General features: G+C 45.5%; 60 protein-coding genes, 1 pseudogene and 2 riboswitches (2 of these 63 cut by a window edge). Of the genes and pseudogenes, 49 read left to right on the forward strand and 12 right to left on the reverse strand.

Going from position 1 to position 57,671, the window contains the following annotated elements; genetic code table 11:
- A protein-coding gene (gene mtlR, locus M1M80_RS02365) for a mannitol operon transcriptional activator MtlR (protein ID WP_060397941.1) crosses the window boundary here: on the forward strand, window positions 1–1,572 show its 3' portion. The gene continues 513 nt to the left of window position 1, outside the view; only the last 1,572 of its 2,085 coding nucleotides appear in the window; the start codon falls outside the window, past its left edge; it ends in the stop codon at window positions 1,570–1,572.
- Between the two features lie 211 nt (window positions 1,573–1,783).
- Window positions 1,784–3,295, forward strand: a complete 1,512-nt coding sequence (locus tag M1M80_RS02370; protein WP_060397942.1) for a class I adenylate-forming enzyme family protein — start codon at window positions 1,784–1,786, stop codon at window positions 3,293–3,295.
- A 17-nt stretch (window positions 3,296–3,312) separates the two neighbouring features.
- Here M1M80_RS02370 and M1M80_RS02375 read toward each other — a convergent pair whose 3' ends face one another.
- Entirely contained in the window at window positions 3,313–3,909 is a 597-nt protein-coding gene (locus tag M1M80_RS02375; RefSeq protein WP_060397943.1) for a class I SAM-dependent methyltransferase, read from the reverse strand.
- A gap of 150 nt (window positions 3,910–4,059) precedes the next feature.
- Between M1M80_RS02375 and M1M80_RS02380 the strand changes: the two genes are divergently transcribed.
- The 5 genes from M1M80_RS02380 to amj all read left to right on the forward strand — a co-directional run bounded on the left by M1M80_RS02380 (window position 4,060) and on the right by amj (window position 7,893).
- Complete coding sequence (locus M1M80_RS02380) at window positions 4,060–4,920, forward strand: SDR family oxidoreductase (RefSeq protein WP_019257500.1); 861 nt, start codon at window positions 4,060–4,062, stop codon at window positions 4,918–4,920.
- A gap of 15 nt (window positions 4,921–4,935) precedes the next feature.
- Window positions 4,936–5,439: a D-lyxose ketol-isomerase gene (gene lyxE / locus M1M80_RS02385; protein WP_060397944.1), complete on the forward strand. Its 504-nt coding sequence runs from the start codon at window positions 4,936–4,938 to the stop codon at window positions 5,437–5,439.
- A gap of 87 nt (window positions 5,440–5,526) precedes the next feature.
- Window positions 5,527–6,072 carry a GNAT family N-acetyltransferase gene (locus M1M80_RS02390; RefSeq protein WP_060397945.1) on the forward strand — a complete coding sequence of 182 codons (546 nt, stop codon included), beginning with the start codon at window positions 5,527–5,529 and terminating at the stop codon, window positions 6,070–6,072.
- 85 nt (window positions 6,073–6,157) lie between these two features.
- Window positions 6,158–6,580 carry a pyridoxamine 5'-phosphate oxidase family protein gene (locus M1M80_RS02395; RefSeq protein ID WP_060397946.1) on the forward strand — a complete coding sequence of 141 codons (423 nt, stop codon included), beginning with the start codon at window positions 6,158–6,160 and terminating at the stop codon, window positions 6,578–6,580.
- A gap of 503 nt (window positions 6,581–7,083) precedes the next feature.
- Entirely contained in the window at window positions 7,084–7,893 is an 810-nt protein-coding gene (gene amj, locus M1M80_RS02400) for a lipid II flippase Amj (protein WP_003240277.1), read from the forward strand.
- Window positions 7,894–7,937: 44 nt separating this feature from the next.
- On the opposite strand, the gene M1M80_RS02405 is transcribed toward amj, so the two are convergent.
- The gene (locus tag M1M80_RS02405) at window positions 7,938–8,228 is read right to left on the reverse strand and encodes a DUF3817 domain-containing protein (RefSeq protein WP_003240278.1); all 291 of its coding nucleotides are present in this window, start codon (window positions 8,226–8,228) and stop codon (window positions 7,938–7,940) included.
- A 184-nt stretch (window positions 8,229–8,412) separates the two neighbouring features.
- Here M1M80_RS02405 and lrpC point away from each other — a divergent pair, with 184 nt between their 5' ends.
- From lrpC to M1M80_RS02455, 10 genes and pseudogenes are all read left to right on the forward strand, one after another.
- Entirely contained in the window at window positions 8,413–8,847 is a 435-nt protein-coding gene (gene lrpC, locus M1M80_RS02410) for a transcriptional regulator LrpC (RefSeq protein WP_003240281.1), read from the forward strand.
- A gap of 64 nt (window positions 8,848–8,911) precedes the next feature.
- A complete protein-coding gene (locus M1M80_RS02415) occupies window positions 8,912–11,098 on the forward strand; it encodes a DNA topoisomerase III (protein WP_060397947.1) in 2,187 nt (728 codons plus the stop codon).
- Between the two features lie 197 nt (window positions 11,099–11,295).
- Entirely contained in the window at window positions 11,296–12,384 is a 1,089-nt protein-coding gene (locus tag M1M80_RS02420; RefSeq protein ID WP_060397948.1) for a glycosyl hydrolase family 8, read from the forward strand.
- Window positions 12,365–13,216, forward strand: coding sequence for a diguanylate cyclase domain-containing protein (locus M1M80_RS02425; RefSeq protein WP_060397949.1), 852 nt, complete (start codon window positions 12,365–12,367; stop codon window positions 13,214–13,216). Before M1M80_RS02420 ends, M1M80_RS02425 begins: the two co-directional genes overlap by 20 nt.
- A 10-nt stretch (window positions 13,217–13,226) precedes the next feature.
- Complete coding sequence (locus tag M1M80_RS02430) at window positions 13,227–14,936, forward strand: DUF2334 domain-containing protein (RefSeq protein ID WP_080429083.1); 1,710 nt, start codon at window positions 13,227–13,229, stop codon at window positions 14,934–14,936.
- On the forward strand, window positions 14,929–16,191 hold the full coding sequence (locus M1M80_RS02435; RefSeq protein ID WP_003240289.1) for a glycosyltransferase family 2 protein: 1,263 nt from the start codon (window positions 14,929–14,931) through the stop codon (window positions 16,189–16,191). Before M1M80_RS02430 ends, M1M80_RS02435 begins: the two co-directional genes overlap by 8 nt.
- A 5-nt stretch (window positions 16,192–16,196) precedes the next feature.
- Entirely contained in the window at window positions 16,197–18,308 is a 2,112-nt protein-coding gene (locus tag M1M80_RS02440) for a cellulose biosynthesis cyclic di-GMP-binding regulatory protein BcsB (RefSeq protein WP_060397951.1), read from the forward strand.
- Between the two features lie 134 nt (window positions 18,309–18,442).
- A riboswitch (cyclic di-AMP (ydaO/yuaA leader) is annotated at window positions 18,443–18,587 on the forward strand.
- 194 nt (window positions 18,588–18,781) lie between these two features.
- Window positions 18,782–20,605: a potassium transporter KimA gene (kimA, locus tag M1M80_RS02445; RefSeq protein WP_019257509.1), complete on the forward strand. Its 1,824-nt coding sequence runs from the start codon at window positions 18,782–18,784 to the stop codon at window positions 20,603–20,605.
- 59 nt (window positions 20,606–20,664) lie between these two features.
- Window positions 20,665–21,114 (forward strand): annotated as a pseudogene (locus tag M1M80_RS02450) (NUDIX hydrolase).
- A gap of 66 nt (window positions 21,115–21,180) precedes the next feature.
- Entirely contained in the window at window positions 21,181–22,905 is a 1,725-nt protein-coding gene (locus tag M1M80_RS02455; protein WP_060397952.1) for a pyruvate oxidase, read from the forward strand.
- A 296-nt stretch (window positions 22,906–23,201) separates the two neighbouring features.
- Here the strand turns inward: M1M80_RS02455 and M1M80_RS02460 are convergent, their stop codons facing one another.
- The 4 genes from M1M80_RS02460 to M1M80_RS02475 all read right to left on the reverse strand — a co-directional run bounded on the left by M1M80_RS02460 (window position 23,202) and on the right by M1M80_RS02475 (window position 25,865).
- Complete coding sequence (locus M1M80_RS02460) at window positions 23,202–23,468, reverse strand: hypothetical protein (protein WP_060397954.1); 267 nt, start codon at window positions 23,466–23,468, stop codon at window positions 23,202–23,204.
- Between the two features lie 103 nt (window positions 23,469–23,571).
- A complete protein-coding gene (locus M1M80_RS02465) occupies window positions 23,572–24,849 on the reverse strand; it encodes an Nramp family divalent metal transporter (protein WP_060397955.1) in 1,278 nt (425 codons plus the stop codon).
- A gap of 228 nt (window positions 24,850–25,077) precedes the next feature.
- Window positions 25,078–25,335 carry a GlsB/YeaQ/YmgE family stress response membrane protein gene (locus tag M1M80_RS02470; RefSeq protein WP_003225121.1) on the reverse strand — a complete coding sequence of 86 codons (258 nt, stop codon included), beginning with the start codon at window positions 25,333–25,335 and terminating at the stop codon, window positions 25,078–25,080.
- 77 nt (window positions 25,336–25,412) lie between these two features.
- Entirely contained in the window at window positions 25,413–25,865 is a 453-nt protein-coding gene (locus M1M80_RS02475; protein ID WP_003240298.1) for a DUF2188 domain-containing protein, read from the reverse strand.
- A gap of 116 nt (window positions 25,866–25,981) precedes the next feature.
- On the opposite strand from M1M80_RS02475, the gene M1M80_RS02480 reads away from it, so the two are divergent.
- The 4 genes from M1M80_RS02480 (at window position 25,982) to M1M80_RS02495 (ending at window position 28,127) form a co-directional block, all read left to right on the forward strand.
- Window positions 25,982–26,800, forward strand: coding sequence for an EcsC family protein (locus M1M80_RS02480; RefSeq protein ID WP_003240300.1), 819 nt, complete (start codon window positions 25,982–25,984; stop codon window positions 26,798–26,800).
- Between the two features lie 128 nt (window positions 26,801–26,928).
- Complete coding sequence (gene gsiB / locus M1M80_RS02485; protein WP_003240302.1) at window positions 26,929–27,300, forward strand: glucose starvation-inducible protein GsiB; 372 nt, start codon at window positions 26,929–26,931, stop codon at window positions 27,298–27,300.
- Between the two features lie 132 nt (window positions 27,301–27,432).
- Entirely contained in the window at window positions 27,433–27,774 is a 342-nt protein-coding gene (locus tag M1M80_RS02490; RefSeq protein ID WP_019257517.1) for a cupin domain-containing protein, read from the forward strand.
- Window positions 27,768–28,127, forward strand: a complete 360-nt coding sequence (locus tag M1M80_RS02495) for a YdbC family protein (protein WP_060397956.1) — start codon at window positions 27,768–27,770, stop codon at window positions 28,125–28,127. The genes M1M80_RS02490 and M1M80_RS02495 overlap by 7 nt, the downstream gene beginning before the upstream one ends.
- 36 nt (window positions 28,128–28,163) lie before the next feature.
- Here the strand turns inward: M1M80_RS02495 and M1M80_RS02500 are convergent, their stop codons facing one another.
- The gene (locus M1M80_RS02500; protein ID WP_060397957.1) at window positions 28,164–28,985 is read right to left on the reverse strand and encodes a manganese catalase; all 822 of its coding nucleotides are present in this window, start codon (window positions 28,983–28,985) and stop codon (window positions 28,164–28,166) included.
- Window positions 28,986–29,070: 85 nt separating this feature from the next.
- Entirely contained in the window at window positions 29,071–30,129 is a 1,059-nt protein-coding gene (locus M1M80_RS02505) for a TRAP transporter substrate-binding protein (RefSeq protein WP_060397958.1), read from the reverse strand.
- 69 nt (window positions 30,130–30,198) lie between these two features.
- Between M1M80_RS02505 and dctS the strand changes: the two genes are divergently transcribed.
- The 9 genes from dctS to M1M80_RS02550 all read left to right on the forward strand — a co-directional run bounded on the left by dctS (window position 30,199) and on the right by M1M80_RS02550 (window position 40,029).
- Window positions 30,199–31,806 (forward strand): two-component system sensor histidine kinase DctS, encoded by a 1,608-nt coding sequence (gene dctS / locus M1M80_RS02510; RefSeq protein ID WP_060397959.1) that lies wholly within the window; start codon window positions 30,199–30,201, stop codon window positions 31,804–31,806.
- Window positions 31,796–32,476: a two-component system response regulator DctR gene (gene dctR, locus M1M80_RS02515; RefSeq protein ID WP_003240315.1), complete on the forward strand. Its 681-nt coding sequence runs from the start codon at window positions 31,796–31,798 to the stop codon at window positions 32,474–32,476. The genes dctS and dctR overlap by 11 nt, the downstream gene beginning before the upstream one ends.
- 119 nt (window positions 32,477–32,595) lie before the next feature.
- A complete protein-coding gene (dctP, locus tag M1M80_RS02520; RefSeq protein ID WP_060397960.1) occupies window positions 32,596–33,861 on the forward strand; it encodes a C4-dicarboxylate transporter DctP in 1,266 nt (421 codons plus the stop codon).
- A gap of 147 nt (window positions 33,862–34,008) precedes the next feature.
- A complete protein-coding gene (locus tag M1M80_RS02525) occupies window positions 34,009–35,061 on the forward strand; it encodes an AI-2E family transporter (protein ID WP_003240317.1) in 1,053 nt (350 codons plus the stop codon).
- Window positions 35,062–35,108: 47 nt separating this feature from the next.
- A riboswitch (cyclic di-AMP (ydaO/yuaA leader) is annotated at window positions 35,109–35,239 on the forward strand.
- A 73-nt stretch (window positions 35,240–35,312) separates the two neighbouring features.
- Window positions 35,313–36,551, forward strand: a complete 1,239-nt coding sequence (locus M1M80_RS02530; RefSeq protein WP_019257525.1) for a dicarboxylate/amino acid:cation symporter — start codon at window positions 35,313–35,315, stop codon at window positions 36,549–36,551.
- A 90-nt stretch (window positions 36,552–36,641) separates the two neighbouring features.
- The gene (locus M1M80_RS02535) at window positions 36,642–37,568 is read left to right on the forward strand and encodes an ABC transporter ATP-binding protein (RefSeq protein WP_060397961.1); all 927 of its coding nucleotides are present in this window, start codon (window positions 36,642–36,644) and stop codon (window positions 37,566–37,568) included.
- Window positions 37,561–38,328: an ABC transporter permease gene (locus M1M80_RS02540; RefSeq protein WP_003240320.1), complete on the forward strand. Its 768-nt coding sequence runs from the start codon at window positions 37,561–37,563 to the stop codon at window positions 38,326–38,328. The genes M1M80_RS02535 and M1M80_RS02540 overlap by 8 nt, the downstream gene beginning before the upstream one ends.
- 94 nt (window positions 38,329–38,422) lie before the next feature.
- Window positions 38,423–38,758: a hypothetical protein gene (locus tag M1M80_RS02545; RefSeq protein ID WP_032732221.1), complete on the forward strand. Its 336-nt coding sequence runs from the start codon at window positions 38,423–38,425 to the stop codon at window positions 38,756–38,758.
- A 125-nt stretch (window positions 38,759–38,883) separates the two neighbouring features.
- Complete coding sequence (locus M1M80_RS02550; protein ID WP_060397962.1) at window positions 38,884–40,029, forward strand: acyl-CoA dehydrogenase family protein; 1,146 nt, start codon at window positions 38,884–38,886, stop codon at window positions 40,027–40,029.
- 23 nt (window positions 40,030–40,052) lie between these two features.
- Here the strand turns inward: M1M80_RS02550 and fbpB are convergent, their stop codons facing one another.
- The gene (gene fbpB, locus M1M80_RS02555; protein WP_010886410.1) at window positions 40,053–40,232 is read right to left on the reverse strand and encodes a Fur-regulated basic protein FbpB; all 180 of its coding nucleotides are present in this window, start codon (window positions 40,230–40,232) and stop codon (window positions 40,053–40,055) included.
- The gene (locus tag M1M80_RS02560; protein WP_019257529.1) at window positions 40,186–40,350 is read right to left on the reverse strand and encodes a Fur-regulated basic protein FbpA; all 165 of its coding nucleotides are present in this window, start codon (window positions 40,348–40,350) and stop codon (window positions 40,186–40,188) included. The genes fbpB and M1M80_RS02560 overlap by 47 nt, the downstream gene beginning before the upstream one ends.
- 249 nt (window positions 40,351–40,599) lie before the next feature.
- Between M1M80_RS02560 and M1M80_RS02565 the strand changes: the two genes are divergently transcribed.
- Window positions 40,600–41,472, forward strand: a complete 873-nt coding sequence (locus M1M80_RS02565) for a cation diffusion facilitator family transporter (protein ID WP_003240325.1) — start codon at window positions 40,600–40,602, stop codon at window positions 41,470–41,472.
- A 14-nt stretch (window positions 41,473–41,486) separates the two neighbouring features.
- On the opposite strand, the gene M1M80_RS02570 is transcribed toward M1M80_RS02565, so the two are convergent.
- A complete protein-coding gene (locus M1M80_RS02570) occupies window positions 41,487–41,807 on the reverse strand; it encodes a thioredoxin family protein (protein ID WP_003225161.1) in 321 nt (106 codons plus the stop codon).
- Between the two features lie 154 nt (window positions 41,808–41,961).
- Here M1M80_RS02570 and M1M80_RS02575 point away from each other — a divergent pair, with 154 nt between their 5' ends.
- The 5 genes from M1M80_RS02575 to M1M80_RS02595 all read left to right on the forward strand — a co-directional run bounded on the left by M1M80_RS02575 (window position 41,962) and on the right by M1M80_RS02595 (window position 48,498).
- Window positions 41,962–43,047, forward strand: coding sequence for a D-alanine--D-alanine ligase (locus tag M1M80_RS02575; protein WP_003240327.1), 1,086 nt, complete (start codon window positions 41,962–41,964; stop codon window positions 43,045–43,047).
- A gap of 71 nt (window positions 43,048–43,118) precedes the next feature.
- Entirely contained in the window at window positions 43,119–44,492 is a 1,374-nt protein-coding gene (locus M1M80_RS02580) for a UDP-N-acetylmuramoyl-tripeptide--D-alanyl-D-alanine ligase (RefSeq protein WP_060397963.1), read from the forward strand.
- 399 nt (window positions 44,493–44,891) lie between these two features.
- The gene (gene cshA, locus M1M80_RS02585) at window positions 44,892–46,376 is read left to right on the forward strand and encodes a degradosome RNA helicase CshA (protein ID WP_019257533.1); all 1,485 of its coding nucleotides are present in this window, start codon (window positions 44,892–44,894) and stop codon (window positions 46,374–46,376) included.
- A gap of 171 nt (window positions 46,377–46,547) precedes the next feature.
- Entirely contained in the window at window positions 46,548–47,027 is a 480-nt protein-coding gene (locus tag M1M80_RS02590; RefSeq protein WP_003240334.1) for a PH domain-containing protein, read from the forward strand.
- On the forward strand, window positions 47,017–48,498 hold the full coding sequence (locus M1M80_RS02595; protein ID WP_060397965.1) for a PH domain-containing protein: 1,482 nt from the start codon (window positions 47,017–47,019) through the stop codon (window positions 48,496–48,498). Before M1M80_RS02590 ends, M1M80_RS02595 begins: the two co-directional genes overlap by 11 nt.
- Here the strand turns inward: M1M80_RS02595 and M1M80_RS02600 are convergent.
- The gene (locus M1M80_RS02600) at window positions 48,495–49,094 is read right to left on the reverse strand and encodes a rhomboid family intramembrane serine protease (protein ID WP_003240338.1); all 600 of its coding nucleotides are present in this window, start codon (window positions 49,092–49,094) and stop codon (window positions 48,495–48,497) included. The two genes, M1M80_RS02595 and M1M80_RS02600, sit on opposite strands and share 4 nt — an antisense overlap.
- Before the next feature lie 94 nt (window positions 49,095–49,188).
- On the opposite strand from M1M80_RS02600, the gene acpS reads away from it, so the two are divergent.
- The 13 genes from acpS to rsbX all read left to right on the forward strand — a co-directional run.
- Window positions 49,189–49,554 carry a holo-ACP synthase gene (gene acpS / locus M1M80_RS02605; protein ID WP_003240339.1) on the forward strand — a complete coding sequence of 122 codons (366 nt, stop codon included), beginning with the start codon at window positions 49,189–49,191 and terminating at the stop codon, window positions 49,552–49,554.
- Between the two features lie 164 nt (window positions 49,555–49,718).
- Window positions 49,719–50,735, forward strand: coding sequence for a LolA family protein (locus tag M1M80_RS02610; RefSeq protein WP_080010740.1), 1,017 nt, complete (start codon window positions 49,719–49,721; stop codon window positions 50,733–50,735).
- A gap of 114 nt (window positions 50,736–50,849) precedes the next feature.
- A complete protein-coding gene (alr, locus tag M1M80_RS02615) occupies window positions 50,850–52,019 on the forward strand; it encodes an alanine racemase (protein WP_060397966.1) in 1,170 nt (389 codons plus the stop codon).
- 114 nt (window positions 52,020–52,133) lie between these two features.
- Window positions 52,134–52,415 (forward strand): type II toxin-antitoxin system antitoxin EndoAI, encoded by a 282-nt coding sequence (endB, locus tag M1M80_RS02620; protein ID WP_003225183.1) that lies wholly within the window; start codon window positions 52,134–52,136, stop codon window positions 52,413–52,415.
- A gap of 4 nt (window positions 52,416–52,419) precedes the next feature.
- Window positions 52,420–52,770 carry a type II toxin-antitoxin system endoribonuclease NdoA gene (gene ndoA, locus M1M80_RS02625; protein WP_003156187.1) on the forward strand — a complete coding sequence of 117 codons (351 nt, stop codon included), beginning with the start codon at window positions 52,420–52,422 and terminating at the stop codon, window positions 52,768–52,770.
- Between the two features lie 114 nt (window positions 52,771–52,884).
- Complete coding sequence (gene rsbRA, locus M1M80_RS02630; RefSeq protein WP_003240350.1) at window positions 52,885–53,709, forward strand: RsbT co-antagonist protein RsbRA; 825 nt, start codon at window positions 52,885–52,887, stop codon at window positions 53,707–53,709.
- A gap of 4 nt (window positions 53,710–53,713) precedes the next feature.
- On the forward strand, window positions 53,714–54,079 hold the full coding sequence (gene rsbS, locus M1M80_RS02635; RefSeq protein WP_003225190.1) for an RsbT antagonist protein RsbS: 366 nt from the start codon (window positions 53,714–53,716) through the stop codon (window positions 54,077–54,079).
- A gap of 3 nt (window positions 54,080–54,082) precedes the next feature.
- On the forward strand, window positions 54,083–54,484 hold the full coding sequence (rsbT, locus tag M1M80_RS02640) for a serine/threonine-protein kinase RsbT (RefSeq protein WP_003240352.1): 402 nt from the start codon (window positions 54,083–54,085) through the stop codon (window positions 54,482–54,484).
- Window positions 54,485–54,495: 11 nt separating this feature from the next.
- On the forward strand, window positions 54,496–55,503 hold the full coding sequence (gene rsbU, locus M1M80_RS02645) for a phosphoserine phosphatase RsbU (RefSeq protein ID WP_003240354.1): 1,008 nt from the start codon (window positions 54,496–54,498) through the stop codon (window positions 55,501–55,503).
- Window positions 55,504–55,564: 61 nt separating this feature from the next.
- On the forward strand, window positions 55,565–55,894 hold the full coding sequence (rsbV, locus tag M1M80_RS02650) for an anti-sigma factor antagonist RsbV (RefSeq protein WP_003240357.1): 330 nt from the start codon (window positions 55,565–55,567) through the stop codon (window positions 55,892–55,894).
- Window positions 55,891–56,373, forward strand: coding sequence for an anti-sigma B factor RsbW (gene rsbW / locus M1M80_RS02655; protein WP_003240359.1), 483 nt, complete (start codon window positions 55,891–55,893; stop codon window positions 56,371–56,373). The genes rsbV and rsbW overlap by 4 nt, the downstream gene beginning before the upstream one ends.
- Window positions 56,339–57,127, forward strand: coding sequence for an RNA polymerase sigma factor SigB (gene sigB, locus M1M80_RS02660; RefSeq protein ID WP_003240361.1), 789 nt, complete (start codon window positions 56,339–56,341; stop codon window positions 57,125–57,127). Before rsbW ends, sigB begins: the two co-directional genes overlap by 35 nt.
- On the forward strand, window positions 57,127–57,671 hold the 5' portion of the coding sequence (rsbX, locus tag M1M80_RS02665) for a phosphoserine phosphatase RsbX (protein WP_060397967.1). It continues 55 nt past the right edge of the window; 545 of the gene's 600 nt are visible here — the first part of the coding sequence; its start codon is at window positions 57,127–57,129; its stop codon lies off the right edge, out of view. The genes sigB and rsbX overlap by 1 nt, the downstream gene beginning before the upstream one ends.

A 57,671-nucleotide genomic window follows, 5' to 3' on the forward strand; every position in this document is an offset into this window, starting at 1 on the left:
CAAATGTTTTTGGAAGCGGTTGAATTAAATATCAAAGGAAAAGCAGATTCTTCAGAGAAAATGTTCGGCGTAGTCAGCAAAGGCGAGCTGTTAAAAATGGAGCGTATCTTGTTTCAGCTGAAAGAAAAAATCGCTTTTTCATTGTCCGACAGCTCCTATATAGCGCTCGTCGTCCATCTGACGTTTGCGATCGAACGGATCCAGCTTGGGGAAACCATCACCATGGAGCAAAATGAGCTTGAGGAACTGAAAAATGCGAAAGAATACAGCTCCGCTCTTGAAATCGCGGGCGAGCTTGAACGTGCCTTCAGCGTGACGATTCCGGAGGCGGAGGTCGGTTATATCACGATCCACCTTCGAAGCGCCAATCGGAAATACAAAACAGAATACAAAGCGCAGGAAATCGAACTGGAAACAGCTCTGCAAACAAAGCGGCTCATTGCTTTTATTTCAGACAAAATCAGAATGGATCTCACGAAAAACTACTCTTTATATGAAGGCCTGATTGCCCATTTGGAGCCGGCCGTCAGCCGCATAAAAGAAAATATCGAGATATACAATCCGATGAAGGAACAGATCAAACGCGATTATTTTCTGCTCTATATGGCGATCGAAGAAGGCGTGGAAAAGTATTTTCCGGGCATGTCCTTTTCTGATGATGAGATCGCTTTTATCGTGCTTCACTTCGGCTCGGCCCTTGAAATCAAAAAAGAAGAAGCAAAAGTGAAAGCGCTTGTCGTCTGCTCAAGCGGGATCGGCTCTTCGAAAATGCTAGCTTCCAGACTGAAGAAAGAGCTGCCGGAGATTGAATCGTTTGACATGTCATCCCTGATCGAGCTGAAGGGCAGGGAAGTTCAGTCCTATGACATGATTGTTTCCACCGTTCCGATTCCTTACGAAAACATTGATTACATTATGGTCAGTCCGCTTTTAAATGAGGAAGACGCAAACCAGGTGAAGCAGTATATCAAGCGAAAAATTCCGCTCATTCTTGAGAAAAATAGAAGCCCGAAGGAAGAGGCACAGCAAGCTGATGTACCTGACATGCTGGCAGCGTCGGAAAGCATGGGGCGGTATATGGCTGTCATCCAAGATGTGCTGCGACACTTTACACTTACACACATCAAAACGAAACCCGATCATAGCATGCTCCTGTCAGAGCTTTTCCAGCAGCTGAAGGAGGATGGCTTGATCCGTGATCCGAAAAAAGCCGCGGTTTGCCTGGCGGAGCGGGAGAAACAAGGGGGGTTGGGAATCCCGGGGACAAACATGGCGCTCTATCATCTCAAAAATGATGAAATCGTCCTGCCTTTTTTCAAAATGTATGATCTCAGCACCTCTTATGAAGTGAATGGCATGGACGGAAATACCCTCAGTATGACACGCATCCTCGTGATGATGGCGCCTGGCTCATTATCTGCTGAAGGATCGGAGATTTTAAGCGCGATCAGCTCCGCCATTATCGAGAGCAGCGAAAGCATGGCGGGGTTTCAGGAAGAGGGAGAACAAGAACTGTATCAGCGGTTAAACCGCATATTTTTCACTTGGATGAAAGAAAAAAACATACCATAACAGTACATGGCACACGTCAAAAAATTGGCGTGTGTTTTTATGTGAATGGGGTACAAGATAAGAAAATGCGGGACTATTTTATCATTCAGTAATAGAATAATTCCAAAATGAAATTGTTTTACAAGTGATCTTTTTTGGGTTAAAATGGGTGAGGTAAGGAAGGAAATCTAACAAATTATTGAAGATTCAAGAGAATATAGGAGATGACGATATGGAAACATTACAGCATCTTATTCTGCATGACATGCCGGATAGCGAAGAAATAGAGGCTGTAAAAAGCGGAGCCCATACACTGACGTATGCAGGTTACCGCAAACGGATTAACCAGCTGGCGAATGCCCTGCTGAAAAAAGGAATTCAAAAAGGCGACCGCGTTGCATTGCTTTGCAAAAACGGCCATCCCGCATCAACTGTTATGTTCGCCGCGCTTGAAATAGGTGCTGTTGTCGTACCTGTCAGCTGGCAGCTGAAACCATATGAAATGACAGGCATTTTAAAAGCAAGTGAACCGAAAGCGATGTTTTACGGAGCGGAGTTTAAAGAAACACTGGACGAAGTTCTTCCTGAACTGTCCACACTCCGGATTACGATGGAAACAGGAACAGCTTACGAAACATCTGCTGAATTTGAAGCTCTGTTTGCCGGTCCTGATCATTTGCCGGAAACTGAAATGGTTTCTCCTGACGATACGGCGCTTCTGATGTTTACGTCTGGAACGACAGGAAACCCGAAAAGATGCATGATCACACATGGCGGCATATACAGATACGTAACAAGATCCAACAGCTCAACAACACGCATGAAGGGCCTTCGTTTTCTCGCGTGCCACCCGATTTATCATACGAGTGCGCTCATTTGCATCATGCTTGGAACCTTTGCGGGAACAACCTTCATTTTTACAAAGGATCAAGATCCTGTTCATATGCTGAAGGTCATTGAAGAAGAAAAAATTCAAACCGTGATGGCTCTTCCTGTGTTTTACACGTATTTGCTTGAAGCGTGGGAAACGCATCAAACCGACTTATCTTCGCTTGTGATTTTAATGACAGGCGGAACAAAAGTGCCGAGCAGCCTGATCCGCCGCTATCTTGATATCGGCATTCCGCTCGCGCACGGCTATGGAAGCACTGAGGCTTGGGGAATCAGCACATGGCTGCCTGAGATGGGAATGGATAAAGCGGCATCTGCGGGGAAACCTGTGGAAGGCGTTAAAGTCAAAGTCGAAGATCCTGAGACGGGAGAAGAACTCCCTCAAGGAGAAATCGGCGAAATCGTTGTTCACACGCCATTCTTATTTAAAGGCTATGAGGACAACCCTGAAGCGACAGCAAAAGTGCTGCAAAACGGCTGGTTCAAAACCGGAGATTCAGGCTATGTAGATGAAGATGGTTTTATTTTCATCACTGGACGCTACAAGGATGTCATAATTTACGGAGGCGATAACGTCTATCCGGATCAGGTTGAAGAAGTCATCCAGCAGATCCCGGGAATCCTTGAAACAGCGGTAGTTGGTATACCAGACCCGCTGTACGGGGAAAAACCGAGAGCTTTTATCGTGACAAACGGCGGCCAGCGTATAACGGAAGAGGATGTCATCGCATTTTGCCAGGAACGCCTTTCCGCTTACAAGATACCTGAAGTTGAATTTGTTAACGAACTGCCGAAAAATAACCTCGGCAAAGTAAAAAAAGACGTCTTGCGCAAGCAGGCCGTACATTCGTAAAAGAAGAAGCCCGTCACTTATGTGGCGGGCTTTTTTGCAGTAACACAGACAGAAAGCTCAGGCTTAATGTTTTTAAATTGCAACTCAATGTCTTCGAAGCCGGCTGCTTTGAAGTCAGCAATCATCTGTTTCCCAAATGATTTGGTTTTCTTAGGACTGGCGTCTGCTTCCCTCGGCTGCATCGTAATCGCTGCTTTGCCGCCGGGCTTTAGCACCCGATAAATCTGTTTCATGCCTTTTGTCTGGTCATTCCAGATGGTGTAGTTGTTAACGGAAATCACTTTATTATAAAACGAGTCGGTGAGAGGAAATGTCTCGACGCTTCCTTGTATCAGGCGCACAGGCTTCGATTTTACTCTGCGGGCGGCCAGCTTCAGCATCACCTCTGACACATCAATCCCGTGAAGATCAACGTCCTTTTCACGCTTCAGCACCTGCTGCATGCAGTATCCCGGCCCAAACCCCACTTCTAAAATACAGTCCCCGCGTGTGATCCCCAGCTGATCTATTGTCCACTGATTCAGTGTTCTATTTTCAGCAGCCATGATGTACCCGGCAATCATGCCGAATACGCCCTTTGGCTTGCTGAATTTTTTAGAAAGCATGTTAATCATTCAGCAACCCCCTTTGCAAGTTATTTCCTCCTTGCGTTTCATGTGAAACATTTTTCTGATAAAGCAATGCGAAGGTGCCAATCCATGTTTATCCAAAGAACGTGTGAGGTACACAACAAATAGACATGAAAACAAAGGAGGAGAATCATCATGGCCAATTATCCAAAAGAACTGCCGGCCCAAACCCAAAATCGCCAGCCGGGAATTGAAAGCGAAATGAATCCAAGTCCGGTGTATGAGTATGAGAATTATAAGGGAGCGGACAAATTAAAAGGAAAAGTAGCGCTCATTACAGGCGGCGACAGCGGGATCGGACGCGCGGTATCCGTCGCTTACGCAAAGGAAGGCGCTGACATCGCCATTGTGTATAAGGATGAGCATGGGGACGCCGAAGAGACGAAGAAGCGTGTAGAACAAGAAGGCGTAAAATGCCTGCTGATCGCTGGTGACGTAGGCGAAGAGGAATTCTGCAATGAAGCGGTTGAAAATACGGTCAAGGAACTAGGCGGCCTGGACATCCTTGTAAACAATGCCGGTGAACAGCACCCGAAGGAAAGCATCAAAGACATTACTAGCGAACAGCTTCACCGCACATTCAAAACAAACTTTTATTCTCAATTTTATTTGACTAAAAAAGCAATTGATTACTTGAAACCAGGCAGCGCCATCATCAACACGACATCTATCAATCCGTATCGCGGGAACCCGACGCTGATTGATTATACAGCGACAAAAGGCGCGATCAATGCCTTTACAAGAACAATGGCGCAGGCGCTTGTCAAAGACGGCATCCGCGTAAACGCAGTGGCACCGGGTCCAATCTGGACACCATTAATCCCATCTACGTTCTCTGAAGATAAAGTCGCTCAATTTGGGCAAAATACCCCGATGGGCCGTCCGGGTCAGCCTGTTGAGCACGTCGGCTGCTATGTGCTGCTGGCTTCAGATGAGTCATCTTACATGACAGGCCAGACGCTGCATGTCAACGGCGGAGATTTTGTGACGACGTAAGAGGGAGTGAGACACATGAGCATCACGAAAGAGGAAGTAAACAGCTATTATCAAAAGGCCGGTATTGTATTAACGGATGAGGAAGTAGACCAAATCCAGCTGATGGACTACGGCTTAGGAAAAGAAAGAAAAGTCGGGCTCCAGCTCTTCATCTACGTCAATACAGACCGTTATTGCTCAAAGGAGCTAGTGCTGTTTCCGGGACAGACTTGCCCGGAACACCGCCATCCGCCTGTTAATGGCCAGGAAGGCAAGCAGGAGACATTCCGCTGCCGCTACGGAAAAGTGTATCTTTACGTAGAAGGAGAAAAAACGCAGCTTCCAAAGGTTCTCCCACCGCAGGAGGACAGAGAACACTATACGGTCTGGCACGAAATTGAACTTGAACCGGGCGGGCAATATACGATTCCGCCGAACACCAAGCATTGGTTCCAGGCCGGGGAAGAAGGTGCCGTGGTGACGGAAATGTCTTCGACGAGCACAGATCAACATGATATCTTTACAGATCCAAGAATATAAGGATGAGGCGTAACAGCCCATCCTTTTTTGTATTGAAAAAAATGAAATCGCCGCTATAATGGGTAAAAAAGGAAAGAGGGCGAGGGAATGTTTACCTGCAAGGTAAATGAGCACATCACCATTCGATTACTGGAGCCAAAGGATGCGGAGCGGCTTTCCGAACTCATTATCGAAAATCAGCAGCGGCTCGGCCAGTGGCTGTTTTGGGCGGAAAATCCAAGCAGCGCTGAAACGTACAGAGAAACGATCATTCCAGGTTGGCGGCGGGAGTATGCCGACCTAAGCAGCATCGAAGCGGGGCTTCTTTATGACGGCACCCTATGCGGCATGATCGGCCTCCATCATCTAGATCAGATCAATCAAAAAGGGGAAATTGGCTATTGGATTGCCAAAGAGTTTGAAGGCAAAGGCATCATCACCGCCGCCTGCCGAACTCTCATCACATATGCTTTTGAAGAGTTTGGACTGAATCGCGTTGCTCTCTGCGCGGCTGCCGGGAATCAAAAAAGCCGAGCGGTCCCGGAGCGGCTCGGCTTTCAAGAAGAAGGAACGGCACGGGACGGCTTATTCGTTAACGGCAGGCATCATGACCTTGTCTATTACAGCTTGCTAAAGCGTGAATGGAAAGGATAAAAACATAGCGCGCGCATTTTCTTGTTTAAATCTTCCCCGGATGTGGAAAAGTAACAGCGGAGACGTTAAAAAGGAGTGATTCGAGATGAATCAGCAAGACATTAAACAAAAAGTGCTTGATGTTCTAGATCACCATAAAGTAGGCTCGCTAGCAACGGTTGAAAAGGGCAAGCCGCATTCCCGCTACATGACTTTTTTCCATGACGGGCTGACGATTTACACACCGACGAGCAAGGACACTCATAAAGCCGAAGAAATTGAGAATAACCCCAATGTTCACATTTTATTAGGTTATGATTGTGAGGGCTTTGGCGACGCGTATGTTGAAGTTGAAGGAAAAGCCAAAATCAACAATTCGGCTGAACTGAAGGATAAAATATGGAGTTCCAAATTAGAGCGCTGGTTTGACGGTAAGGATGATCCGAATCTGGTGATTCTTGAAATTGAACCGGAGGATATCAGATTAATGAATGCCGGAGAGAAAACACCGGTCTCACTCGATCTATAAGAAATTTGTGTTTTCAGGGGCGATATGTTATCATGAATAGCTAGTAAGAAAAATAAGCAAATAAAAAAGAAAGTAAACTTCTTTTTTCTGTTTGAGAGAGAAGCTTACCGCTTCCCAAGCAGCATAACCAGCTGCCCTTATTCTTTTCCTTCATAACAAATCGCCCCTAACGATGAGATGGAAAAAAGACTTTTTTGTTTTACAATTCACACCGGCGCGGCTTCGGAGCCGCAGTGACGATTGAGAGGTAGGGCTTTCGTTGTCTTGTGTTCAAGAAATTTCCATGGTGTTTACTTTCCAGAATGATTCTTCGGAACAATGCTTTATGAATCTACCCCGCCCGACTTGGCGGATGATATAATCTTTATTTGCGTATAGAAAAGAATAAGACAAACCGCTCGGCGTACGCCGGCGGTTTTTTTATTGTGAAAAACACATTGCACTGAAACCTCTTTGGCTTCTTTCCAGTCTTATCTCTAGGATGAAATTGGAGGAAGAATAACGTGCATGTCATTACAACACAAGTACTTTTTATTTTCTGTTTTTTATTACTGATTCACTCGATAGAAACGTTAGCTTACGCCACAAGGCTTTCCGGGGCCCGCGTTGGATTTATTGCGTCCGCGCTTTCCCTGTTTAATGTCATGGTCATTGTGTCCAGAATGTCGAACATGGTGCAGCAGCCCTTTACCGGACATTTAATTGATGATGCGGGAAAAAACGCCCTGGCGATTGTCGGCGAGCAGTTCCGCTTCTTGATTTTCGGATCGACAGTCGGCACCATCCTGGGCATTATCCTGCTTCCGTCTTTCGTCGCTCTTTTTTCACGGGCGATTATTCACTTGGCGAGCGGCGGCGGCTCCGTTTTTCAAGTGTTCAAAAAGGGACTCTCCAAACAAGGATTCAAAAATGCCCTTTCCTATTTGCGTCTGCCGTCTATTTCGTATGTAAAAGGATTTCATATTCGCTTGATTCCTAAGCGTTTATTTGTGATCAACATGCTGATCACATCCATTTATACGATTGGCGTGCTTTCAGCTTTGTACGCAGGCCTTCTGGCGCCGGAGCGCAGCACGACAGCCGTCATGGCATCGGGCTTGATCAACGGGATTGCGACGATGCTGCTGGCCATTTTTGTTGATCCTAAGGTATCCGTTCTTGCCGACGATGTGGCAAAAGGAAAACGAAGCTATACGTATTTAAAATGGACCTCTGTAACGATGGTCACATCAAGGGTGGCGGGCACACTCCTCGCCCAGCTGATGTTTATTCCGGGCGCCTACTATATCGCGTGGCTGACAAAGTGGTTTTAATAAGAAAGGCTGGATCATAAAGATCCAGCCTTTTTCGCACTTACTTATTTATATTTCCTTAATCCGCGGTCGTACAAAAAGTTTCCGAATGGGACAAAAGCGGCGATGAAGCCGGCGGCTGACCATTTCAGCGACCATTTGACAGAGAGGGTCGCATACGCCAAAACAAGCAAATACAAAATGAACAATCCGCCGTGAACCGAACCGACAATTGTTACCGCAAGCGGAAGGCCCGCCCAATATTTTAGCGGCATGGCGATGAACAGCAGGATTAAGAGTGACATTCCTTCAATAAAACCCATCGTGCGAAGTCTTCCGATCGGCGTTTGCAGCATAAATCGCCCTCCTTGTGGACACGTTTTCATCTATACTATAAACAATCCGGAGGGTACATATGACAGCTTTTAGAAAATGTTCGGAAAACATTCATTTTTAATTGCTTTTTCTCGGGAACTGTACTTGTCATTTACAAAAATACCCGAGATAATGTGTACAAAATCATAAAAGAAGGATGTTGAAATGAAACTTGACCAGATTGATCTGAATATTATTGAGGAGCTGAAGAAGGACAGCCGTTTGTCGATGCGGGAATTAGGCAGGAAAATTAAGCTGTCGCCGCCATCCGTGACAGAACGGGTGAGGCAGCTTGAATCGTTCGGCATCATCAAGCAATACACGCTGGAGGTCGATCAGAAAAAGCTGGGGCTTCCCGTTTCCTGCATTGTGGAAGCAACCGTCAAAAACGCGGATTACGAGCGGTTCAAAAGCTATATTCAAACATTGCCGAATATCGAATTTTGCTACCGGATTGCGGGCGCAGCCTGTTATATGCTGAAAATCAATGCTGAAAGCCTCGAGGCGGTAGAAGATTTCATTAACAAAACATCGCCATACGCGCAAACCGTCACTCACGTTATTTTCTCAGAAATTGACACGAAAAACGGACGCAGTTAGAGAGTGCTTGTTCAAGTCTGTTATAATAAAAGGATGAGCGTGAAAGAAAGAGAAGTGATCAAGCATGTCAAAAACAGTTGTACTAGCTGAAAAACCTTCAGTCGGCCGGGATTTGGCCCGGGTGCTGAAGTGCCATAAAAAAGGAAACGGTTATCTCGAAGGCGATCAATATATTGTTACATGGGCTTTGGGCCATTTGGTGACACTTGCTGATCCGGAAGGCTACGGAAAAGAATTTCAATCATGGCGGCTGGAGGATCTGCCGATTATCCCAGAACCATTAAAGCTTGTTGTGATCAAGAAAACCGGAAAACAGTTCAATGCGGTCAAATCCCAGCTTACCCGTAAAGACGTCAATCAGATTGTCATCGCGACTGATGCAGGCCGGGAAGGGGAGCTTGTTGCGCGCTGGATCATTGAAAAAGCGAATGTCCGCAAGCCGATCAAGCGGCTGTGGATTTCATCTGTGACGGATAAAGCAATCAAGGAAGGCTTTCAAAAGCTGCGCAGCGGCAAAGAATATGAAAACCTGTATCATTCTGCCGTCGCCAGAGCGGAAGCGGATTGGATTGTGGGAATTAATGCGACCCGTGCACTCACCACAAAATTCAATGCCCAGCTCTCATGCGGCCGTGTGCAGACACCGACGCTTGCCATGATTGCAAAGCGCGAGGCGGACATTCAAGCGTTTACACCGGTTCCATACTACGGCATCCGCGCGGCGGCCGATGGCATGACGCTGACGTGGCAGGATAAAAAATCAAAGCAGACGAGAACGTTCAATCAAGACGTAACAAGCCGTCTGGTAAAAGACCTCGATGGAAAGCAAGCGGTCATTGCTGAGCTGAAAAAAACAGCGAAAAAAAGCTTTGCACCTGCCCTTTATGATTTAACGGAGCTTCAGCGTGACGCCCACAAGCGCTTCGGATTTTCTGCTAAAGAAACGCTTTCTGTGCTGCAGAAGCTGTATGAACAGCATAAGCTCGTCACATATCCGCGGACGGACTCAAGATTTTTATCCAGTGATATCGTCCCGACGTTAAAAGACCGTCTGGAAGGCATGGAGGTAAAACCATATGCCCAATATGTCAGCCAAATTAAAAAACGCGGCATTAAATCCCATAAAGGCTACGTCAATGACGCGAAGGTGTCAGACCACCACGCGATTATCCCAACCGAAGAGCCGCTCGTTCTCAGCAGTCTGAGTGACAAAGAACGAAAGCTGTATGACCTGATTGCGAAACGTTTTCTTGCTGTATTAATGCCTGCATTCGAATATGAGGAAACAAAGGTCATCGCAGAAATCGGCGGAGAAACCTTTACGGCGAAAGGCAAAACCGTGCAGTCACAAGGATGGAAAGCCGTTTATGACATGGCGGATGAGGATGATGAGCAGGAGGATGACAGAGATCAGACACTCCCGGCCCTTCAAAAAGGCGACACTCTTGCCGTCCGCACGTTGACTGAAACAAGCGGACAAACGAAGCCGCCTGCCCGCTTTAACGAAGGAACCCTGCTGTCAGCGATGGAAAACCCAAGCGCCTTTATGCAGGGAGAAGAAAAAGGCCTCGTCAAAACGCTTGGAGAAACAGGCGGCCTCGGCACGGTGGCAACGCGTGCCGACATTATTGAAAAACTGTTCAACAGCTTTTTAATAGAGAAAAAGGACAAAGATATTTTTATCACATCTAAAGGAAAACAGCTCCTGCAGCTTGTTCCGGAGGATTTGAAATCACCGGCCTTAACGGCAGAATGGGAGCAAAAGCTGTCTGCGATCGCCGCCGGAAAACTGAAATCGGCTGTCTTTATTAAAGACATGAAGGCTTACGCTAACCAAACGGTAAAAGAAATCAAAAACAGCAGCCAAACGTTCAGACACGATAACATCACGGGAACGGCATGTCCGGAATGCGGCAAAATGATGCTGAAGGTAAACGGCAAACGCGGCACGATGCTCGTGTGCCAAGACCGTGAATGCGGAAGCAGAAAAACGATTGCCCGAAAAACAAACGCGCGCTGCCCGAACTGCCATAAAAGAATGGAGCTTCGCGGCCAAGGAGAAGGCCAAACCTTCGCGTGTGTCTGCGGGCACCGTGAAAAGCTTTCCGTATTTGAAAAACGAAAAAACAAAGACAAAGGGCGCGCTTCCAAACGGGACGTGTCCTCTTATATGAAAAAACAAAATAATAAAGATGAGCCGATTAACAACGCGCTGGCAGAACAGCTGAAGAAACTCGGTTTGGATAAATAACAGAAAAACCTGTGCATATCGCACAGGTTTTTTATTGGACTTAGGTCCCGTTATTTGAATGTTTAAAAAGGGGAAAAAAAGCTAGCAATCTGCATTTTTTTCTTTTATAGTAAATGTAATTTGTAACATGGCAGTAATATTTTCGTCATAATTGCTGAGCGTCTGATTCGCTTCAGACGATAAAGGGGGATTTGCCTGTGAGGCATGTGTTGATCGCTGTCATCTTATTCTTCTTATCTATCGGACTTTCCGCAGGGTGTGTTGAAGCTGGGAATAAATTCTTAAATCAATCTGGGGCTGATGTGAATACCAGTCCGCTTCAGCCGGCAGAGTATTTCATCTATCACAATCTAATGAATGACCAAGGGCTGATCAAAACCGACTTTTCAGACCAGTCTTCGTATTTATCAGAATCTCTCGGCTTGTGGATGGAGTTTTTGGTCAGCAAAAATGACGCCCCGCATTTTCAGGAGCAATATCAGCATCTGACTGATTCATTTCTGCTGAGCAATCACTTGGTAACGTGGAAGATTCAAAACGGCCAAGCGAGCGGGACGAATGCGCTGATAGATGATATGAGAATTATGCTGTCTCTTGACCAAGCCGCCGCAAAATGGGGCCGCAACGACTACGCGCAAACGGCCCGGAATATCGGCACAGCTTTGAAGACATACAATATGAATAACGGGTTATTTACAGATTTTTACGACTCACAGGCCGCTTCAAAGGATGTGACGATTTCATACGTCATGCCCGATGCATTAGCTGTCTTAAAGAAGAATGGAATCATAGACGAAGAAACGGAACAGCGGAATGCCAATGTTCTCTATTCAGCTCCTTTAAAAAATGGCTTTCTGCCGAAGACCTACAGCTCAGACACGAAGGAATACAAATATGACAGTGAAATCAACCTCATTGATCAGCTGTACGCTGCTTGGCATTTGCCGGAAGGGGATAAAAAAGCCGCTGTTTTAGCGGACTGGATCAAGCAGGAATTTCAGACAAATGGAAAGCTGTACGGACGATATTCGGCGGATACGAAGGAGCCTGTCGTCCAATATGAGTCGCCATCCGTATACGCATTAGCCGTATTATTTTTAACGGAACAGCATGAAAACAGCTCTGTCATCAAAGCCATATATGACAGGATGAATGACTTTGAAATTCTTGATCCGGTGAAATCGTATTATGGAGGCTATATGAGCGGCACTCAGACGCATTCTTTTGACAATCTGCTGCCGCTGTTAGCCGAAAGGGAGCTTTTTAATGAAAATATCATTCAATGAATCACAAAAATTATTTGCTTATTTTTCAGGGCTGATTGCAGCCCTGTCTCTGTTTATTTATTATGTGACAGCTCAGCAATCGGAAGGCGCTCTGATCCTTTGCATCACGTTTGTCGTCATCGCCGCAGGCATATGGTTCGGCCCGATTTACGCGCTGGCAGTGACCTTAATCGTACTCTTTGCCCTCGGCACTTTAATGATGTTTTTCCAGACTGGACAGGCTACGCTATTTCCGGCTGAAGAAGGGCTGCAAATGCTTGTCATGTGGGGAATCGCGCTTTTGCTGTTTTCTTTTATAGCTGGAAGAATCCACGATATTGCAGCAGAGCTTCGGCGCTCAGTTACACGGCTTCAATCCGAAATCAAAAGCTTTGTCGCTGTGGACAGAGTAACCGGCTTTGATAACAAGCAGAGGATGAAGCTGGAGCTTTCAGAAGAAATCAAGCGGGCGGAGCGCTACGGCAATTCTTTCGTGTTTTTGCTGCTGCATATGCATTATTTCAAAGAGTTTAAGTCTTTGTACGGTGAAAAAGAAACCGACCGCCTCTTCCAATATGTCAGTCAGCAAATCAGGTCAAGCGTCAGGGAAACGGATAAGAAATTCCGCCCTTCTGACGAGCGTATCGGAATCGTTTTGACGCACACGCCCGCTGAACATATGCCGGCCGTCCTGACAAAGCTGAAAAAACAATTGGGTACGTATCAGCTGGAAAATGGAAAGTATGTGTCGCTCACGTTCCACGTCTGTTATTTGCCTTACCGCAAAGATATCAAAACAGCTGATCAATTTTTAGAAGAACTGGAAAACGAGATGATGATGAATGAACTATAAAGGAATCACGCTGCTCTGCGTCACAATGCTTCTGTTTTCAGCCATTGCGGCTTTTCCCGTTTCGGCACAAGCAAAAGAGCGGGATGCCGGCATTCTCATCATTTATTCAACCTTGGACGGCAAGGAGTCTTCTCAAGTTAAAATGCTTGATTTGCTTGCGGGCCACTTTACATCCCATGTGACAGCCAAAAATGATTTGGATGTTGAAGCGGCTGATTTCAATGGCAAAGACCATGTGATTTATTACGGCCAAACGAAAAGAAAGCTTAGCAAAAAACTGGTGTCTCTTATCAGCAGTGTAAAAAAACCTGTTGTCGCCATAGGCTATAACGCAGGCCAAATCAGCCAATTTTCCGGGCTTTCATTAGCCCGGAAAGAAAATGTGTTTCAGGTCCACAGCAGGTCGGAAAAGACCGATGTGTCTCTGGAGAGCGGGCTTAACGTGCTGAGCGTATCAGGCCTGAAAGGAAAGGCGCTTTATACCTTTAAAGCCGATGACGGCAAAACGCATTCTTTTATATGGAAAACAAAAAAAGCGAATGTGTACATTGGATTAACGAATTTGTTAAACGACAATTTGATCGTGGCGAAACAGCTCAGAGAAGCTTTTGGAGAGAAGGCGGGGACGACGCTTTTGTATTTGCGTCTCGAGGATATCAGCCCGATGTCTGATGAAACATTGCTGCTTCAAGCCGGTACATATCTGCATAAGAGGCATGTTCCTTTTATGCTGGCAGTGATACCGGTTTACTTGAATCCGGAAACAGGCGACAAAGTGTATTTGTCTGATAAACCGAAGATGGTCAAGGTGCTGAAAAAGCTGCAAAGCATGGGCGGCAGTATCATTGTTCACGGCTATACACACGCCTATCGCTACAGTGAAACAGGAGAGGGCTTTGAATTTTGGGATGCAAAGGCGGATCAGCCGATTACATCCGGAAATGCCGAAGACCCCTCGTCCATTTTGGAAAAAGAACAGGATTTTCCGAACGAACAAGCCTATAACAGATATCTAAAACCATTTCGGGAAAAGGAAGAAACGTATACAAAGCAAAAACTGACGCGCGCTATTGAGGATTTGACATCATCGGGTCTCTACCCGCTGGCGTTTGAAGCGCCGCATTACACGATGTCCGAATATGGCTATCAAATCGCTTCGCAGTATTTTACAAGCATTTTTGGCCAGGTCCAGCTCAGCGGCACAACGTGGAAAACATCAGGTGCATCTCCGTATGTGACCGCTCCTTCGATGCTGCATGGCATGACGCTGTATCCGGAAACGATCGGCTTTGTCGATACATCAAAGCAAAACCCGCTCGGCGATATGGAGGAGCACATCTCCCAGATGATTGATTTTGAAGGCGGAGTAGCCGGAGGGTTTTATCATCCGTATCTCGGGATGAAATATCTGCCGGAGCTGGTTGATGAGATGGAACGCATTCCGGACAGTGAATGGCTTGATTTAAAGAAAACGAAACAAACCGTCAAAACAGACAAAGTGGAAATTCATACAAGCGGTGACGGAACGATTCAGGTGAAAAACGGCGTAAGCGCCATTGACGAGTTTTTCGATCATCATCGGCAAACCCCTCTGGAAAAGGCGTTATGGATTCTCTCCGCGGTCGTGCTCTTATTTGTCGTCATGTTTGTCAGTTATACGTTTTATTTGAGAGCCACATTGAAAAAACGAATTTTTAAGGAGAGAAGAAGCCTTGGGTAATACGCTGTTCTTTATCTCGCTAAGTTTAATATGGGTCATGCTTCTCTACCACATGTTTCTCATGCAGGGCGGGTTCCGCCACTATATGACCTTCGAACGGAACATCCCGAAGTGGAGAGAAAACATGAAGGAGCTGCCAAAGGTCAGTGTTCTCATCCCGGCGCATAACGAGGAGGTTGTGATTCGGCAGACGCTGAAGGCGATGGTCAACCTTTATTATCCGAAGGACCGGCTGGAGATTATCGTCGTTAATGACAATTCATCAGACCGGACGGGTGATATCGTCAATGAATTTTCCGAGAAATACGATTTCATCAAAATGGTGATTACGAAGCCGCCAAACGCAGGAAAAGGCAAATCCTCTGCACTTAACTCTGGTTTTGCCGAATCGAACGGCGATGTGATCTGTGTATATGACGCCGACAACACGCCTGAGAAAATGGCCGTGTATTACCTTGTGCTCGGCCTGATGAATGACGAAAAGGCAGGCGCCGTAGTAGGGAAATTCCGCGTCATCAATGCGGCAAAAACGCTCTTGACGAAGTTTATTAATATCGAAACGATCTGTTTTCAGTGGATGGCCCAGGGAGGCAGATGGAAGTGGTTCAAAATCGCCACCATCCCAGGCACCAACTTTGCGATCCGCAGAAGCATTATCGAAAAGCTCGGAGGCTGGGATGACAAAGCGCTCGCTGAGGATACCGAGCTGACGATCCGGGTGTATAATCTCGGCTATCACATCCGCTTTTTCCCTGCCGCCATTACTTGGGAGCAGGAGCCGGAAACGTGGAAGGTCTGGTGGCGCCAGCGCACCAGATGGGCGCGTGGCAATCAATATGTCGTGCTGAAATTTTTGGCTCAGTTTTTCAAGCTGAAACGAAAACGGATTATCTTTGATTTGTTTTATTTTTTCTTTACGTACTTCTTGTTTTTCTTTGGCGTGATCATGTCAAATACGATATTTGTCGTCAATCTGTTTTATGATTTGCATTTGTCGGTCGGGTTCTTGGCAATGATTCTCTGGATCTTGGCATTTTTCTTATTTATGACAGAGGTCATGATTACGCTAAGCATTGAAAAAACAGAAATGAACAGGCAAAACTTTTTTATCGTATTTCTCATGTACTTTACATACTCGCAGGCATGGATTGTGCTGGTCATCTATTCTTTATTCGTAGAAATCAAGCACCGTTTATTCAAGCAGGAGGTCAAATGGTACAAAACAGAACGATACAATCAACATAAAAGCGGGTGACCTTTTTGAAACAAATAATGATTTTTCTCACTAGCCTCATGCTGCTGGCGATGACTGGACAAGCGGCTTTTGCCAAGGAGGTGGAGGTCAGCGGTTCGTTCCTCGGAAAAAGCAGCCAAGAACAAGCCAAACAGCAGGTGCTGACAAGCGACCTGATTACACTGTACGGATCAAAAGACAGCGCTGAGCTGACGTATCAGATCCCGGCAGGCGCCTCTTCCGGCAGCCAGCAATTGGTGATTGAATACGAGGCATCAAATCTTTTAATTTCTCCATCATCGTTAACGGCTGTCATTGACGATGAACCGGTCAAAACGTTAAAGCTTGATGGTGATTCCAAACGGAAAACAGTGAAGCTGAACCTGAATAAAAGCCAGTCTGCCCAAGGCTATCACAACGTATCGCTGAAATTTTACGGCGTGATGAAAGAGGGCGTCTGCGTCAGACAGGATACATCCGGCAACTGGATCAAAATTTATCCCGACAGCCGCCTGACGCTGGCGGACAGCAGTGAAGCGAAGGGAACGTCGCTGGACCATTATCCGTATCCTTTCGCCCAATCGGGAAATACAGCGGAGAAAACCGCCATCGTCATTCCGGATGACCCAAGTTCGGCGGAAATTGAAGCTGCAGTGAAAACAGAAGGCTATTTGAAAACGGTGGACAGCAGTATCAGCATTTCGTATGTCACGGAATCTGAACTGAAGAAAATCGACAAGCCGACGATTTTCATAGGAGTGGACAAGCATTGGAACGGCAAGGTGAAAAAGCTGATGAAACAAGCCGGCTTACAGGCAAAAGGAGAAAAACTCCTGCTTGCGGAGCGGGTGCTGAAAGCAGAGGGCAAGCAGCAGCCGGTTCTATTCGCACAAGCGGCATCCGCTGACGTGCTCACTGAAAAAATCAGCGTCATCACGGATCAGACTTACACAGGCCAGCTCAGCGGCGATACACTTTCGATCAGCAAGCTTCAGCAGGCTGAAAAAAAGGAAAGCAATAAGCTGACCCTCGAGAATTTTGGAGCGGATGATATCACAATTGGAGCTGACAAAACATCTTCAGCTCATTACTTTTATCCTGCATCAGCGGTTTTAGATCAAAATCAATCAGCAAAGCTGTCGCTTAAGCTGAAAAAGTCCGAAACGATTCAAGCCTCAACGGCCGAAAACGGATCAGCTTCTCAGGCAGCAGAACTGAAGGTCATGATCAACGGCCAGCCGCACTCGGTCGGGCTTGATGAATTAGGAAAAGAAGATAAAAACGGGTTCTATCATGTCACGGTAAAAGTGGACCCTAAGCTGCTGCAGAAAAACCGCTACATTGATATTCAGTTTGTCACAACTGGGCTAAAGGAAAACAATCCTTGCAACACCACTGATGAAGAAAAGTGGGTCTTTATCGATAAAAGCAGTACATTGTCATACGCCATCAAAGGCATGTCTCCGTCAGCGGATTTTCAAGAGTGGCCGCTTCCTTACGCCGGAAATCAGGAACAGACAACGCTAATCGTGCTTCCTGACACGGTAAGCCAATCAAAGCTTGAGGAGCTTTCTATCGTAACGGAGTCCTTTGGCAGCGAAGCGCAGCATTCATATACGATAAAGAAATCATCTGACATAACAGCAAATAATGCCAAAGGACGGAACCTCATTTTCTTAGGGGGCATCAATCAATTTTCTCTTCTGAAGGAGAGATCATCAGATCTGCTTGTACCGCAAGCAAAAAACGGTTCGTTTGATGTATCAGGTTTTGAGATGCTGAATGAGACTACAAAACAAGTGGCATTTACCCAAGCCTCTCTTTGGGATTCAGGCTACACGATGGCTGTCTTTGCACCGTCAAAAGGAAATGGCACGGCCGTCACAAAAGAGATCATCAGTTATCTGAACAGCACCGATGACTCGGCAACCGTCGTTAATGAAACAAACAGCCATCAGGTGTTTACAAACCATCAGCAGCTTAAAACGGAAACAAACCGTTCCAGCGCAGAACAGCCATCGCAGGATCATAGCCAGAAATGGCTGTATATTGGCGTGCTGGCACTCATTATGGTGATTGCGGCAGTGTTCATTTGGAATGCCGTAAGACGCAGAAAAAGAAAGACTGATACAGAATAAAACAGAGGCAATTTAGCCTCTGTTTTTTTATTTTTGGTATGTAAATTCCATTTGTGGAACCTGTCATTTTATTTTTTCTCGTCCAGCCGAAAGCCCCTTTACAACGCGCGTGAACGGGAGTATGATCTCTTTTATAAAACAAATCGCTTAATCTGAAATCAGAGCGGGGGACCCAATAGAACGGCTTTTTTGCCGTTGGGGTGAATCCTTTTTAGGTAGGGCTAACTCTCATATGCCCGAATCCGTCAGCTAACCTCGTAAGCGTTCGTGAGAGGAGATGAATGAAACCTGTGTTCGATGTAATGGCACAGGGGCATCCGTTTGCCTCTGTGTTTTTTGCCGTTCATTTTTTTAGAATGTAAATCGCATACAGAGACATCATAGCAGAAAGGACTATTACAAAATGTGAGAGCAAGATGCTGATGTTTTATTGTTTTAATTGAAAAATGAGAAATTAAAAGGGGAAGACATCGATGTATCATTCAATCAAACGTTTTTTGATTGGGAAACCACTAAAATCTCAAGCAGCTGGAGAGCAAAAACTGACGAAATTAAAAGCCTTGGCAATGCTTTCCTCAGATGCGCTGTCATCTGTTGCATACGGGACAGAACAAATTCTAATCATTTTGGCAACAATCAGTGCTGCTGCATTTTGGTACTCCATACCGATTGCGGTTGGCGTTCTTATATTGCTGCTCGCACTGATTCTTTCATACAGGCAGATTATTTACGCTTACCCGCAGGGCGGCGGGGCGTATGTCGTTTCTAAAGAAAACCTCGGTGAAAAGCCGGGATTGATCGCAGGCGGTTCACTGCTTGTCGATTATATTTTAACAGTAGCGGTAAGTATCTCCGCAGGTACGGATGCCATCACGTCGGCCTTTCCTGCATTGCATGATTATCATGTGCCGATCGCTGTTTTTCTGGTGTTAGTCATTATGATTTTGAACCTGCGCGGGCTATCGGAATCGGCATCGATTCTTGCCTATCCGGTTTACCTGTTTGTGGTGGCGCTTTTGGTTCTGATTGCAGTCGGGTTGTTTAAACTCATGACGGGGCAAATTGATCAGCCAGTCCATCATACACCGCTCGGCACACCGGTAGCCGGTATTACGCTGTTTTTACTGCTTAAGGCTTTTTCTTCCGGCTGCTCGGCGCTGACCGGGGTTGAGGCCATTTCTAACGCGATTCCGGCTTTCAAAAACCCTCCAGCGCGAAACGCGGCAAGAACGCTTGCGATGATGGGAATTTTGCTGGCGATTCTGTTCGCCGGCATTACGGTGCTCGCATACGGATATGGAACGGCGCCGAAGCCCGATGAAACGGTGGTTTCACAAATTGCGTCCGAAACCTTTGGGCGGAATGTGTTCTACTATGTCATCCAAGGCGTCACATCGCTTATTTTGGTTCTTGCGGCAAACACGGGATTTTCAGCTTTCCCGCAGCTTGCCTTCAACCTGGCGAGAGACCAGTATATGCCGCGTATGTTTACAGTCAGAGGCGACCGCTTAGGCTTCTCAAATGGAATTATCTTTTTAGGCGTTGCTTCCATTGTGCTCATCCTGTTATTTGGAGGACAGACAGAACACTTAATCCCGTTATATGCTGTCGGCGTATTTATTCCATTTACGCTTTCGCAAACCGGCATGTGCATCAAATGGATCAAGCAAAAACCAAAAGGCTGGATCGGAAAAATGCTGATCAACTCCTGCGGCGCTTTGATTTCGTTTATGGTTCTGTCGATCCTGTTCGTGACGAAGTTTAATGTCGTATGGCCGGTTTTAATCTTTATGCCTATCGTCGTTCTGTTGTTTTACGTAATTAAAAATCACTATACAGCTGTCGGCGAACAGCTTCGCATTGTAGACAAACAGCCGGAAGAAATCAAAGGCACGGTCGTGATTGTGCCTGTAGCCGGCGTCACGACCGTCGTGCAAAAATCGATTCAATATGCGAAGTCACTGTCCGATCAGGTCATCGCCGTTCACGTGTCATTTGACAGAGAACAGGAAAAGAAAGTCGAAAAACGCTGGGAAGAGCTCAATAACGGAGTGCGGCTCGTTACGCTTCACTCCTCGTACAGAAGCCTTGTCCATCCGTTTGATAAGTTTTTGGAAACAGTAGAAGCAAAAGCGAAGAAGGAGCAGTTTTCCGTCATGGTGCTGTTTCCGCAATTTATTACGAAAAAACGCTGGCACACCATTCTTCACAATCAATCAGCCTTCCTCCTAAGAGTCCGGCTGTTCTGGAAAAAGGACATAATCGTTGCCACACTGCCGTATCATTTTAAAAAATAAAGCTCTAGGACCAAGGGAACCCACCTTGGTCTTTTTTTGGCGGGATAAGGAGACATGCAATGTATACGCAAGGCGCATTTGTCATTGTATTGAACGAAAATCAGCAGATTCTGCTGGTTAAATGAAAAGACGTTCCTTTATGGGATCTGCCGGGCGGCAGGGTTGATCCCGAGGAAACAGCTGAGGCAGCGGCAGTCCGGGAGGTATTGGAAGAGACGGGATACACAGCAGCGCTTTCTGCGAAAATAGGTGTCTATCAAAGGCCAAAGTTTCAAGATGAACAGCATGTGTTCGCCGGAAACATAACAGGCGGACGAGCGATAGCGAACGGCATGGAGACGGCGGGTTTGAAGTGGTTTTCTCCGCAGCGTTTGCCGTTTTTTATGGTGCCGAACCGAAAAAAGCAAATCAGTGATTTCAAGAACGGCGATCGAGATGTAAATGTCACCCTCAAGGACAGCGGCATGCTTGCGGCGATTGACCTGTTCAAAAGAAGACTGGGCAAGTGATAAAGGTCTCCGGGTTTTAAAGCCTTTCTCCTGTGGTATTGAAAAAAGGAAAAAGGAGGATACGGCATGGCACACAAAACTGCAGGACAAGCAATGACAGAACTGCTAGAACAATGGGGAGTTGATCATGTTTATGGCATCCCCGGAGACAGTATAAATGAGTTTATTGAAGAATTAAGACACGAAAGAAATCAATTGAAATTCATTCAAACCCGCCATGAAGAGGTGGCAGCGCTGGCAGCCGCGGCTGAGGCAAAACTCACCGGCAAGATCGGCGTCTGCCTGTCGATCGCAGGGCCGGGGGCGGTTCACTTATTAAATGGTTTATATGATGCAAAAGCGGACGGCGCCCCTGTGCTGGCGATTGCCGGACAGGTCTCATCAGGCGAAGTTGGACGGGATTATTTTCAGGAGATCAAGCTTGAGCAAATGTTTGAGGACGTGGCTGTGTTCAACAGAGAGGTACATAGCGCGGAATCACTTCCGGATCTCTTGAATCAGGCCATCCGCACCGCCTACAGCAAAAAAGGCGTCGCGGTATTGAGCGTGTCAGATGATTTGTTTGCAGAGAAGATCAAACGCGAGCCCGTGTACACTTCACCAGTGTATATTGAAGGGAACCTTGAACCGAAAAAAGAACAGCTCGTCACTTGCGCACAATATATTAATAATGCTAAAAAGCCGATTATCTTGGCGGGGCAGGGAATGAAAAAGGCGAAACGGGAGCTGCTGGAGTTTGCGGACAAAGCCGCCGCTCCGATTGTTGTCACGCTTCCGGCAAAAGGCGTTGTTCCCGATAAGCACCCGCATTTTCTCGGCAACCTCGGGCAAATCGGCACAAAGCCGGCTTACGAGGCAATGGAGGAATGCGATTTATTAATCATGCTGGGGACTTCATTCCCGTACCGTGATTATTTGCCTGATGACACGCCGGCGATCCAGCTCGATTCAGACCCGGCGAAAATCGGAAAACGCTATCCGGTGACAGCGGGCCTTGTCTGTGATTCGGCCCTCGGCCTGCGCGAATTGACGGAGTATATTGAACGGAAGGAAGACAGAAGATTCCTGAATGCCTGCACGGAACATATGCAGCATTGGTGGAACGAAATTGAAAAAGATGAGACAGAGGCGGCAACACCGCTTAAACCCCAGCAGGTCGTGGCACGTCTTCAGGAAGCGGCAGCAGATGATGCGGTGCTCTCTGTAGATGTCGGCACTGTGACAGTCTGGATGGCGCGGCATTTCAAGATGAACGCGAACCAGGATTTCATTGTTTCCAGCTGGCTTGCGACTATGGGCTGCGGCCTGCCGGGAGCGATTGCGTCAAGCTTAGCCGAACCGGAGCGTCAGGCGATCGCTGTCTGCGGGGACGGGGGCTTTTCCATGGTCATGCAGGATCTTCCGACCGCCGTCAAATACAAGCTCCCAATCACCGTCGTCATTTTAAACAATGAAAACCTCGGCATGATCGAGTATGAGCAGCAGGTCAAAGGCAATATCGACTATGTGACAAAACTTCAAAATGTCGACTATGCCGCATTTGCAGAAAGCTGCGGAGCAAAGGGCATCAAGGTGACCAGAGCGGAAGAGCTTGCACCTGCTTTCCATGAGGCATTACACGCTGACCAGCCGACCGTTGTGGACGTCATGATCGGAAATGAACCGCCGCTCCCTGGCAAAATAACCTACGGGCAGGCAAAAGGCTTCAGCAAGTACATGCTGAAAAATTTCTTCGAAAACCAAAAAATCGAAATGCCGTCACTGAAGAAAAGTTTAAAGCGGTTATTCTAAAAAAACAGGGGCCTGAAAAAGGCCCTGTTTTTGTGTTGGAAACAAATGTATTTTTGGTAATCATAGCATTATATTGCCTGTTAGGAGGAAACCATGTTTGAATTCATAAAATTATCGGTGTACTTATTAGGATCCGCAGGAATGATTTATGCAGCCTGTCATGATGTTCGCCATGCTCAAAACGGCCACAAGGACAAATGCATCTTCTTTCAAAGCAAAAAGATCAGCGCATTTGTCCTTGTGTGTTTCATATGTTTATTCTTATCAAATCTTACAGAATTAATGCCTTCATAAGCTTATTTCTCTTTTTTCTTCAGCCCGAAAAAGAAAGGAAAAGCAGAACCGACCAAGAAGGTGCCGAATAAAAACATGCCGCCGATAAACACGTGGAAATTCGTGTGTCCGGCCGTAAACGCGGTGATCAAGGAGATAATACTGAGCACGATCATGGCAATGCCAGGCGCGACTCTCATTTTTCCTTTGGATTTATAGGCAGCAACAGAACATAAAATTCCGATTACAATAGGAACAATCCACAAATAAAACAAAATAAATACTGACATCATCAAAACTCCGATTTTTCTTCTATCATAACAAATTTCTGTCAAAAAGGATATCAATGAGCTTTTCCGCAAAATCAAAAACCGGCTTAGCAGCCGGTTTTTTCTAACGAAACGTATCGACAATTAAAAATACATTCAAAGCAACGATCAATACAGCTATCAGCCAAGAAACCACTGTGACCCATTTAGCGTTGATCAGTGACCCCATAATCCGTTTATTGCTTGTAAACATAATAAGCGGGATTAAGGCAAAGGCGATGCCGAAGGAGAGCACAATCTGGCTCAGAACGAGAGCGGTCGTCGGATTGACGCCTGACGCGATGATCAGGATCGGCGGAATGATCGTGATAAAACGCCGTACATACAGCGGAATGCGGTAGTTGATAAATCCTTGCATGATCACGTCGCCTGAAAGTGTGCCGACAGACGAACTGGATAGTCCCGCAACGAGCAGCCCGATCCCGAATAAAGCCGCTGACACAGGGCTGACAAGATGTCCGAATTGTTGAAATGCGACATCAAGATCCTCGACAAACAGCCCGTTTTTGAAGAATAGTGCGGCAGCCACAATCAGCATACTCGCATTAATAGCACCTGCAATCAGCATCGCTATTAAAATATCAATAAATTCGAATCTGAAGATTTTTTTCCGTTCCGCATCCGTTTTGCCGACCACCCGCCGCTGTGTAAGGGCTGAGTGTAAATAAATCGCGTGCGGCATAACGGTTGCGCCGAGAATACCCGCTGCAAGAAGCACACTGTCAGTGCCGTGAAACGTCGGGACAAAAAGGCCCTTCATCACTGACGCGGCATCAGGCTTTGCGAAAAAGGTCTGCAGTGCAAAGGCGATTACCACTACAAACAGCATACCGGCAATGCCGGCTTCAAGTGAGCGATAACCGCGGCGCTGAAGCTCCAATATCGCGAAAGAGCCGATCGCCGCTATAATAGACGCTTCGAGCATCGGGATGCCGAACAGCAAATACAGTCCCAGAGCCGCTCCGATAAATTCCGCCAGATCAGTTGCAATAATGACCAGCTCGCCCTGAATCCATAAACCGATGGAGACAGGCTTTGGGAATTCTTCGCGGGCAACCTCAGGCAGGTTTTTGCCTGTCGCAATACCGAGTTTGGCGGATAATGATTGGATTAAAAGCGCCATGATATTAGAAAATAAAATCACCCATAGCAGCATATATCCGTATTTAGAACCTGCCGATATATTCGTTGCGAAGTTGCCGGGATCAATATAGGCGATGGCTGCTATAAACGCAGGGCCCAGAAAAGGGAGCAGCCCTCTGAATCCTCTGATTTTCCCGTCAAGCGCATCTTGGACTGCTTTGGAACGGGGAGATTGTGCTGTGATGTCCTTGTTCATCATGTCTCACCTGAATTCTGATTGTTTTTGCCATACAACAAAGAGTTTCCTTAAACCAAATTATTTTATCTACATCATATGACCATCCCGGTTTCTTGTCAACCGAAGATGTTTAAAATACACTCTCAAATTTTTCCCTGTTATGTAACATGATATGTAGGGATTCGGATAAGGTCCCATATAAAAAGACATCGTTTCAGTTCGAAACGATGCCTCCTATATCAAATGAATTTAGGCTTCCTTCCGCAGCCCGCGGAACACGAGGCTCAGCAAGAACACGAAGATGGCGGCCCCGATGATAGCCGGGAAAATAGCAAAGCCGGCGAGGCTCGGTCCCCAAGTGCCAAGGAGTCCGTGTCCGATCCAAGCGCCGATCAGCCCGGCAATCATAGAGCCGAAAATTCCTCCCGGCATCCGATTTCCTACGATGGCGCTTCCGATTAATCCGATAACGATAGCAACGACTAATGAAACCAAAAAGCTAATCATCATACTCACCTCTCATAAATGATTTATCAATCAATAACCGCTTATGCCAAACCCGAAACATTGAAAAGCATATCGCGTTATGAAACTGTTTTGATTTTTCGCTGCACGCTTCCGTCAGCCAAATGAACAATGACCTCAGTGCCTTTATGCGCTGCGATTTCCTTTGCCCGTTCAATCGCTTCTTTCTTTGTATCCTTGATCTCAGACACACGTTTGGCACCCTCGGCTTTGACCGCCCAGCCGTTTTTATGCTTGATGACATGCTCTGCTTTATCCATGAGCTCAGGGTCTCCGCCGCTGTTTGAATCTTCATCTCGCTCTGTCTCATCATCATGCTTGAGGAAATCATCAATTTCTTCTTTAGAGGCGTTTTCCGCCCATTCCTTTGCTTTGCTTGTCGCAATCGGAATTGCGCGTCCATCCTCATAGCCTTCATCAATCATCGCATTCGCAATGTCAATGGCTTTTTTCTTCACCGGCTTCTCAAGATTTTTCAATGAAGCGGGATAATCCTTCATCGACCAAGGCATGTCCATCACTCCTTTTCCTTTTATAAAAATGATACCCGCAGGTGAAAAATAAAAACGTTTCCGAGAAAATGAAGGTATACTATATAGTAGAAAAACGGAAGGGAAGTGCGAGTTGGGTGACAACAGAACGAAAAGAAGACTTACATCAGCAATTAAAAGAAATAGAGAAATGGGAAAAAGATCAGCAAAAAGTCTGGTTTTGGGAAAAGCTCAGCCGTCTCCCGTTTCAGCTGCTGGACAAGCTGACGCCGGAATTCATTCAGAAAAAAATCGGTAAGCTCTTGGATGAGGTCGGCAGCTTTGTTCAAACAGGAGGACAGTACCTGACATCTCAAAAACAGATTATCAATATGTTTCAAAAGAAACTGCCGGAGGAGATCTTCGAATCACTCGAAGACGTACAAAAAGCGCCTCTTTCTGTCATGGATGAAATTGCGGAAGGAATGGGCAAAAACAGAATTAACGCCGCAACCGTTCAAGGCGCGACAACGGGTGTGGGCGGTGTGTTTACGCTGGCGGCAGACATTCCGGCCGTGCTTGGCCTGTCGTTAAAAACGTTACAGGATATTGCGGTTGCTTACGGCTATGACCCAAAGGAGAAAAAAGAGCGTGTCTTCATCGTAAAATGTTTGCAGCTGACATCGGCTGATGTAGTCGGCAAAAAATCGATTTTGCAAGGATTAAAAGACTATGATCAAGATCGTACATATAAGAATGTCGCTTCAGAAATCCAGGGCTGGCGTGAAGTCGTTTTAGGCTATCGCGACACGTTTGGCTGGAAAAAGCTTTTTCAGCTGGTGCCGGTCGCAGGAATGGTCTTTGGCGCGGCAGCCAATCGCTCAACATTAAACGACATTACCGAAACGGGCATGATGCTGTATAAAAAGCGGCGCATTCTTGCGCGGCTGAAAGAAACAGAACAAGGGATGGAATAGCAGAAAGCAGACGGACACCGCGATCCGCCTGCTTTTTTTAGTGGAAACACACCTAATGTGTTTTGTTTGTTTAAAAGAATTGATAGCGGGAATACAACAACCAACACCAATTAAAGGAGGAATTCAAAATGGCAGACGATAACAAAATGAGCAGAGAAGAAGCAGGTAGAAAAGGCGGAGAAACAACAAGCAAAAACCATGATAAAGAATTCTATCAAGAGATTGGCAAAAAAGGCGGAGAAGCCACTAGCGAAAACCATGACAAAGAATTCTATCAAGAAATCGGTGAAAAAGGCGGGGAAGCCACTAGCCGAAATCATGACAAAGAGTTCTATCAAGAAATCGGTGAAAAAGGCGGAGAAGCCACTAGCGAAAATCATGACAAAGAATTCTATCAAGAAATCGGCCGTAAAGGCGGAGAGGCAACAAGCAAAAATCATGATAAAGAATTCTATCAAGAAATTGGCTCAAAAGGCGGAAACGCCCGCAACAACGACTAATCATAAGCATAAAGGCAGACAACCTGTAGATAAAAAGCGATCCGGCGCATCAGCTGGATCGCTTTTTATTTTGGAAATTTCTCAATCTACACTGGTATTGCGATACAATAAGTGAAAAAGGGGTTTTTGCTAATGTCCGAGATGCAAAACTTGCTCGCCATCGCCAATGAAGTCAAAGAAAAACACGCCAATTTTTCAATCTCAGAGGTCAACGACCACTGCGTGCGCCTCGCAGTGTTTACAGGAGAATATGACTGGCACCATCATCCTGACTCAGATGAATTATTCATTGTTCTTGAAGGTGAGCTGCTGATCGATTTTAAGGACAAAGAAACCGCAGTGCTCAAAGCAAATGACAGCCTGCTGATCCCAAAAGGAACCGTTCACCGCACGCGCTCTTACGTCAGAACCGTGAATCTTTGCGTCGAGCATAAACAAGCGAAAACAGTCATCCTGGAAGAATCACCATGCTGATCAAAAAGATTGTATGTGAAGTAGACGCAGCAAACGCTGAAGCATTTTCAAAAGCGCAGTCACAGTGGGGAGCATTGTCACATGTGAACGGCTTTGTCAAACAGGCCGGTGGCTGGCGGAAAACTGCAGATGGGCTGTTCACCGCAGAAATCATCAGCGTTTGGGAAAACAGAGCTGCCTATGATCATTTTATGGAGAATGAACATGACAGCATTTACGAAGAAAACGAACAGAAGGCTGTAATTCTTTCGATAGATGTGACGCTGTATGAAGAGGATGAACCGTTCATTCACGATCTGTTACATAACCCTGACATCCGGTACGAACCAGACTGGACAGTTCTGAAGGCATAAACAAAGCCCAAAACATCATGTTTTGGGCTTGTGTTTTTACTCGCGTCCAGGAAGCGTATTATGAACAAAAGGCGGTGCTGGGTTTAACTCCGGTTTTTCTCCAAACGCTTTTGCTTCTTTCACATATTCAAAGGCTTCTCCATCCGGCGCTTTTTCGTTCAGCCAGGTTTGCCCGGCGCTTTCTTCGCCTTCAGAGAAATTGATCAGCTGATGCGAGAACTCTTGTTTTTCGAGTGCTTTCGGGAATGTCCCCGGCACAACCGGGCCTTCCTGTGCTTCTAATTCTTTAATGGCGGCTAGCCATTGATTTTGGTGCATCGTGTCACGTGCCAGCAGGAAGCTGAGCATATCTTTGACGCCTTTGTCATCCGTCATTTCAAATAGGCGTGCGACCTGCAAACGGCCCTGTGATTCTGCATTCAGATTGGCACGGAAGTCTGCCAGCAGGTTTCCGCTTGCAACGATATAGCCGCCGCTCCAAGGGACGCCTGTACTGCTTTCCGGCATGGCGCCAAGTCCTGACACAATTGCATGGTGAGGGTTCATGCCGCCCAGGATAGAGCCGATGACCGGATCTTCAGCGGCTTTTTCCTGCTGATCGAGCGGGGCATCCTCAAGAAGTCTGGCGATCATTGTGGCGATCATTTCAACGTGCCCGATTTCCTCAGTTGCCGTATCCATCAGCAAATCCTTGTATTTTTCATTTCCTCTTGTATTCCACCCTTGAAATAAGTACTGCATGGCAACAGAAATTTCTCCGAATTGCCCGCCTAAAATTTCTTGCATTTTTTTAGCGAATAATGGATCTGGACGATCTGGTTTAGCAGGATGCTGCAGCATTTTTGTGTGCTTAAACATGTACCCATCTCCTTTTTTCGTTTCTCTCTTTCTATATTTCCGATCGATTGAAAGATAAACGAAAAGCAGCGTATCGAGATGGGGACTACGAATACGAATCCTCTCGCAGCTCTAAAAGCTCCTGAATCAGCTTCTGGCCGAAGATTGGCTCATACTGCCGGTAAACAGGATCAAGGCGCTTCATCCATTCTTTTTTCTCTTTATCCGACAGCTCGTAGATGTTAATAGAAGAATTCTTTTTGATTTCTTCCAACTGCTCCTTGTTCATTTGTTCGGCATACGTTTCATTCCACTCGGTCGTTTCCTTCATTGCTTCAGTCAAAATGCGCCGTGTTTCCGGTGTTTGTGTGTTCCAGAAATGCTCATCAGTCATGACAGCATAGCCGAGATAACCGTGGCTGCTTATTGTCAAATAGTCCTGAACATTATAAAATTTTTTAGAATAGATGTTTGAGATTGTATTTTCTTCGCCATCAACTACATTTTTTTCTAACAGCTGAAAGGTAGAATTGAAGGATTCCTGATGAGGTGTTGCGCCAAGCAGCTTGAACTGATCCTCTATCACATCACTTTGCATAATGCGGAGATCCTGTCCTTTTAAATCATCCGGGGTTTTGACCGGTCCTTGATTCGTCGTGATTTGTTTAAAGCCGTTTGTCCAATAGGCGAGTCCTTTTAATTGGTTTTTCTTTAGAGAATCAAACAGCTGCGTGCCGATGCTTCCGTTCAGCCCTTTTTTGACGGCATCGTAATTTGTAAATGCATACGGCAGATCGAGCACTCCCCATTCGGGCGAGAGTATGCCGAGCTTCGATGTGGAGGGGGCGATAAATTGAACTTCGCCGTTTTGCAATGCTTCAATTTCTTCAATGTCCGAATACAGGCTTCCATTCGGGAACACTTCAATTTTCATTTTCCCGCCTGATTTTTCGTTCACCAGCTCTGCAAACTTATTGGCAGCAAGCCCTTTCGGCGTATTTTCGGCAACCACATGGCTGAATTTGAACACGATTTGATCCTGTAAGCCTTCCTGATCGTCATCATAAACAATCTCTTCACTGCTGGAACGATCATGGAATCCGATAAATAAAGCGGTTGCAATTCCGGCGATCATCAGTGCGAGACATGCAAGTAAACTCTTCATGAAAAGCCCTCCCCTATGTTTAGGATAATCGGGGCCATGCCATTCGTAAAGACCTGAAAGGAGAAGCTGATGAACAAAAAGAAGCTCTCAATCCGTTGGAAAATCACGATCTTATCCTATATACTCGTCATTTTCTCCTTTTTGATCGGCGGTATTGTACTCATCGGCAATATCCAGCATACAGAGGAGCGGGAGCTGAAAAAACGCCTGATGAATACGGCCCGGACAGTGTCGGAGATGACTGAAGTGAAAGAGGCTTTGGCGCGGAAAAAACAAACAGAAGCTGTTCGCCACGCGGTTGAAGAAATCAGGATGATTAATGAAGCAGACTATATTGTCGTCATGGATATGAATCATATCCGCTACACGCATCCTGTCAGTACAAGCATCGGCAAAAAATCTGAGGGGGCAGACGAAGAGGCGGCGTTTGCGGAGCACATTTATTTCTCAGAAGCAAAGGGCGAGATCGGCACGGCGGTCCGCGCTTTTTATCCGGTGAAGGATCACGATCTGAATCAGATCGGCGTGGTGCTTGTCGGGAAAACACTGCCGGGGATCGCCGACATCCTCCTTCATTTAAAGCGTGATATCGCATTCATCGTTGTGCTGACACTCGGCTTCGGCCTGGCAGGCTCCTTTCTGCTGGCCCGCCATATCAAAAAACAAATGTTTCAGCTTGAGCCCCATGAGATTGTCCGAATGTATGAAGAACGGACAGCGACGTTTCACTCGATGAATGAAGGCGTGATTGCCATTGACAATCGGCTGATCATCACGATTTTCAATGAAAAAGCGAAACAGATTTTTGAAGTGCAGGGGGATCTGGTCGGAAAGGTGATCTGGGAGGTTCTCAAGGATTCGCGCCTGCCCGAAATCGTAGAGCGAAACAAAGCAGTTTATAATGAAGAAATTCGCGTCAGCGGAAAGGTGATCATGAGCAGCAGAATTCCGATCGTCATGAAGAAAAAAGTCATCGGCGCCGTCGCGATTTTTCAGGACAGAACGGAAGCGGCCAAGATGGCAGAGGAATTGACTGGCGTCAAAAACTTTGTGGAGGCGCTCCGCGTCCAAAATCATGAGCATATGAATAAGCTGCATACGATCGCCGGCCTCATCCAGCTGGGTAAATCTGAAAAAGCCTTGCAGCTTGCATTTCAGGCATCAACTGAGCAGGAAAATGTGACTGAATTTCTGCACCGCTCGATTCAAAATGACGCGGCGGCGGGCCTTCTATTAAGTAAAATCAGAAGAGGAAGAGAGCTCGGCATTGCAGTTCATATTGATGAAAACAGCAGCCTCCAGCAATTTCCCGAGCATGTTGATCAGCATGATATCGTCGTCCTTCTCGGCAACCTGATTGAAAATGCCTTCGGTTCATTTGAAACGGTTCAATCTGATGATAAACGAATTGACATCAGCATCGAGCAAACGGATGATGTCCTTGCCATTTTAATAGAAGATAACGGCTGCGGGATTGAACCGGCACATATGCTGCACCTTTACGACAAAGGATTTACGGTTAATAAAACAGGAGGCACAGGCTATGGCCTGTATTTAGTGAAACAAATCACAGATAAAGGATCGGGTACGATAGAAGTTGATTCACACGCGGGACAGGGAACATCTTTTTCTATCGTTTTTCCAATGAAGGGGGAGGAAGCACAGCATGGCTCATAAGGAATGGAAGGTTCTGCTCATTGAAGACGATCCGATGGTTCAAGAGGTAAACAAGGATTTCATCACAACTGTCAAAGGTTTTACTGTCTGTGCAACAGCGGGAAACGGAGAAGAAGGCATCAAGCTGATTAAAGAAAAACAGCCCGACCTCGTTATTCTCGATGTATACATGCCGAAAAAAGACGGAATCAAAACGTTACAGGAGATCAGAAAGCAAAAGCTTGAAGTCGATGTCATTGTCGTCTCCGCCGCAAAAGACAAAGAAACGATCTCTCTTATGCTGCAAAATGGAGCGGCTGACTATATCTTAAAACCGTTTAAGCTTGAGCGAATGAGACAGGCCCTTGAAAAGTACAAGCAATATAAACAAAAAATCGAAGCAAATGATACGCTGTCCCAGGAGCAGCTCGATGCAATCCTGAATATCCCGCAGCAGGCCGTACAGGATCTGCCGAAAGGATTGAATCACTTCACGATGAATGAAGTCACTGCTTTTTTGAAACAGCAAACCGCATCACTTTCTGCAGAAGAGGTCGCCAAGGCGCTCGGCATCGCCAGAGTGACAGCCAGACGATACCTTGATTATCTTGAAAAAAACGGAATGATTAAGCTGGACGTTCAATACGGCGGAGTCGGCCGGCCCGTCAACCGCTACGTGTTTAAAGGATAAACCTGAGACCAAAAAGACCAAAATGTCCGTTATGATCATAAACTTCCCCAGACTGTATGAAAACGCTATCATTCTAGTAAGAAAGACACAAAGGCGAATAGGACAGGGGGATGAAGGATATGAAACTGTTTAAAAATTTAACAGTTCAGGTCATAACCGCGGTCATCATCGGGGTCATTGTCGGGCTGGTCTGGCCGGATGTCGGCAAAGAGATGAAACCGCTTGGCGATACATTTATCAACGCTGTTAAAATGGTGATCGCTCCAATCATTTTCTTCACAATCGTTCTCGGGATTGCAAAAATGGGCGATATGAAGAAGGTTGGAAAAGTAGGGGGAAAAGCGTTCATTTATTTCGAGGTTGTCACCACCCTCGCACTCATTATCGGTTTGTTTGTCGTCAATATCATGAAGCCGGGAGCAGGCCTTGATTACAGCAAGCTTGAAAAGGGAGATGTATCACAATACACGCAAAATGGCGGTCAGGGAATCGACTGGATTGAATTTGTCACACACATTGTTCCATCCAACATGGTTGATGCCTTCGCAAAAGGGGACATTTTGCAGGTCTTATTCTTTTCAATTCTTTTCGGAGTCGGTCTCGCGGCATTAGGTGAAAAAGGGAAAAGCGTCATTGATTTCTTCGACAAGATTTCTCACGTCTTTTTCAAAATTATCGGCTACATCATGCGTGCGGCGCCAATCGGGGCATTCGGGGCGATGGCGTATACGATCGGGCACTTCGGTCTCGATTCCATCAAGCCGCTGGCAAGCTTAATGATGTCTGTTTATATTACGATGTTCCTGTTCGTGTTTGTTGTTTTAAATATCATCTGCAAGCTTTACGGATTCAGCCTGTGGAATTACCTGCGTTTCATTAAAGATGAGCTTCTGATCGTGCTTGGCACAAGCTCTTCAGAATCAGTGCTTCCGCGAATGATGGATAAAATGGAGCGCTACGGCTGTTCGAAATCCGTTGTCGGGCTTGTCATTCCGACGGGTTATTCGTTTAACCTCGACGGCACATCCATTTATTTATCAATGGCGACTGTCTTTCTGGCACAGGTGTTTGGAGTAGACCTCAGCATCGGCCAGCAAATTACAATTATCCTCGTTCTGATGCTGACATCGAAGGGAGCGGCCGGTGTGACGGGAAGCGGATTTATCGTCCTGGCCTCAACGCTGTCAGCGCTTCAGGTCATTCCGCTGGAGGGCCTTGCACTCCTGCTTGGGGTTGACCGTTTCATGAGTGAAGGAAGGGCGATTGTGAATCTGATCGGAAACGGAATCGCCACGATCATTGTTGCAAAAAGTGAAAATGAATTCGATGAAGCGAAAAGCATAGAGGCTGTTGAAGGCATGAAAAAAATGAAAACAGCAGTCTGAAAAAAGAGCGGCCCATCAGTGGGCCGTTTTTTTAATTGTTTAAGAATTATTAAGGTAAGGACAGAGACCTCAGCATTTTTTTGTTATATAATTTACAAATGGATACTATATTGAATGAAGGACGTTTGTCCTAACAGGAGTGTATAAATGGCCGCTTTAGTTAAATTTTTTCAGCACCCGGGAGTAAGGCGTTTCTCCGTCTTTGTCGTGTTAACTGGTGTGTTATATCTATTTAAGAGCATGATCAACTTAATATTGCTTACCTTCATCTTCACATTTCTCATGGATCGTTTGGAGCTTGTCGTACGGCAGTTTGTCAGCCGCTTCTTCCGCGTGAGCCAGCGGATTGTCATTACGTTTCTGTACATGTTGCTGGCTGTGCTCCTTACAGTCGGTGGATTTGTATTTTATCCGGTCGTCGCGGCGCAGATTCAGCAGCTGGTTAAGCAGATTAAACATATTGCGTATCACCCGGACAGCATTCCTTTCTTTGATGAGATCACCAGTGTTTTCGGTGATATTAATATCAGTTCATATGTCAAAGAGGGTTTCAATGTGGTGTATACGTATCTGGCCGATATCAGCACGTTCGGCTTGCAGATCGTAATGGCGCTCATTCTCAGCATGTTTTTCTTATTTGAGAAAAAGCGGCTTTCTGAATTCATGGCGAAATTTAAAACGAGCAAACTGGCGGTCTTTTATGAGGAAATTGCTTTTTTCGGAAGCAAATTTGCAAGAACGTTCGGCAAGGTGCTTGAGGCTCAATTTATCATTGCGCTCGTCAACTGTATTCTGACGTTTATCGCGCTTTGGATTATGCATTTCCCGCAGCTGTTTGGGCTTTCTATTATGGTGTTCTTCCTTGGATTGATCCCTGTAGCAGGCGTCGTCATTTCTCTGATCCCGCTCAGTATTATCGCTTACAGCACTGGCGGCGGAATGTATGTGCTCTATATTGTGCTTGTCATATTCGCTATTCATGCGATCGAAACCTATTTCTTAAATCCGAAGCTGATGTCTGCGAAAACAGAGCTGCCGATCTTTTTCACCTTTACAGTACTCATTTTCTCTGAGCACTTTTTCGGCATTTGGGGTTTAATTATCGGGATTCCGATTTTTGTGTTTCTCCTTGATATTCTTGATGTCACCAACAAGGAAGATGGACCCAAAAGATTCCGAGAGAAAAGTAACAAAAAATAGTTTACAAAATTGGATCTTTTCTGTATAAATAAACTAAATCTACAATAGTAAGCCACACGCTTAATCCTTTGATAAGGAGTGGGGGACCCAATCTTTTGGGGTTAATTTTTCATCTGAAAAACGGACATCTCTTCGTCCGAACCCGTCAGCTAACCTCATCAGCGTGAAGAGAGAGTCCTGTGGTTTGATGATACATCCAAAGCCTGCGGGAGTCTCTCGCGGGCTTTTTTTCAAAAAAGGGAGGAATGCGGATGAAGCTGGCAAAAAAAATCATTATTGCATTGGTTCTTGGCGCGGTGACTGGATTGGTCCTCAACCTTACATCACCTGAATTATTTGAAAATTTGAATAAGTTTGTATTTGGTCCGCTTGGCACCATCTTTTTAAACCTCATTAAAATGCTTGTCGTGCCGATTGTCTTTTTCTCACTGACACTGGGAGTAGCCGGGCTGGGTGATCCCAAGAAGCTTGGCAGAATCGGCGTGAAGACGATTTCTTATTTTCTCATCACGACAGCAGTGGCAATCACGATCGGGCTTATTCTTGCTCTTGTGATTAGACCTGGTGAGTTTGGGACTTATGATGTTTCATCTGCCAAGTTTAATGCTGAGGAAGCCCCAAGTATTGCCGACACTCTTCTGAACATTATTCCTGCGAATCCGGTTCAAGCGATGACAGAAGGAAATATGCTGCAAATCATCGTATTTTCTATTTTTGTAGGGCTCGGAATCACGATGCTCGGAAAAAAAGCGGATATGCTTCTGAAAGTCGTTGAACAGGGGAATGAATTGATGATGTATCTCGTCAACCTAGTCATGAAGTTTGCGCCATACGGAACGTTCGGTCTGATTGCGACTGCTATCGGCAGCCAGGGCTTCAGCGCGATTAAGGCGATGGGACTTTATATGATTGTTGTTACGCTGTCCCTGATCATTCATGCAGTCGTGACGTACGGTTCAACGGTTGCTCTTTTGGCAAAACGAAATCCGTTTACGTTCTTTAAAGATTTCTCAGAGGTTATGGTCGTCGCGTTCAGTACCTCCAGCAGCAATGCGACCCTGCCGGTATCAATGGATGTGGCGCAGAAAAAATTAAAAGTGCCTGAGCCGATCAGCAGCTTCGTCCAGCCGCTCGGCGCGACAATTAATATGGACGGAACAGCCATCATGCAAGGGGTAGCAACCGTCTTCATTGCGCAGGTGTTCGGGCATGATCTGACATTTACGCAGCTGCTGATGGTGATACTGACGGCTGTGCTAGCAAGTATCGGCACCGCGGGTGTACCGGGTGTAGGCTTGATTATGCTCGCCATGGTGCTTCAATCTGTCGGACTCCCTGTTGAGGGCATTGGGTTAATACTCGGAATTGACCGCCTGCTTGATATGCTCCGCACAGTGGTGAACACAACAGGAGACGCGGCCTGCGCCGTCATCATTACAGAAACCGAAAAGAACAAACAGCCTGAGCAAACCCCGACTCTATCGGTTTAACCAAACATTTGGAAGCAACAAATGCTATAATACAAACAGTGCCTAATTTTAGGCACTGTTTATTTTTTGTTGAAAAAGGAGGAAGGCTTTATGGCTGAGCCGATTTTACATATTGAAGGCCTCGATAAAAAGATTGGGTCTAAACAGATACTAAAACAAATCAGCATGGACGTCATGGAGGGAGAAATCATCGGCCTGCTCGGTCCGAATGGTTCCGGAAAAACAACACTCATCCGTATCATCGTCGGACTGTTAAAACAAAACAGCGGAAGCGTGACAATCAGCGGATTCCAGCATGATACAGAGTTTGAAAAAGCAATGGAAGCTGTTGGAGCGATCGTCGAAAATCCCGAGTTCTATCCGTACCTGACAGGCTGGGAAAACCTCAAGCACTTTGCGAATATGCACAAAAAAATAGACGAAGAACGGCTTGATGAAGTGGTGGAACGTGTCGGGCTGACGTCAGCGATTCATGATAAGGTGAAAACCTATTCTCTCGGCATGCGCCAGCGTCTTGGCATTGCACAGGCGATTCTTCACCGTCCGAAGCTTCTTATTTTAGATGAACCGACAAACGGTCTCGATCCTGCGGGTATGAAGGATTTTCGCGATCATATTAAGGAGCTCGCAGAAAAGGAAGGAACGGCAGTCCTGTTCGCCACTCATTTATTGCGAGAAGTTGAAGATCTGTGCGACCGTGTCATCATTATTCAAAAAGGTGAGATCAAAGCGGAAGTCAGCCTACATGGAACAAATCAAAAAACAGAAAAAGCGATCATTGAAGTGCAGCCGGAAGAAAAAGCCCTCAATTGGCTGACAGGCAATCAATATCAAGCTGAGCGGCAAGGCGGGGCGATAGTTGTTGAGGTAGCAAAAGAAAACATTCCGGAGCTGAACCGCTCACTTGTCGGACAAGACCTGAATGTATTTTCCATTACGTCTTACACGCAATCACTGGAAGACGAATTCATAAAAGCGACAACTGCTCATCAAGAGGAGGGAGAAGAGCTTGTCTAAATTAATTTGGAATGAACATATGAAACTTTTTAATCGGAAGGTCACGTTGGTTTCTCTTATCCTGATGGCGGTCTTTCAATTTTTCATGGCTTTGATCATTAAACGGATTGTCATCAGTGCCGGAACAGATGAAAACTTCATCGGCTATTTATCGTATACACCGAGCCTGAACATCCTGCTGCAGGCTTTAACAATCGTGATTGCAGCGACAATTGTTTCGATGGAATTTGATAAAAAGACGATCAAATTTCTGCTCATTCGCCCGGTTAAACGCCAAAAGATTTTTTGGTCAAAATTAATCACAGTCGTGATGGTCAGCTTTTATTTGTATCTGGCATACTACATTTTGGCATTATTATTCGGTCTCGTCTTTTTTGGCACGTCGGTAACCGCGGAATCAAAGACATTGCTTATCAACACTCTGGAGCTGATCGGGTCAAATTGGCTTGAAGCCGTAATGATGGGATTATTCGGGCTGCTTTGTTCTTCGCTGTTCCGGAACAGTGCGGTAGCAGTCGTCGTTTCATTTGTCGTTTTATATGGAGCGAGTACACTTGTTCAGCTCATGAAGCTATTTGAAAACAAATGGGGCAGCTTTTTGCTTTTCGCGAACACTGACTTTACCCAATACAGCAGCGGGGAGACAGCGTTATTTTCAGGCATGACGCCATTGTTTTCAGCGGGGATTATCATCATACATGCCATATTCTTCATCGCCGTTGGCTGGTGGTGCTTCTGTAAACGGGATGTCCGGGTGTAAAGGCAAGGAATGACATTTTTGTGAAAAAGCTCACGTGAATCAATATCATTTGATATTTTGGTTTATACTAAAGGTACTGACGGAGGTGTCTCGATTGAGGAACTTTATTACCGCTTTACCGATTGTATTACTGCTTGGATTCTCATTTGTGTCATTCATGTTTCAGTTTGAACATCTTGTTTATTTCAGACTCGCGCTTGGGTTGTTCTCTCTCGCGGGGCTGTACATGATATATAAAATAAAGACGGGCATCCGTTATTTTATCATCTATCTGTATGCCAGCTGGATTGTGCTTGCTGCAGTAACTGCTTTTGAAGAGCCGATTTTCTCGAGCTTTTTCTTTGGCGGCTTGGTGATGACAATGGGTTACCTGACATATATGCTGATTTATCTCGGCATGAAACAAGACCGGGATGCAAATCCTGTGTAATCGCGCTGTTCCCTGGGGGAACGGCGTGTTTTTTTATACCGGACAAAAAGGAGTTGCGGAATGGTGGCAGGAAATCTATAATACATATTAAATTTATCGGAATTAAAACCTTGGGGGGCTGCCGGATGTCATTATTTATACAAAACGATCAACAACGGCAATGGATGGAGAAAATCGGACGGCTTGCGGATGAATTTCAGCAAACAGCCGCTGAAGATGACGAACAGGGACGTTTTCCTGTAGAAAAAATACAAAAACTGCGTGATGCCGGGTATACGGCACTAACATTGCCAGCATCCCATGGAGGAGGGGGCATTTCTGTTTACGACATGCTTCTGTTTCAAGAACGGCTTGCACGTGGAGACGCTCCTGCAGCGCTCAGCATCGGCTGGCATTTGAGCGTAATCGGGGAGCTCGGAGAAGGCAACAGCTGGGATAAAGACGTGTTTGCGTTTGTTGCAAAGGAAGTCCAAAACGGAGCCGTCATCAACAGGGCGGCGACAGAAGCGCAAACCGGAAGCCCGACAAGAGGAGGGCGTCCCGGTACAAACGCCGTCAAAAAGGATGGTAAATGGGCAGTAAACGGTAGAAAAACCTTTACGACGATGTCACAAGCACTGGATTATTTTTTAGTGACAGCATGGATTGAAGAAAAACAAACAACAGGCGTGTTTCTCATTCATAAAGATGATCCCGGTTTGTCGATTAAAGAAACGTGGGATATGATGGCGATGCGGGCGACTGGAAGCCATGACCTTGTACTGAATGAGGTAATGCTTGATGAGGAGAAACTGGTGGAATTGCTTCAAGGACCTCGGGGAGCTAAGCCGAATGGCTGGCTGCTTCATATTCCGGCGATTTATCTTGGCGTTGCTCAAGCAGCACGAGACTATGCGGTGCAATTTGCATCTGAGTATTCTCCAAACAGTTTGAAGGGACCGATCAAGGATGTCCCAGCCGTACAGCAAAGAACAGGCGAAATGGAGCTTGAACTGCTCAATGCCAGACATTTTCTTTTCCATATCGCTCAATTGTATGACAATCCGGAGCGCCGCCCTCACTTGAAAAGCGAGCTTGGTGCGGCGAAACATATCGTCACAAATGCTGCGCTGTCTGTTGTCGATAAAGCGATGAGAATTGTCGGGGCCAAAAGTCTTGAACGAACCAACCCGCTTCAGCGCTATTATCGTGATGTACGCGCCGGTCTCCATAACCCGCCGATGGATGATGCGGTGATCCAAAAGCTGGCCGCAGAAGCGTTTGAGTCATGAAAAAAAGAGCCTTTCGGCTCTTTTTATGTATTGTTTTGCTCTTGGAGATTCTTTTGATGCTTGCGGTCGATCCTGTCATAAATGACGTTCATCAGCTTTGGATTGCCCATAATCGCCTCTTTGTTTTCCTGGATCAGCTGCTGGTAGGTTTTTACTTTACGCTTCGGCATGCTCCGGCGCCCTCCTGACATGTTTGTATTCACTTTCTAACTCCGTCAGCGACAATTCATACAAATGACGCTTTGACTTTTTGTATATACCATTCTGTATTAACAGATGAATGAGCTGTTTTTTTCTGGTTTCTGCAGACTGAGGTGTCATTATGTCACCAACCTCCAATCAAACGATATTGATAATCATTATCAATTAACTTCAGTATACAATGTCCGCAATAGCCTGTAAAGGTGAAAACAGTCCTATTCTTTCCCAAATATGCAAACATTCAAAAGATCGACAAAAAGTTTCCCGGGGAATAATTTGCTGTCGAAATGTCCCTCTTCATTGAATGCTGCCGCTGCTATTTTTCATGTTTTGAACCATACTATGTAATAGAATGGAGGCTGGTATTCAATGGAGCGGACAGAAAATCTGAAAAAGGGAGAAAAAGGGGCGCTCCTCAATATTTTTGCTTATGTCATCCTTGCTGTTGTGAAGCTTGTCATTGGGATCCTCTATCATTCCGAAGCGCTGAGAGCAGACGGATTAAATAATGGAACAGATATTGTTGCGTCAGTGGCGGTGCTGATTGGATTGCGTATTTCCCAAAGACCGGCTGACAGCGATCATCCATATGGCCATTATCGGGCTGAAACAATTTCGTCTCTTGTTGCGTCTTTTATTATGATGGTTGTCGGCATTGAAGTGTTAATCGGCGGAGGAAAAGCGATTGCGGGCGGAACTACGGAAACGCCAAGTCTTATAGCGGCATGGACGGCGTTAGGCAGTGCCTTGTTTATGTATGGCATCTACTTATATAACAAAAGGCTGGCGGCATCGATTAAAAGCTCTGCCCTGATGGCAGCGGCAAAGGACAGCAGATCAGACGCTTTTGTAAGTGCCGGAGCGTTTATCGGTGTGATGTCATCCCAGCTTCAGCTGCCGTGGATCGATCCGGTAACAGCTTTTATCATCGGCATCATCATTTGCAAAACGGCATGGGACATCTTTAAAGATGCTTCACATTCTTTAACAGACGGCTTTCACTTAAAAGATCTTGAGCCTTACAAACAGACCGTCGGCAGGATTGAAAGTGTACATCGTCTAAAGGATGTGAAAGCCCGGTATTTAGGCAGCACAGTTCATATTGAGATGGTTATTACGGTTGATCCAAAGCTTACAGTAGAAGAAGGCCATGGAGTGGCGGATGAAGTAGAGGATAAAATAAAACATGAACACGATGTCACTCATGTTCATGTTCATGTAGAGCCCGACGACATAAAATAAGGCTGTTAAACGAATTAGCTTATATGTTCAGATAAAAATTCAGTCACTTCTTCAGGCGTTTTGGCATTGGCGCTGTGAAGATGAGCTGTTTTTTCACCGTTTTTGAAGATAAGCAAGCTAGGAATACCCATTACTTGGTATTTTTCAGCCAATTCAGGAAGCTCGTCCTTATTCAGCTCATACCAATCGTTTTGATTGTACTCTTCCAAAATATCGCCGATGAACATATTCATGCGTGTGCAGTCTGGGCACCAATCAGCATAAAACTTTACGATAATTTCTTTATCGGATTGAATCAGTTCATTAAATTGTTCGTTTGTCGTGATTTTTTTCATATGTCACATCTCCTTTTCAATGCCATTTTAATATAAAATAAAAAGGAATTACATACAAATGCATTCAGCATCAGCATGCCCAAAAATAATTAGATCATTTTCTCGTGAAAGTGATAAGATAGTAAAGATGAATTTGTAGTGGGGGGAGTATCCATTGAAAACAAGTCTAGGATTAGTGTACGGAGGAAAGTCAGCAGAACATAATGTATCACTGCAGACAGCTCTGGCTGTAATCAAAGCGCTAAATACTGAGAAGTTTGATATACATCCGATTTATATAACTGAAAAAGGCGAATGGGTAAGAGGCGCCCGTTTATCTGAGCCTGTTTCAAACGTGAAAATGCTTCAATTTGAGCAAGGAGGCAGTGCTTTTTCTCCAGCTGCCCTGAACCAGGAAATGTTTCCGCAGGAAGCGCCAGAGCAAAATGAAGCCATCGACGTCGTATTCCCGCTCCTCCACGGACCGAACGGAGAAGACGGTACGATCCAAGGAATGCTCGAACTGTTGAATATTCCTTATGTCGGCAACGGTGTGCTTGCTTCCTCAGCAGGCATGGATAAAGTCGTTATGAAACATTTATTCGCGCAGGCCGGCCTTGCTCAGGCTAAATACGCAGCTTTCCTTAAGAAAGATTGGACTCGTTCTCCGGAAGAAAGCTGCAAGCAGGTAGAAGAGGAATTAGGCTACCCTTGCTTCGTAAAACCGGCAAATCTTGGATCAAGTGTCGGAATCAGCAAATGCCGAAACCGTGAAGAACTGCAAAAAGCGTTTGAGCTTGCATTCCAATATGACCGCAAAGTCGTCGTTGAAGAAGGAATTAACGGCCGAGAAATCGAGATCGGCGTTCTTGGAAATGACGATCCTAAATGCTCTGTTGTGGGAGAGATCGCACCAAAGACAGATTTCTACGATTACAAAGCGAAATATGAAGATGGAGACACTGATCTGATGATCCCGGCGAATGTGTCCGATGAGGAATACACAAAAATCAGTGATATGGCGATCAAAGCGTTTAAAGCGATCGACGGTTCAGGACTTGTCAGAGCGGACTTTTTCCTGACAGCTGACGGCGAAGTTCTGATCAATGAAGTCAACACAATGCCTGGCTTTACACCTTTCAGCATGTTCCCGCTGCTCTGGAAAGAGGCCGGAGTGGAATACGCTGATCTGATTGAACAGCTTGTAGAGCTTGCAAAAGAACGCCACGCTGAGAAACAATTAATTAAGCATACATTCTAATGAAGATGGACACTGCCGGTAAGAGGGCAGTGTCTTTTCCCGTATATACAAAAGAAAGAGAGGGACCTCACTTGATTAAGCGAACAGTAAAGAACATTGCCAAGATGGTCAAAGGCACACTGACAAATCCGCAATATGAACAAACAGTCATTCATGGAGTGGCAACTGATACAAGAAAACTCGAACAGCATCAGCTTTTCATCCCGCTGAAAGGTGAACATTTTAACGGCCACACTTTTGTGCCGCAGGCTTTTGATGCAGGTGTTGCGGCCGTTCTTTGGGATCGGTCAGAACCAAATCCGCCCGAGAATCAAGCCGTCATCTTAGTGGACGACACCCTTTCCGCTCTTCAGCAGCTTGCAAAAGCTTATTTGCAGGAGCTTGGCACCCGTGTCATCGGGGTAACCGGAAGCAATGGCAAAACGACAACGAAAGATATGATTCACGCCGTCCTGGGAACCCGGTACCGTGTCCACAAAACAGGAGGAAACTTCAACAATCACATCGGTCTGCCGCTGACGGTTTTAGCTATGCCTGAAGATACGGAGATCGCTGTATTGGAGATGGGAATGAGCGCCAAAGGAGAAATTGATCTCCTGTCCCGCCTGGCAAACCCGGATGCGGCAGTGATTACGAATATCGGCGAATCCCACATGCAAGACCTTGGCTCAAGAGAAGGCATCGCGGAGGCGAAGCTTGAAATCATTAACGGGCTTAAAGAAGACGGAGTGCTGATATATATCGGGGACGAACCGCTCCTTCAAAAAGCATACAGCTGCCAAACGAAAACGTACGGAACGGGAGCTCAAAATGATTATCAGCTTCAGGATGTCAGCCAGAGTGAAGCAGGAACTCATTTTACAATCAAAGGGATGGAAAAAACGTTTTTTATTCCGATACTCGGTAAGCACAATGTCATGAACGCCATGGCTGCGATCGCTGCGGGGGCTTATTTTGGCATCACGACTGAGGATGCGGCAAAAGGACTGAGCGGACTAAAGGTAACCGGCATGAGACTTGAACTCATCAAAACAGACAGCGGCATTTCGATTATCAATGACGCTTATAATGCGAGTCCGACATCCATGAAGGCTGCCATTCAATTGACAGAAAGCCTTGAAGGCTATGGGAAAAAAATGCTCGTGCTCGGTGATATGCTTGAACTCGGTGATCTTGAAGAAACGTTCCATAAAGAGTGCGGCGCTGTGATCAGCCCTGAGAAAATCGACCACGTCTTTACTTACGGAAAACTGGGAGCATTTATTGCGGAAGGCGCACTGAAACACTTTGAGAAAGAACGCGTCAGCCATTTTACTGAGAAAAAGGATCTCCTTCAAGCTGTGAAAGAAAACGCGTCAAAAGGAGATTTGATTTTATTCAAAGCGTCCAGAGGTATGAAGCTTGAAGAAATCGTTAAAGATTTAATAGAGAGCCCGCTTTCGTAAAAAAATCTTGCGGAAAAACCGCATATTGCATCATAAAATAACATGATGTGCAAACACTAATCTATGCCGGCCAGAAATTATGTATATCTGGCCGGCTGCGGCTATGATACAATAAATACAGGTTATTTCGCGATACGAACATATTCGTCCGGCGTTTCATCCGCCGACCCGAAGTTCTCCGCCGGACACATGGGAGCGGATGGAGCAGCAGCCGGCATATTCGAGAAGCTGATCTGCTTCTCATCTTATTGAAAAACAAATAGTGTAATGGTAAGATAAAACTTAAAGTAATTCGGGCTTTGTATACGGATGGATCCTGTCCTTTTTGTCTAAAGGGCAGTTTTATAAGTGGTAAATCACGACATTACTGAAACAGCAATTAGAAGGAGTTTGAATAATTTGACTATAACGTTTCAAGATTTTAATTTAAGTTCTGATCTCATGAAAGCAATTAATCGTATGGGATTTGAAGAAGCAACACCGATTCAGGCACAAACGATACCGCTCGGACTTTCAAATAAAGACGTCATTGGACAAGCGCAAACAGGTACAGGTAAAACAGCTGCGTTTGGTATACCCCTTGTTGAAAAAATTAACCCCGAGTCTCCTAATATTCAAGCAATCGTAATCGCGCCAACCCGTGAATTAGCCATTCAAGTATCTGAAGAATTATATAAAATCGGACAAGATAAGCGTGCGAAGGTTCTTCCTATTTACGGCGGACAGGATATTGGACGGCAAATCCGGGCGTTAAAGAAAAATCCGCATATCATTGTCGGAACACCTGGACGTCTTCTTGACCACATCAACCGCCGCACAATTCGTTTAAACAATGTAAACACTGTAGTAATGGATGAAGCGGATGAAATGCTGAACATGGGATTCATTGACGACATTGAATCTATTCTTTCAAACGTGCCGAGCGAGCATCAGACACTTCTGTTCTCTGCGACAATGCCAGCGCCGATCAAACGCATTGCAGAGCGCTTTATGACTGAGCCGGAACACGTAAAAGTAAAAGCAAAAGAAATGACGGTTTCTAACATTCAGCAGTTCTATTTAGAAGTGCAAGAACGCAAAAAATTCGATACACTGACTCGTCTTCTTGACATTCAGTCTCCTGAGCTTGCGATCGTATTCGGACGCACAAAACGCCGTGTCGATGAGCTGGCTGAAGCCCTGAACCTACGCGGATATGCGGCTGAAGGAATTCATGGTGACTTAACGCAGGCGAAACGTATGGTTGCGCTTCGTAAATTTAAAGAAGGTGCAATCGAAGTTCTTGTCGCAACTGATGTTGCCGCTCGCGGACTTGATATCTCAGGCGTAACACACGTGTACAACTTCGACGTGCCTCAAGATCCTGAAAGCTACGTTCACCGTATCGGAAGAACAGGCCGTGCAGGAAAAACAGGTATGGCGATGACGTTCATTACACCGCGTGAGAAAAGCATGCTTCGCGCAATTGAACAAACAACAAAACGCAAAATGGACCGCATGAAGGAGCCTACACTTGATGAAGCGTTAGAAGGCCAGCAGCAGGTTACAGTTGAACGTCTTCGTACGACAATCAGTGAAAACAACCTGAACTTCTACATGACAGCGGCAGCTGAGCTGCTTGAAGATCATGATGCAGTAACAGTGGTTGCGGCGGCTATCAAAATGGCTACAAAAGAGCCGGACAACACACCGGTTCGCTTAACTGACGAAGCGCCGATGGTCAGCAAACGCTACAAGAACCAGCGCTCTTCTAAACGCAGAGACGGACAAGGCGGCGGCTACCGCGGCGGAAAAGGGAAAAGCAACAACCGTTCTTCCTACGACAAAAAGCGTTCAAACGATCGCCGTTCTTCAGGTGACAGACGCCAGAAAAAATCTTACTAATTCTATCGATTAAGTGCCCAAAACATAACGTTTTGGGCTTTTTTATGTTCATGATTTGTTATTCAGCAAACTTTCAGCTGACGGATGCCATTTTTCTATGTATGCTTAAGAATGAAACCTTTCTGTATAAGAGACGTATAAGTAACGACGAAAAAACGGGAGGTAGGTATTTTGAGAGAGCAGCCAAAAAACCAAATCAGTCCAGACGGATTAAAGGTTTGGCGACTTCAAGAGATCATCGTATCTGCTGTCTGCTTGCTTATTGTCATAGCAGTTGCAGTGTTAAGCTATTATTTTCATTGGCCGTACTGGATCAGCGGCGTGCTCGGCGCGGTTTGGCTGCTGGGTTCGGTTGTGACGGTCTTTATCATTCCAAAGATCCGTCATAAAGTATGGCGCTATGAAGTCCATGAACATGAAATAGATATTCAGTCAGGTATTTTTGTGGTAACGCGTGTGATTGTCCCGATGGTCAGGGTTCAGCACGTCGATACGTCACAAGGGCCGTTATTGAAAAAGTACAACCTGGCAACCGTAAAAATTTCCACGGCCGCGACCGTTCATTCAATCCCCGCTTTAGAGATGGAGGAAGCGGATCGGCTGAGAGACTCCATTTCCCGTCTGGCAAGGGTGACTGACGATGATGTCTGAACCGAAACGCCTGCATCCGGCGGCAGTAATATTGAATTTATGCCATACCATTATTCAAACGATAAAAAATATCATTCTGCCATTCTTTTTTGTGTATATCGTCAATTCGAACAATACTGTCCGTTTTTACGGAGCCATTGCGCTCGGTGTGCTGTTCATCTGGCTTGTAGCCGCAAGCATCATCAAATGGAGAAGGTTTACCTATCGAATCGAAGATGACGAATTTAGAATTGAAGAAGGCTTGTTTGTCACGAAAAAGCGATACATATCGATTGATCGGATTCAAACGATGAATACGAGCGCGGGCGTGATCCAGCAAATCTTTAAGCTTGTGAAGCTGCAAATTGAAACGGCAGGCGGAGGCAAGGAGGCGGAAGCTGTTCTTTCTGCTATTTCTGTTGAAGAAGCCGAACGGATTAAGGAAGCCGTCTTTAAGAAAAAAGCACAAAGGCACGAAAGCGAACACGATAAAGAATGGCTTGAAGCTGAGCAGGAGCTGATTCCGGCGGTTGAGCCGGAAGAGCACTATCGGATGAACATGAAAGAATTGCTCATGGCCGCCTCTACCTCCGGCGGAATCGGAGTGATTATCTCCGCTGTATTTGCGCTTATTTCTCAGCTTGATGAAGTGCTGCCGATGGATTGGTTTTTCAATAAATTTTCCTTTCTTCAGCACGCCAGCATCGGCATTTACGCGGTACTCATTTTTATCGGTTTATTTATCGCCTGGATTTTCAGCATTGCCGGTATGATGTTTAAATACGCGAACTTTCAAATCATTAAAAAAGAACAGGAACTGGTGATTTCAAGAGGGATTATTGAAAAACATCAAGTCACGATTCCGCTCCGAAAAATACAAGCCATTAAAATAAAAGAAAACATCATCCGCCAGCTTTTCGGCTTTGTGACGGTGTCTATCGTCAGCGCGGGCGGCGGCGACCGGGAAAAAGAAGAAGGTGCTTTGACTATTCTTTTTCCGATGATTCATAAAAAAAAGCTTCCGCACATGCTGCGGACATTTACGCCGGATTACACGCTGGAAGAAAACTTCCGCCGTCTGCCGCGGCACGCGTTGAAACGCTATTTATTCCGTTCCGTCATTTTTTCAATCTTTTTGATCATTCCGTTATGTATCTTCTTTCAGCCATGGGGCTATCTGTCGATCATCCTGCTGCCGATTGAATTGATCTTCGGCTACCTCGCATATAAGGATGCAGGATGGACGATCAACGGGGATCGTCTTCAATTGACGTCCAGATTTATCAGCAGAACAACGGGAATTGTGTTAAAAAGACGAATGCAGGTTTGCAAGTTCAGCCAATCCTATTTTCAAAAGAAGGGCCGTTTGTATACCATTTCTACCTCGGTAAAATCATCGAGCCTTATGGAAGAATTATCGGTGAGGGATGTAGGTGAAGAGGATGCAGACTTCATTTTAAACTGGTACTCATATGAAAAAGCGGACGGTTAATACCGCCGCTCTTTTTTTTGCACACATAAAAACGAGAGAAGAAACCCGCCGCAAAGTCCAAACAGATGGGCCATCATGTTAATATTGGAGTTGATAAACGACATGAGAACGGCAAATGCGAGCAGTGTGAGAATCATTTTGGAATGCTCCTGCCCGATCAGTTCTTTGCGAAAAAGAACCATAAACAGATACACGCCGAACAGCCCGAAAATCGCTCCTGAAGCCCCGACATGCACGTAATCAAGCGGCTCTGTAACATATGTGCCGATATTGCCGATGATGCCGGAGCCAGCGTACACAAGCAGGAAACGCGCTTTTCCCAGCATGCGTTCCAAAGCAGGGGCAAATAAAAAGATGGACATGGAATTAAACAGCAGATGGGTAAAACCGGCGTGCAGCAAAACCGGTGTGATCAGCCGCCACCATTCACCGTTAGCGACGCCTAAATTATAGCCTGTGACGGCATCTCTCCATAATACGACCGAATGGACAGGAAGTGAAAAAAACAGCCAGAGAACAGCTTGCAAGGCCAATATAAAGGTGACAACGGGATAAAGCCTGATAAACGTTTGGAAATTTTCAGTCCGTATAAACATTCCGAGCCCCTTTTCTTCATTTTGGTATTTCTATAGTAACACGTTTATGAGACAAACCATCCAAATAGTACGTACGCAAAGGAGGTTATCACACATGATTTACGGCATTGGACTAGACATCACCGAGCTTAAACGGATCGCTTCTATGGCCGGCCGCCAGAAAAGGTTTGCTGAGCGGATTTTGACGCGAAGCGAGCTTGACCAATATCATGAGCTTTCAGAGAAAAGAAAAATAGAATTTCTTGCGGGGAGGTTTGCAGCAAAAGAAGCTTTCTCGAAAGCGTTCGGCACCGGTATAGGAAAACAGCTCAGTTTTCAGGACATTGAAATTAAGAAAGACCAAAATGGCAAGCCCTATATCATTTGCGCGAAGCTGAGCCAGGCCGCCGTTCACGTATCAATCACTCATACAAAGGAATACGCGGCCGCACAGGTTGTGATTGAAAGGTTGTCAAGCTAGTCTGCATATTAGCGAAACCCCACTCATATATTTGATAATGCATTAAGGGAGACAAGTTGTTTGAGGCTTTTATGGTACGCATCCGTTCTGCCTAACGTGTACCGAGCGTACCGTTAAAGTCAAACAAGCGATTTCTTCCTTTTACATCAATTGAGAAAAAGGGGTTGAAAAAGGTGAGAAAAAGCTTTGTTTTGCTTTTAACGGGACTGCTTGCTGTCCTTATTCTTTCTGCCTGCGGGGAAAAAACGCAGCAAGATATTGTGACCGGGTTAGATGAAAAGGCGAAAGAATACACCTCGTACAAAGCAAAAGCGAAAATGACCATCGAGACAGGGAGTGAGCCTCAAGTATACAATGTGGAAATCTGGCACAAAAAGCCATCTCTGTACAGGGTTTATCTAGAAAATCCGAAAAAGGACCAAAACCAAGTTATTTTACGAAATGAAAACGGAGTATTTGTTCTCACGCCGTCTTTAAATAAGAGCTTCAGATTTCAAAGCGACTGGCCGAACAACAGCAGCCAGGTCTATCTGTTTGAATCGCTCGTAAAGGATGTTCAAAACGATTCAGATGCAGTCTTCACTGCGAAAGAAAAGAAATACGTATTTGAAACAAAAACGAACTATCAGCATAACAAAATGCTCCCAACGCAAGAAATCACGTTTAACAAAAAAGATATGAGCCCGTCATCTGTTAAAGTCATGGATACTGACCGAAAAGTGATGGTGAAAGTAGAATTCAGCAGCTTCGAATTTAATAAACAATTCGACAAAGAATCATTTGACGAAAAGAAAAATATGACCCTTTCTCAAATGGATGTTGCCACAAGCGCGAAGCCATCCGATACATTCGCGGTCAAAACGCCGCTTGAACTGCCGCTTGGCGTAAAGCTGCTTGAAGAAAAAGATATTTCAACTGAAGACGGGAAGCGGATCATCATGACCTACGGAGGAGAAAAATCATTTACCTTAATTCAAGAAAAAGCCCAGATTGCCAAGGCTTCCTCCTCAGTTACGCTGAACGGCGAACCGGTAAATCTCGGCTACACCATCGGCGCCTTGTCGGATGCCTCATTATCATGGACATATGACGGCGTAGATTACCTTCTCTCATCAAAAGATCTTTCTAAAGAGGAAATGGTGACAGTCGCGAAAAGCATGCAGGGACAATCATCTAAATAATTGCCAAAGGCCAAACATAATTTGGCCTTTTTTTCGTCAGGCATCGTTTCCCTTTGGACTATAATTTTAGTATGATATGTAAATGATATTGAATAAAAGCTAGGAAGTGTCATTATGAGCACAAAACCTTTTTACAGAGATACGTGGGCGGAAATCGACTTGTCCGCGATAAAGGAAAATGTCAGCAATATGAAAGAACACATCGGCGAACATGTCCATCTGATGGCAGTTGTAAAAGCGAACGCCTACGGACATGGTGATGCAGAAGTAGCAAAGGCTGCTCTTGACGCAGGTGCTTCATGCTTGGCCGTGGCCATTCTGGATGAAGCGATCTCACTGCGCGAGAAGGGCCTGAAGGCGCCTATATTGGTGCTTGGCGCGGTTCCCCCGGAGTATGTGGCAATCGCGGCGGAATATGACGTGACATTAACAGGTTATTCTGTTGAATGGCTTCAGGAAGCAGCCCGCCACTTGAAAAAAGGTTCCCTTCATTTTCATTTGAAGGTCGATACGGGGATGAACAGGCTTGGTGTAAAAACGGAAGAAGAAGTTCATCACGTGATGGCGATTCTTGACCGCAACCCCCGTTTCAAATGCAGAGGGGTATTTACGCATTTTGCGACAGCGGATGAAAAAGAAAGAGACTATTTCTTCATGCAGTTTGAGCGCTTTAAAGAACTGATTGCTCCGCTGCCGCTAAAAAAAATGATGGTGCACTGCGCCAACAGTGCCGCCGGCCTCCGGCTGAAAAAAGGCTTTTTCAACGCGGTCAGATTCGGCATCGGCATGTACGGTCTCCGTCCGTCAGCCGACATTACGGACGAAATACCGTTTCAGCTGCGCCCCGCATTCACCCTGCATTCGACGCTGTCGCATGTCAAATTGATCAGAAAAGGCGAGAGCGTCAGCTACGGAGCGGAATACACAGCGGAAAAAGACACATGGATCGGGACGGTGCCTGTAGGCTATGCGGACGGCTGGCTTCGAAAATTGAAAGGAACCGAAATTCTTGTGAAGGGAAAACGGCTGAAAATCGCCGGCCGAATCTGCATGGACCAATTTATGGTAGAGCTGGATCAGGAATATCCGCCAGGCACAAAAGTCACATTAATTGGCCGGCAGGGGGATGAATATATTTCCATGGATGAGATTGCAGGCAGGCTCGAAACCATTAACTACGAGGTATCTTGTACAATAAGTTCCCGGGTTCCCCGTATGTTTTTGGAAAATGGGAGTATAATGGAAGTGAGAAATCCTTTATTGCAGGAAAATGCAAGCAAATAGCATCTCATAATGAGAATTCATAAAACAGCTTTGCTTGAAGAGTGAATAATGGTATCATTATCACTGGATGGATAAAAGAGTCGTATCCGTAAGTTTGGTGGAGGTGTATGTTTTTTGTCTGAATCCAGCGCAAGAACCGAAATGAAAATCAGCTTGCCCGAAAACCTAGTAGCTGAATTGGATGGTGTAGCGATGCGGGAGAAACGAAGCAGAAACGAACTGATATCACAAGCAGTGAGAGCGTATGTCAGCGAACGAACAACTCGTCACAACCGTGATTTGATGAGACGCGGCTATATGGAAATGGCGAAAATCAACCTGAATATTTCTTCTGAGGCTCACTTTGCGGAGTGCGAGGCTGAAACGACAGTTGAGCGCTTAGTCAGCGGAGGATAATCATTTGATTGTGAAACGCGGCGATGTTTATTTTGCTGATTTATCTCCTGTTGTTGGCTCAGAGCAAGGCGGGGTGCGCCCGGTTTTAGTGATCCAAAATGACATCGGAAATCGCTTCAGCCCAACTGCTATTGTTGCAGCCATAACAGCACAAATACAGAAAGCGAAATTACCAACCCACGTCGAAATCGATGCAAAACGCTACGGTTTTGAAAGAGATTCCGTTATTTTGCTGGAGCAAATTCGGACGATTGACAAGCAAAGGTTAACGGATAAGATTACTCATCTGGATGATGAAATGATGGATAAGGTTGATGAAGCCTTACAAATCAGTTTGGCACTCATTGATTTTTAGACATATGTGCAGGTTGCTCAAATAGAGCAACTTTTTTTGTTTTCAAAAAACATTAACGATATAATAATGTAATAACGAAAAAATATGTTGCTTTTTATCGGGAGGTAAGCGAATTTGATGTCGAATCAGACTGTATACCAGTTCATTGCCGAGAATCAAAATGAACTGCTCCAACTGTGGACTGACACACTAAAAGAATTAAGCGAGCAAGAATCATATCAGCTGACTGACCAAGTGTATGAAAATATATCTAAAGAGTATATCGACATTCTTCTTTCATCTGTTAAGGATGACAGTGCTGCTGAAAGCCAAATCAGCGAATTGGCGCTGAGAGCTGTCCAAATCGGACTTTCTTTGAAATTTCTGGCTACGGCGCTAGCTGAATTCTGGAAGCGTCTTTACACGAAAATGAATGATAAGAGATTGCCAGATCAAGAGAGTACGGAATTAATCTGGCAGATCGACCGCTTTTTCAGCCCGATTAATACAGAAATTTTTAACCAATACTCAATCTCATGGGAGAAAACAGTATCCCTGCAAAAAATCGCGCTGCAGGAGCTATCTGCGCCGCTCATCCCGGTGTTTGAAAATATCACCGTGATGCCGCTGGTCGGAACAATTGATACCGAACGCGCAAAACGAATTATGGAAAACCTGCTTAACGGCGTCGTCAAACACCGATCACAAGTCGTGTTAATTGACATTACGGGCGTTCCTGTAGTCGACACGATGGTTGCCCATCATATTATTCAGGCGTCTGAGGCGGTAAGGCTTGTCGGAGCGAAATGCCTGCTAGCCGGAATCCGTCCGGAAATTGCACAGACCATCGTCAACCTGGGGATAGATTTATCCCAAGTTATAACTAAGAATACCCTGCAAAAAGGAATTCAAACAGCATTGGAAATGACAGATCGAAAAATTGTTTCATTGGGGGAATAACATTTTGAGACATCCGAAAATCCCGATCTTGAAACTGTATAATTGCTTATTAGTGTCCATTCAATGGGAACTTGATGACCAAACCGCATTAACCTTTCAAGAAGACTTATTAAATAAAATATACGAAACAGGTGCTAACGGGGTTGTCATTGACCTGACATCTGTGGACATGATTGATTCCTTTATCGCTAAAGTGCTGGGCGACGTGATCACGATGTCTAAACTAATGGGCGCAAAAGTAGTCTTGACGGGAATTCAGCCTGCTGTGGCAGTTACGCTGATTGAACTTGGAATCGCACTTGAGGAAATCGAAACCGCGCTCGACTTAGAGCAGGGGCTTGAGACATTGAAGCGGGAATTGGGGGAATAGCGAATGAACGACCAATCCTGTGTAAAAATCATGACAGAATGGGATATTGTGGCCGCCAGACAACTGGGACGAAACGTTGCAAAAGAACTGGGTTTCGGCACTGTAGACCAAGCTAGAATTACAACGGCTATTTCAGAATTAGCCAGGAACATTTATTTATACGCCGGTAAAGGCCAGATTGGAATTGAACAGGTCGCAGACAGAGGAAAAAAGGGCCTGAAAATCATAGCGGAAGACCAAGGGCCGGGAATTCCTGATATCCGCAAAGTCATGGAAGACGGATTTTCAACGTCTGGCGGACTCGGAGCGGGACTTCCCGGCGTGAAAAGGCTGATGGATGAATTCAGTTTAAATTCCGTATCGGGGGAAGGAACAGAGATACAAGCCATTAAATGGCTTCGGTAGGAGGTAAGAACGTGGATTTTAGGGAGGTTATTGAGCAGCGGTATCATCAGCTGCTTAGTCGATATATAGCCGAATTAACAGAAACATCTTTATATCAAGCCCAAAAATTCAGCCGAAAAACAATCGAGCATCAAATTCCTCCGGAAGAAATCATCAGCATTCATCGCAAAGTGCTGAAGGAGCTGTATCCGAGTCTCCCGGAAGATGTTTTTCATTCGCTGGATTTTTTAATAGAAGTCATGATTGGATATGGAATGGCTTATCAGGAGCATCAAACCCTCAGGGGGATACAGCAGGAAATCAAATCAGAAATTGAAATTGCGGCAAATGTCCAGCAGACGCTGCTCGGAACAAAGATTCCGCAGGAAGAAGCACTGGATATCGGCGCCATCAGTGTGCCCGCTAAACAGATGAGCGGTGATTACTACCACTTTGTCAAAGACAAGGAATCGATTAATATCGCAATCGCGGACGTGATCGGAAAAGGCATTCCGGCGGCACTTTGCATGTCCATGATTAAATACGCGATGGACTCTTTGCCGGAAACGGGTATACACCCTTCTCAGGTGCTGAAAAATTTAAATCGGGTTGTTGAACAAAACGTTGACGCAAGTATGTTTATTACGATGTTTTATGCAAATTACAATATGGACAAGCATCGATTTACATACGCTTCAGCAGGACATGAACCGGGATTCTATTATTCTCAGAAAGACAACACGTTTTACGATTTAGAGGCCAAAGGGCTCGTTCTTGGTATCTCGCAGGATTATGACTACAAACAATTTGATCAGCATCTGGAAAAGGGAGATATGATTGTTCTCTTTTCTGACGGCGTCACAGAATGCAGGACGGAAAACGGCTTCTTGGAGCGTCATGATATACAGAAGCTCATTGAGGAACATATGTGTGGCTCTGCGCAGGAAATGGTCAAAAACATTTACGACAGCCTCCTCAAATTGCAGGATTTTCAACTTCACGATGATTTTACGTTAATTGTTTTAAGAAGAAAGGTTTAGCGTTTGCGAGCCGAGGGTATACAACAATTAAAGATTTGAAGGATAATTTGAGGTGATACGAATGAATATAAATGTTGATGTGAAACAGAATGTGGATGATATACAAGTAAACATTGCAGGAGAAATCGATGTGTATTCAGCTCCGGTGCTCAGAGAGAAGCTTGTTCCTCTAGCAGAACAAGGCGCTGACTTAAGGATTTGCCTGAAGGATGTCAGCTACATGGACAGTACCGGACTTGGCGTCTTTGTAGGGGTTTTTAAAACAGTGAAAAAACAAGGCGGTTCCCTCAAGCTTGAAAATCTGTCTGACCGGCTGATCCGTCTATTCGAAATTACTGGTCTTAAGGACATCATTGATATTTCTGCAAAGTCAGAAGGTGGAGTGCAATGAAGAATAACGCAGATTACATCGAAATGAAAGTGCCGGCCCAACCTGAATATGTAGGGATTATTAGGCTGACACTGTCAGGCGTCGCGAGCAGAATGGGCTATACGTACGATGAAATTGAAGATCTGAAAATCGCAGTCAGTGAAGCGTGTACAAATGCGGTTCAGCACGCTTACAAAGAAGATAAAAATGGGGAAGTGTCAATACGATTCGGTGTGTTCGAGGATCGTTTAGAGGTCATTGTGGCGGATGAAGGCGACAGCTTTGATTTTGATGAAAAGCAGCAGGATCTTGGGCCGTACACACCTTCACACACAGTCGATCAATTATCAGAAGGAGGGCTCGGTCTATATTTAATGGAAACGCTCATGGATGAAGTCAGAGTGCAAAACAACTCCGGCGTCACCGTAGCGATGACAAAGTATTTAAATGGGGAGCGAGTTGATCATGACACAACCATCAAAAACTACGAAACTAACTAAGGATGAAGTCGATCGGCTCATAAGCGATTACCAAACAAATCAAGATGAACAGGCGCAAGAAACGCTTGTGCAGGTGTATACAAATCTGGTTGATATGCTTGCGAAAAAATATTCAAAAGGCAAAAGCTTTCACGAGGATCTCCGCCAGGTCGGCATGATTGGGCTGCTCGGCGCGATTAAGCGATATGATCCCGTCGTCGGCAAATCGTTTGAAGCTTTTGCCATCCCGACAATTATCGGTGAAATTAAACGTTTCCTCAGAGATAAAACGTGGAGCGTTCACGTGCCGAGACGGATTAAAGAACTGGGACCAAGAATCAAAATGGCGGTTGATCAGCTGACGACTGAAACACAAAGGTCGCCGAAAGTAGAAGAGATTGCCGAATTCCTTGATGTTTCAGAAGAAGAGGTTCTTGAAACGATGGAAATGGGCAAAAGCTATCAAGCCTTATCCGTTGACCACAGCATTGAAGCGGATGCGGACGGAAGCACCGTCACGATTCTTGATATCGTCGGATCACAGGAGGACGGATATGAGCGGGTCAACCAGCAAATGATGCTGCAAAGCGTGCTTCATGTCCTTTCAGACCGTGAAAAACAAATCATAGACCTTACGTATATCCAAAACAAAAGCCAAAAAGAAACTGGGGACATTCTCGGTATATCTCAAATGCACGTCTCGCGTCTGCAGCGCAAAGCTGTGAAGAAGCTCAGAGAGGCCTTGATTGAAGATCCCTCCATGGAGTTAATGTAATGATCCAGGTTGAAGAAAACGAGCATATTCAAACTCTTGTATACCAACTGAATAAAGAAGGAAAATCGATTTGCGGCGACAGCTTTTTTATGAAGGCTGATGATCAAGAATTAATTTGTGCGGTAGCTGACGGACTTGGAAGCGGATCGCTTGCCAACGAATCTTCTTCAGCAATCAAAGACTTAGTGGAAAACTATGCGAACGAAGACGTACAAAGCATTATCGAACGCTGTAATCAGGCGATGAAAAACAAAAGAGGCGCAACAGCATCTATCCTGAAAATCAATTTTGAACAAAGGCAGTTTACGTACTGCTCTGTCGGAAACGTACGTTTTATTCTGCATTCCCCGTCTGGTGAAAGCTTTTATCCTCTGCCGATTTCAGGCTATTTATCAGGCAAGCCGCAAAAATACAAAACGCACACCGCCACTTATGAAAAGGGTTCAAAGTTCATTATACATACAGATGGACTCAACGTGCCCGACATCCGCTCCCATTTGAAAAAAGGCCAATCGGTAGAAGAAATATCGAATTCGCTGAAAAT

The organism is Bacillus inaquosorum (assembly GCF_023238325.1).
In the GTDB taxonomy this organism is placed as follows: domain Bacteria; phylum Bacillota; class Bacilli; order Bacillales; family Bacillaceae; genus Bacillus; species Bacillus inaquosorum.

What these genes read in the sequence shown, in the direction of transcription:
- M1M80_RS02370 (WP_060397942.1), top strand. Translation starts at nt 1,784, where the DNA reads ATGGAAACATTACAGCATCTTATTCTGCATGACATGCCGGATAGCGAA.
- M1M80_RS02375 (WP_060397943.1), bottom strand. Translation starts at nt 3,909, where the DNA reads ATGATTAACATGCTTTCTAAAAAATTCAGCAAGCCAAAGGGCGTATTC.
- M1M80_RS02380 (WP_019257500.1), top strand. Translation starts at nt 4,060, where the DNA reads ATGGCCAATTATCCAAAAGAACTGCCGGCCCAAACCCAAAATCGCCAG.
- lyxE (WP_060397944.1), top strand. Translation starts at nt 4,936, where the DNA reads ATGAGCATCACGAAAGAGGAAGTAAACAGCTATTATCAAAAGGCCGGT.
- M1M80_RS02390 (WP_060397945.1), top strand. Translation starts at nt 5,527, where the DNA reads ATGTTTACCTGCAAGGTAAATGAGCACATCACCATTCGATTACTGGAG.
- M1M80_RS02395 (WP_060397946.1), top strand. Translation starts at nt 6,158, where the DNA reads ATGAATCAGCAAGACATTAAACAAAAAGTGCTTGATGTTCTAGATCAC.
- M1M80_RS02405 (WP_003240278.1), bottom strand. Translation starts at nt 8,228, where the DNA reads ATGCTGCAAACGCCGATCGGAAGACTTCGCACGATGGGTTTTATTGAA.
- lrpC (WP_003240281.1), top strand. Translation starts at nt 8,413, where the DNA reads ATGAAACTTGACCAGATTGATCTGAATATTATTGAGGAGCTGAAGAAG.
- M1M80_RS02415 (WP_060397947.1), top strand. Translation starts at nt 8,912, where the DNA reads ATGTCAAAAACAGTTGTACTAGCTGAAAAACCTTCAGTCGGCCGGGAT.
- M1M80_RS02425 (WP_060397949.1), top strand. Translation starts at nt 12,365, where the DNA reads ATGAAAATATCATTCAATGAATCACAAAAATTATTTGCTTATTTTTCA.
- kimA (WP_019257509.1), top strand. Translation starts at nt 18,782, where the DNA reads ATGTATCATTCAATCAAACGTTTTTTGATTGGGAAACCACTAAAATCT.
- M1M80_RS02455 (WP_060397952.1), top strand. Translation starts at nt 21,181, where the DNA reads ATGGCACACAAAACTGCAGGACAAGCAATGACAGAACTGCTAGAACAA.
- M1M80_RS02460 (WP_060397954.1), bottom strand. Translation starts at nt 23,468, where the DNA reads ATGTCAGTATTTATTTTGTTTTATTTGTGGATTGTTCCTATTGTAATC.
- M1M80_RS02465 (WP_060397955.1), bottom strand. Translation starts at nt 24,849, where the DNA reads ATGATGAACAAGGACATCACAGCACAATCTCCCCGTTCCAAAGCAGTC.
- M1M80_RS02470 (WP_003225121.1), bottom strand. Translation starts at nt 25,335, where the DNA reads ATGATTAGCTTTTTGGTTTCATTAGTCGTTGCTATCGTTATCGGATTA.
- M1M80_RS02475 (WP_003240298.1), bottom strand. Translation starts at nt 25,865, where the DNA reads ATGCCTTGGTCGATGAAGGATTATCCCGCTTCATTGAAAAATCTTGAG.
- gsiB (WP_003240302.1), top strand. Translation starts at nt 26,929, where the DNA reads ATGGCAGACGATAACAAAATGAGCAGAGAAGAAGCAGGTAGAAAAGGC.
- M1M80_RS02490 (WP_019257517.1), top strand. Translation starts at nt 27,433, where the DNA reads ATGTCCGAGATGCAAAACTTGCTCGCCATCGCCAATGAAGTCAAAGAA.
- M1M80_RS02495 (WP_060397956.1), top strand. Translation starts at nt 27,768, where the DNA reads ATGCTGATCAAAAAGATTGTATGTGAAGTAGACGCAGCAAACGCTGAA.
- M1M80_RS02500 (WP_060397957.1), bottom strand. Translation starts at nt 28,985, where the DNA reads ATGTTTAAGCACACAAAAATGCTGCAGCATCCTGCTAAACCAGATCGT.
- M1M80_RS02505 (WP_060397958.1), bottom strand. Translation starts at nt 30,129, where the DNA reads ATGAAGAGTTTACTTGCATGTCTCGCACTGATGATCGCCGGAATTGCA.
- dctS (WP_060397959.1), top strand. Translation starts at nt 30,199, where the DNA reads ATGAACAAAAAGAAGCTCTCAATCCGTTGGAAAATCACGATCTTATCC.
- dctR (WP_003240315.1), top strand. Translation starts at nt 31,796, where the DNA reads ATGGCTCATAAGGAATGGAAGGTTCTGCTCATTGAAGACGATCCGATG.
- dctP (WP_060397960.1), top strand. Translation starts at nt 32,596, where the DNA reads ATGAAACTGTTTAAAAATTTAACAGTTCAGGTCATAACCGCGGTCATC.
- M1M80_RS02525 (WP_003240317.1), top strand. Translation starts at nt 34,009, where the DNA reads ATGGCCGCTTTAGTTAAATTTTTTCAGCACCCGGGAGTAAGGCGTTTC.
- M1M80_RS02530 (WP_019257525.1), top strand. Translation starts at nt 35,313, where the DNA reads ATGAAGCTGGCAAAAAAAATCATTATTGCATTGGTTCTTGGCGCGGTG.
- M1M80_RS02535 (WP_060397961.1), top strand. Translation starts at nt 36,642, where the DNA reads ATGGCTGAGCCGATTTTACATATTGAAGGCCTCGATAAAAAGATTGGG.
- M1M80_RS02550 (WP_060397962.1), top strand. Translation starts at nt 38,884, where the DNA reads ATGTCATTATTTATACAAAACGATCAACAACGGCAATGGATGGAGAAA.
- M1M80_RS02560 (WP_019257529.1), bottom strand. Translation starts at nt 40,350, where the DNA reads ATGACACCTCAGTCTGCAGAAACCAGAAAAAAACAGCTCATTCATCTG.
- M1M80_RS02565 (WP_003240325.1), top strand. Translation starts at nt 40,600, where the DNA reads ATGGAGCGGACAGAAAATCTGAAAAAGGGAGAAAAAGGGGCGCTCCTC.
- M1M80_RS02570 (WP_003225161.1), bottom strand. Translation starts at nt 41,807, where the DNA reads ATGAAAAAAATCACGACAAACGAACAATTTAATGAACTGATTCAATCC.
- M1M80_RS02595 (WP_060397965.1), top strand. Translation starts at nt 47,017, where the DNA reads ATGATGTCTGAACCGAAACGCCTGCATCCGGCGGCAGTAATATTGAAT.
- M1M80_RS02600 (WP_003240338.1), bottom strand. Translation starts at nt 49,094, where the DNA reads ATGTTTATACGGACTGAAAATTTCCAAACGTTTATCAGGCTTTATCCC.
- acpS (WP_003240339.1), top strand. Translation starts at nt 49,189, where the DNA reads ATGATTTACGGCATTGGACTAGACATCACCGAGCTTAAACGGATCGCT.
- alr (WP_060397966.1), top strand. Translation starts at nt 50,850, where the DNA reads ATGAGCACAAAACCTTTTTACAGAGATACGTGGGCGGAAATCGACTTG.
- rsbT (WP_003240352.1), top strand. Translation starts at nt 54,083, where the DNA reads ATGAACGACCAATCCTGTGTAAAAATCATGACAGAATGGGATATTGTG.
- rsbV (WP_003240357.1), top strand. Translation starts at nt 55,565, where the DNA reads ATGAATATAAATGTTGATGTGAAACAGAATGTGGATGATATACAAGTA.
- rsbW (WP_003240359.1), top strand. Translation starts at nt 55,891, where the DNA reads ATGAAGAATAACGCAGATTACATCGAAATGAAAGTGCCGGCCCAACCT.
- sigB (WP_003240361.1), top strand. Translation starts at nt 56,339, where the DNA reads ATGACACAACCATCAAAAACTACGAAACTAACTAAGGATGAAGTCGAT.